The sequence below is a fragment of the Pseudoalteromonas sp. SG44-17 genome, from assembly GCF_014164235.1.
GTDB lineage: Bacteria > Pseudomonadota > Gammaproteobacteria > Enterobacterales > Alteromonadaceae > Pseudoalteromonas > Pseudoalteromonas rhizosphaerae.
In genome coordinates this window covers 57,672-102,877 of sequence record NZ_JACJEV010000016.1, presented here as the reverse complement: position 1 = coordinate 102,877, position 45,206 = coordinate 57,672, and the positions used below count along the sequence as shown (strand labels likewise).

Genomic DNA, 45,206 nt, shown 5'->3' with positions numbered 1-45,206 from the left:
CTTTCTTGCATTAGGCTCTTTACGTGATAAAGCTAAAAGTTGCTTGGATTTTTCTAAGTTCAATTTAGTAAAAGTAGATAAGTATCAGTGTGCTAATTAGATCACATAATTTGGCAGATTGGTATAATGTGTTATATTTTCGATCTTCTATAATGAATAGCGCACAAATTAAGATAAACGCCACTATAGGATAATTTCCTATATTAACCCTCTCAATTGATTCTCTTTAAAAACATAAATAGTTTTAGACTCAAGTGCAATTGTTTACGTTTTATTTATTTTTAAGCTCGTAAACTTTGCTTATTTAATCTATAGCCAAAAACCACTCACCGCGATTACTTCCTTTGTATTTATTAACACGCTAAGCTGCAACTTTATATTTTTAGGAACATGCTATGAAATTATTAACTGCGGCAACTTTATTGCTGGCGTCTACGGCGGCGTTTGCTCGCCCTGCGCCTTTGGTATCTATCCCAACTCATGATGGCTTTTTTGATAATATTGCCGCCCATTGTGGTAAAGCTTTTGAGGGTAAAGTAACGGTTGATAATGCCACTGGTCCTAGCTCGTTTGCGGGTAAAAAATTAGTCATGCATGTTCGTAAATGCACTGATAGCGAGTTACAAGTACCGTTTCATGTAGGTGATGATGCATCACGTACGTGGATCATTACCAAAACCGGTAGTGGTTTGAGTTTAAAACACGATCATCGCCATCAAGATGGGACTGATGATGTATCGACTATGTACGGTGGTCATACGGTTGATGCTGGGTTTGCTAACGTGCAGTCGTTCCCTGCGGATCAGTACTCAAAAGAATTGTTTGTTAGCCAAGGTATTCCACAATCTATCGGTAATACATGGCAGATGTATATTTACCCTGAAAAGTTTACTTATCGTTTAATTCGCCAAGGCCGCGAGTTTCGCGTTGATTTTGATTTAACAAAACCAATTACACCACCGCCAGCGCCTTGGGGTTATAAAGACTAAAGATTAGTCTTTGCTGGGCTTTGTCTCACATTGTAGTAATACCGTTAAAGGTGGCTGATAGGCGCGGGGTTTGGTTGGGAAACGATCATACTCTTGTACACCATCAGTCACTTTTAGCATAAACGGATTACCACGGCATAAACGGTCAGCATGGCGCAATAAAAATACACTTTGATTTTTAAAGTGCTGATAGTCGTCAGATTGAATTTCTAGATGATAGTTATTTGCGTCTAATTTTGTTTGGTAATAATGGACTTTTTCATCAAAGTCATAGAGTTTTTCGGTTTCACCTTTTTCTGCTAATACCGCATTACTGCCTATTAATAGTGCCAGTGCACTGATAATTACTAGCCTATTTGCTGTTTTTCCTTTCATAAACCTTTAACTCCATTATTGTATTGAGCGCACTATTTAATTACAGTGATGCAACGAGTTATGCTGTAAGTCTAACACCCAAAAAGGGAAAATGTGATGTTCAAACAAATAAAACAACTATTTTCAGCTTTTGATGAGCAACCAGCTCAGCTGCAAGAGCATGATTTGAAAACGGCTGTCGCGGCATTATTGATTGAAGTCATGCGTGCTGATCGCGAGCAGCAAGACGATGAATTGAAAACGTTATCTCTGACTTTAAAAAAGTATTTCAATTTGAGTGATGAAGACGTTAGTGAGCTAATGCAAAGCGCAGGAAAAAGTTTGGATGACGCGATTGATTACTTTCAGTTTTCTAAACAAATTAATGATCAATGCAGCGCAGAGCAACGCATTGAAATTATAGAGCTGCTATGGCGCTTAGCGTATGCCGATGGTGAGTTAGATCCGCAAGAAGAGTATGTAATTCGCCGTGTTTCTAACTTGTTGTATGTCGCGCATGAGGATTTTATCGCTGCCAAGTTAGCAGCGACAAAGCTTTCTTAAGCGGTTTATTTATTTAATTTGCTGGCAACGCTGACGAGCTGCTGAGCAAGGCCTGCAATTCGTTCTGCTGTCACAGGGTCACTAATGCGGCCATTTTCATCAAGCAAAGTGTGAATTGCAGGTACGGCAAGTTGATCTGCCAATACCAAGCTGCCGATACCCGATAAAATATCGCGAACGTGATTTAGACCACGCAAGCCACCTAAGCCTCCCGGTGATGAGGCGTATAAAGCCGTTACCTTGTTACGAAATGCTGGAACTGCGCCTTGCTCAGTACGTGATGCCCAATCAATGGCATTTTTTAGTACCGCGGTAATTGAACCGTTATATTCAGGGCTCGCAAGTAAGATGCCATCTGCAGCGCGTAGTTTGTCTTTTAATAACTGAGCGCCTACTGGTGTGCCTTGCGCTTCAACGTCTTCGTCAAACATGGGTAAGTTTAGATCTGCCAGTTTAATTACTTCAACTTCTGCACCGCTTTCTAATGCAAAGCGGGCTGCTTCATTGATCAATTTTTGGTTAAAGCTGTCTTTACGTAAGCTGCCTGCTAAGGCAATAATTTTTGGTGCTGTCATGGTGGTCGCCTTCAATAACGTAGTTGGGTTTGCCTGTTAACTACTTTAGCAAATATTTACTTGCAGAAAAGCCAAATAAACGCAAAACTTATGTGCATATACGCACACTTAAGGTTAAGGGCAGGTATGGCGATTCAATTTGATGACTGGCAAGATGTAAAAGTAGCCTATGAAGTTGCGCGGTTAGGAACGTTAACAGCGGCGGCTGAAAAGCTCAACGTCCATCACAGTACGGTACTTAGGCGCATTAATAACCTAGAGCAAAGTTTAAATGCACGTTTATTTCATCGTCATGCCCGGGGTTATAAAGTAACTGAGATTGGCGCTAAACTCTTTACAGCAGCGCAGTCAATTAATAGTGAACTTGAACGTTTACACAATGATATTATTGCCGCAGATAGTACTTTGCGTGGTAGTTTATTGCTTACAACGGTCAGTGGTTTTATTGATGTACTGAGTGATGTGTGTGAACAATTTCAAAGTTTACATCCACAGGTGCAGCTGGAAGTGATACTTGATCAAAACCGGTTACGTCTTGACCACGGCCAAGCACATATAGCGGTTCGCGCAGGTCCTCGTCCTGATGAAGGTGATTATATCGCCCAGCATTTGGCGCATTTGTCGTCAGGATTTTATGCATCAAAGCGTTATATTGATAAGCATGGCGTGCCAAAAAGTATTAAGCAATTGCCGTTGCATAATTTTGTTTCGGGGGTGGCCGGCTATAATGGCAAAGTGCCTTATTTTGTTTGGGTTGATGAAAATATACCAACTTCACAAGTGAAATTACGCGTGTCTGAAACCTCAGAGGCAACCCGTGCGATTGTTAAAGGCTTGGGAATTGGCGGGGTGCAGCATGACGTGGCGGCGCAGTATGCTGATTTAGTACCAATACTAGCGGATGAACTGAGTTGGCCAACGGATTTATGGCTAGTAACCCATCACTTAGTGCACCGAACAGCTAAGGTACAGGCGTTCAGTCAGCTTTTAAAAGCGTATTTTAAGGAGCATAAGCTCGCGTAATTTAGCTGGTTAATCTTTCTATCAGCAAAAACGTGGCTAAACAGTATTTAGCCACGTTTTGTTTAACGACTGAGAAAAATTAATTAACGTCCTTTTAAATTACGCATGTCTGCTTGTACGTTACGATAAAACCGACCTAAGCTTCTATCTTGACTACGTAATTGCGCAAGGCTCTGAGTATTGCGTTGCTGCTCTTTTAACAGTTTTTGATAATTAGTGATACGCCGCTGCGTTAATAAGCCTTTTTGTAACGCAGCTAGCACCTGACAACCGGGTTCTAGCTGATGACTACAATCGGCAAATCGACACTGCTGCGCCAGTTCACTTATATCGTTAAAAGTAAGCTCTACACCTTGTTGACAGTCACTTAGTTGCAGCTCTCGTATGCCGGGAGTATCGAGTAACAGCGCTCCTACGTTAAGAACATGCAATGCTCGATGAGTCGTGGTGTGGCGACCTTTGCTGTCGTCCTCACGAATTGCACCAGTGTCACTTAGCTGCTGTTCACATAAGCTATTAACTAAGCTGGATTTACCTACACCCGAAGACCCAACAAAAGCTAATGTTTGACCTTTGCCGCACCATGGCATTAATTGCTCAACACTGCCACGCTCTAATGCATTAACAGACAGCACGGTTAAGTGATTATCAAGCGCTGTTAGTTGTGCTATATGTTGCTCTGGCTCTGCACATTGATCGCGTTTGGTCAGTACAACAACGGGTAAACACTCACTTTGATATGCTAACGCTAAGTAGCGCTCAAAGCGGCTTAGATTGAAATCTTGATTATGCGAGCTGACAATAAACAAAGTATCAATATTAGCGCCAATAAGCTGTTCACTTAATTTACTTCCCGCACTTTTGCGACTGAGCAATGTTAAGCGCTCAAGCAATCGGGTAAACAGCCAGTGTTCGTTGTGTTGCGTAAGTAATATCCAGTCACCCACAGTTAAGGGGGGATGATCTGAATTTACCAATACCTTGTGGCAACCCTGCTCACTCTGTACAACAAAGTGGTCGCGATGGTAGGTAATGATCCGTGCAATCAGTGTGTGCTCTAAATCATTGAGCGTAAGTTGTTGTTGGAAAAATGCGCGCCAACCCAGTTGGCTTAAACTTAAATTAGTATTCATATAACCCCATTACTGCAAAGAGTAAAAATAACAAAGGGGTTTGCTGTTAAATTTTAGCTATCAACAGCGCCCCGGCTAATGGCCGGGCAAAACTTAATATTAAAAAATAAAATTAAGCACTTACTTGCCCAGCAAGGGGGTTTAATACAATCATCAAATATCTCCTGTTTAGATGTTTATTGTGGTTTTACACCAGTTGGCACTATAGCCAAGTTTGGGTGTATAAAATACACATTAAATAGATTTTTTTACTGTAATACCGAGACGTTTGGCTAATCGCACTAAGTTAGCGCGATCAACTTTTAATGTTCGTGCTGCACTGGCCCAGTTGTAATTATGTTGTTCTAGCTGTTGGCTGATTAAATGCTGAGTAAATGTATCCGTTGCTTGTTTGAGCGAGAAATTTTGTTTATTTATGTTATTGTTATCGGCAGTTGTTAATGCGACAGGCGCTGGGTTATTTGTACTTAGGTTAAGTTCACAATGAGCAGGTTCAATAGTAATTATTGCTTGCTGCCACTGGCTTTGTTTGGCTTTTAATGCTGCACGGCTGATCACATGCTCAAGTTCTCGCACATTTCCCGGCCAGTCATATTGAGTGAGTAGTAGTTGCGTTTCGACGCTGAGTTTGAGTTGTTTGATAGCTAGCTTACGGGCTGTTCTTTCAACAAAGTAACCTGCAAGTAGAATTACATCGTTTTCGCGTTGTTTAAGTGGCGCAACGTTGAGCGGGTAAACACTTAACCGATGATATAAATCGGCTCGAAAACGCCCTTGAGCGACTTCGTTTTTTAAATGCCTGTTTGTAGCCGCAATAACCCTTACATCGACGTATTTTACTTCATCTTCGCCAACCGTTTGGATTTCACCACTTTGTAAGACGCGCAATAGTTTACTTTGCATGGCAAGTGGTAGTTCACCAATTTCATCTAAAAATAAGGTGCCACCATCAGCCAGCTGAAACTTGCCTTGACGTGCATTATGGGCGCCGGTAAATGCGCCTTTGGCGTGGCCAAAAAATTCACTTTCGGCGAGGTTCTCTGGTAATGATGCACAATTCAAGTGAATTAACGGCATTTCGCTACGCTTTGAATGAAGATGGATATTGCGTGCTACTAGCTCTTTACCTACCCCGGTATCACCTTGGATCAAGACACTAAACTCAGAAGCCGCCACTAGTTTTATATCGCTTCGAAGGGCTTGCATGGCCGTGCTTTGGCCGATGATCTCTGCACCATCGCGGGTAAGCGCTTCGCGGTTTAGCTCTTGCACTAAAGCGCTACTATGTTGCGCGTGGTTTTGATATTGCTGCAGTTTTAATACAGTTTGCAAATGCGCGGTGCAAAGCGTACCTAGTTGAGTAAATAGCTCAAGGTCAAAACTGTCGAATGCATTTGCATCGAGACTGTCGAGGGTGATCACACCGAGTAAGTTATCTTCGCTATCAAGTAGGGGGATGCCTAAGCAAGCATGAACAGGGATATCGCCAGTTTTGCTCGATAGTAAACCGTCGTACGGATCAGGAATTGGGCAATCATGGGCAAACTGTAATGGTTGCTTAGCGTTGCAAATGGCATGTAAACGTGGATGCTCGTTTATTACAAAGCGTCGTCCTAGGGTGTCAGGCGTCAGTCCATGAATAGCTTGTGGTTTTAACACATCGCCTTGTAAGGTAAGCAGTGCAATAGCGTCACTGGGTATTACTTGCTTGATACACTGAATTAACTGCTGAAAAGGCTGCTTTTGGTCGCTCACTTTAGCAAGCACAAGGGCGACATTAAGTAAGCTTTGTTTATCTGCCATGTCAAAATGACTCAAATGTATTTTTATCTTATTTAAAGGTGAGTCATAAAGACTTTTTTGTCAATAGTAAAATAGTTAATGTGTTGAATAATAAGCAGTTTAAATCTTGGCTCGGCTTGTGCAGTAGCGTGTTATAAATACCTAGATAGATAAGTCTAATACGCTGATGCGAGCAATCAATTTAACCGAACCAATGCCCAAAAAAGTGCGTTTTTATCAAGTCAGTCAATGGCCGTTATGGATGTTAGCATTTCGGCCCTACTTTTTAGGAGCTGGCTTGTTGGCCGTTTTGTCGATTAGTTATTGGTTACTCATTTTAACAGGCCATGCCAGATGGCAATTGACTATGCCAGCAACACTTTGGCATGCCCATGAAATGATGTTTGGCTTTGCAGGCGCTGTAGCTGTGGGGTTTTTATTAACCGCAGCACAAACTTGGACCGGGGTTGCGAGTATTAATGGTCGTAAATTGATGTTGCTAACCCTAGTGTGGCTAGCAGCTCGTGTTGCGTTTTTTATTACCAGTGCAGGTATTGAAAACTTTAGTTTATATGCGGTGTTATTGTTCCAATTGCTTTGGTGGTTAGGTGCAGTTATGGCGCTGGCTAATATGCTCCTTAAAGCTGGCAATAAAAATAACTACCAATTTTTACCGATGCTAAGCGCATTGTGTGTGCTCAATATTATTTATTTATGCTTAGCAATACAACAAAACATGCTACTTGCATTGGCAGTCGCCGATACCGCAGTACTAGTAATGACCTTACTTGTCGGTGTGGTGGCTGGGCGGGTATTACCTTTTTTTACTGCTCGTGGTCTTGGTTTCGCGGAGCAAGTGCGTACTCCTCGTTTAGATAAAGTGCTGCTTTACAGCTCATTGTTTGCTGTCGCGCTTTATTTTATCAGCCAATTATTTATAGCAAGCGTTAATCCTGGTTGGGCATTGGCTGTTGTTGCTGTAGTGCATTTAAGTCGCTCATTGTTGTGGTGGAATAATCAAATGCTCAAAGTACCACTGTTATGGTCGTTGCACTTCTCCTATCTAGCTCTTGGGCTTGGTTTAGTATTGCTTGCGCTGAGTTTTTACAGCTCGGTTATTTTGTTTAAAGACGCGCTGCATATGATCACTATAGGTACGATTGGCATGATGATCTTAGCGATGATGACGCGGGTATCTCATGGTCATACTGGCCGCCCTTTAACTATTCCTCACTTTATGGCTGTGGCGTTTGCTTTAGTGTTTATTGCAGCAATTATTCGTTCGTTATTACCTGTTGTTATTGGGCCACACATCGCATGGCAGCTGAGTGCTGTACTGTGGATCGTGGCATTTTTATTGTTCTTATTCCACTGTATTCCTATTTTAACGCGGCGTCGTGTTGATGGGCGTCGTGGTTAAAGGAAGTTGTATGTTATCTGATAAAACCATTGAAATAGTAAAAAGCACAGCGCCTTTATTGGCGCAGGCGGGCACCGTTGTCACGGAGCATTTTTATAACCGGCTGTTTAGTCATAACCCTGAGCTGCAGGATATTTTTAATATGGCCAATCAACGTAGTGGCCGTCAGCAATTTGCATTATTTAATGCCTTGGCTGCGTATGCTCAAAATATTGATAATTTAGCCGTATTAAAAGAGGCGCTGGCACGCATTAATCATAAGCATACCAGCATGCATATTTTACCTGAGCATTATCCAATTGTTGGCGGACACCTGATTGGCACTTTAAAAGAATTGATCCCTGAGCAATTTACAGCTGAAGTTGAATATGCATGGCGTGAGGCTTACGCACTACTTGCTGATATTTGTATTACCGAAGAAGCGGCACTATACGAGCACAGTAAAAATAACCACGGTGGCTGGTCGGGTACTAGAGCATTTGTTATTGCTAAAAAACAGCCTGAATCAGAGTTAGTAACCAGTTTTACTTTAGTGCCAGTCGATGGTAAAGCGGTAATGACTCATAAACCAGGGCAGTATTTAGGTATCAAAGTAAAACCAGCTTATGCACAGTATAGTGAGATACGCCAATACTCTATTTCTCAGCAAAGTAATGGTGAAAATTACCGTATTAGCGTGAAAAAAGAGTTATTGCCAGCAGCGGGGATTGTATCTAATTATTTGCACTCACTTGATGAGGGCAGCGTTGTGGAGCTTTATCCACCGGCTGGAGACTTCTTTTTACGCGCAAATAAAAAACCTGTGGTATTAATTTCTGCGGGCGTTGGCCAAACACCGATGCTGGCAATGCTACAAACATTATTATGTGATACATCGAATCAAGCGGTCACCTATTTACACGCCTGTGAAAATATCCTGCAGCATTCATTTAGTCAGTTTTTGGCAGAGCAAGCCGCGGCGCATACTCGATTAAATTACTACACTTGGTTTAATCAAGGTGGCGAGGGAGCTGAGTTTACTGGATTGATGAATGTCAGCGCTGTTGCTGAGCAGCTACCGCTTGAAGAAGGTGATTTCTACATCTGTGGCCCAACGGGGTTTATGGCTGCAATTAAACAGCAATTACTCGTATTAGAAGTTGCTGCTGAGCGTATTCACTTCGAGGTGTTTGGCCCACATCAAGATATTTAATGACGAAACTAAATGCAGGTTTTAAGTGAAAAGGCGCGAAATGCGCCTTTTTTATGGTTTTGGCTATTTAAAGTACAGCATTGCTATTTTTCGCTGCCAAAGCTTGGTTTTGCCATGCGGTAAATAATTTTTGTTGCTTGTCGGAAATTTTTAAACCATAGGTTTTTTGCATATAAAAATAAGCATCGGCAATGCGTTTTCGTGCATAAAAGGGCGGCTCTACCACACGCTGTTTAAAATCTACCTTTACTTGGCAGCGACCATATTGGCTTGCATTACCTGCAATCATGCCAAAGCTATAATTAGAGCGGTCTGCGTTTATTTCACCAATTGCCGGAGCGAGATTATTTATATCAGCTTCCATTTTCCGAAATTGCGCACTGACTTTAATGCAATTTTTTCGGCCGCCATCTTGCCAGCATTGTAGCTGGTGACCAAATTCCCATGCAGACACAATATGTTCCCACTCAATCCGAGTTGCGCGCGCATTTGGTTTGCCTGAACGAGTAACCGCATTGCGAGGCACATAACCACATGCATTTGGGTCGGGCACCAGTTTTTTACCTTGGCGTTTAATATTACAGCCACAATAGAGGCTGGTGGCGTTATCAGGAAGGGTTTTGATGAGGTGTTTTTTTGCGCTGTAAAAACTGGTGAATTGTTCTGCATAAAGGTTAAAACTCACACAACACAATACCAGCGCAATAATTAAATGCGGCATATCCAATCACTTTAGTGAACTACAGGAAGCGCTAGTTTAGAGCGATTATTCAAAAAGTAAATCGCTTAACTGTGTGATGTAGTGGGAATTTTAACTCATCTACAAGGTAAGGTTAGCTACTTGGGCGACGGGAAGTACGTTTTCTAAAACGGATATTTTGTAGTAATAAAATAAAGCCAGTTAAACAAAACAATATGCTACTGGCTGCAAAACTAATTAATAATGGGTTATTAAAATCTTCACGTTGATCATAGTCCATTATGTGTAACATCCAGAAAAAATCGAAAATTCGCCAAATTGTGCTGCGAACAGTAATAACTTGGCCACTATCAGCGGATAAATATAGTGTGGTGTTAAACGTATCGTCAAAATTTACTTGCCAAATATTTTCTTTAAAGCCAACTTCGCGAGTACCTTTAGCTAGTTTGATCGCGTCTGTAACTTGCGCATTAATTAATAGATGAGCTTGGGCATTGGCAATAATTTGCGCTTTACTCGGTGCTACCAAAGGACGGCCAGTAACTCCGTTAAAGCTGTACTCACCGTTACTGTTGCTCACAATAATGGTAGGGATTGTTAAAAAGTGACTATAACTAATTTGTCTTGGTTGAGTAATTTGTGCAACGATATTATCAACTGAGGCTAGATAATCAGCTTGTTTGAATGGGTTATTTAATTGCCGCGCAGCTAAATGTTTACCGTGAACTTTTTCAAGCGGTATAGCACTCATAATTAAACCACCGAGTAACCATGCAAAAATTTGTAGCGCTAATAAGTAACCTAACCATTTGTGAAACTTACGCGCATGTTTAAAAATGCGTTTATCCATAGTGACTACCTGTTTGTTATTAGTGCGGTATTCTATAAATTATATTGAGTTTGCCAATGTGGCAAATTGTCGCATCAACAAAATAAAACTAGCTACTCTAGATTTGGTATATACGCAAAATTAGGTTAAAGTTTGCGTTGTTATTAACGCAGGGTAAAAATGAAACAATGTCGGAAATTCAATTTTTAAATGTAGATCTAGAGCTTGAATCAAAGCAAGATATTAGTTTGTTAGTTGCAGACTTAAAAAAAAGTGCTGTGGTTTTGCATTACGATAAAGATGAGTACCGTCAACTAGCACGTATTGAGTCTAATGAAGACGTTATCTCACCAGATAAAGCGATTAACCACTTATGTGAGTTAATTGAATCTTGCTCACGCAATGCATTAAAGCAGTGGTTATCATGCTCAAAGCGCACCTTTGATATTGGCTTTGAATCAGGCACTTCGCCAAAATGCTTTAATCAAGCGCTCAGTGCCGATACTTTATTGCGTATTTCTGCTATTGGCGCAGGTATTGAAATTACAATTTATCCACTTTCAAGTTAGCCTTTTCGCTCTACAATTGCTGCGGTCATTCTTGATACGCAGCACAGTTCTCCACGACTATTGGTGATTTTTATTTCCCATACGGATGTACGCTTGCCTAAGTGTAGTGGTGTTGCTATCGCGGTTAATATACCATTACGTGATGCTTTTAGATGATTGGCATTGATCTCCTGGCCAACACAATAAAACTTTGTAAAATCAACAGCAAAGTTTGCAGCATAACTCGCCACCGTTTCTGCAAGTACAACATTTGCGCCGCCATGCACCATACCCATAGGGTTATGATGAGCTGGGATCGCGGGCATCGTTGCTACTAAATAATCATCGCCTATTTCACTTATTTCAATGCCCATGGTTTTCATCAATGTGCCTTGACCACTTATGCCGTCATCAAGTTGCTTACATTGTGCTAGGGTGATCGGTTGATACCAAATACTCATCTGTCTACCTCACTAAGTTATTTACTAAATCAGTCTACACTTTTAAACATTTTCCTACAGTTAAGATCATAAAAATAGATAAAATGTACCTATATTATCTAACTGTTAATGGATCTTAAGGATGAAAGTAAAGGTATTTGGATGTGGTGCAATATTATTAATGAGCCTTGTTGCTCAGCCGCAGGCTGTTGCTAGTACCAAACATCAACTCGATATTGGTTTTACCGATTTAGCTGGTTTAGATGAATCTTTTTTAGGCGCACGGTACCGATATTTTGCGCAAGATCTTGAATCTTTGACTGGTCCATACGAGCTAAAAGCGTATTTAAATCAAGTCAATAATTATGCTATTGGTGGGTTTGCTAATGATGATTTTAGCTATTTAAATGCCGATGCTGCCATCTATGGTCCCGCAGGATTAGTTATTAGTGCCAGCGCGCAGCGCCTCTGTGAAGATAATAGCTATTGGCAAAATACTGATTATTTAGTGAGTGCCGCTGTTGGTAAGCAAATGAATGAGCAGTTACAACTAGGGTTCAATGTATATTACAGTCGCTTAGAGCGCCATGATATGTGGTTTGGCAAAGATAATGAAAGAGTCGCGGTTGAATGGACTTATGCTCCTTATGTTCGTTGGACAAATATAGTTAGCAATCAAGGTTGGGATTTAGAGCTAAAGCAATTGGCAGGGCGTTATCGTTATGTGCAGGGGCAGGCGGTTTATTATGTAAATCAAGCATGGTCAGTGGGAGTCGTTGCCAATATTCGGAATCAGAAAAATCTAAAAGACAACTATGAACTGCAAACGCAATATTGGTTTAATCAACATGTAGCATTAAAGTTTGGTCTTGGATCTGCGCTTGATTCTGGAAGTGGTTTAAATAGTATGAGCTTGTTATTAACGGCGCGATTTTAAGCCAATTTATATTTGCGATTTTCAGATAACTGTATATACTCACAGTTAAATGTACTGTATGGAAAACCAGTTGTATGCGCCCATTAACGAATCGCCAAGCTCAAATTCTCGAACTTATTAAAGTTTTTATTAAAGATACCGGTATGCCGCCAACCCGTGCTGAGATTGCGCAAACGTTAGGTTTTAAAAGTGCTAATGCAGCGGAAGAACATTTAAAGGCATTAGCGAAAAAGGGCGTTATTAAAATGAAGCCCGGTGCTAGTCGAGGTATTCAGTTAGTTGAAGAGGATGAGCCGGAACAACTTGGTTTACCTCTAATAGGCAGAGTTGCCGCTGGTGAGCCTATTTTGGCAGAGCAGCATGTTGAAAGTCATTGCAAAATAGATCCACTCTTGTTTAAACCGGCTGCTGATTTTTTACTGCGTGTGCAAGGCATGAGTATGAAAGACATTGGTATTATGGATGGCGATTTATTGGCAGTACACAGCACTCAAGTTGCTGAAAATGGCCAAGTGGTGGTTGCCCGTGTTGATGACGATGTAACAGTAAAACGCCTTGAAAAAGCAGGTAAAAAAGTTTTTTTACATGCTGAAAACGATGAATTTTCACCGATTGAAGTGGATCTTGAACATGAATCTTTCAATATTGAAGGGTTAGCTGTTGGGGTGATCCGCAACGCTGATTGGATGTAAATTTTTTGATCTATATTTTGCACCAAATTGGTGAAGTTTGGTGCATTTAATTTTTTACCGCTTTAATGGCTAGATTTTATACTTAGCTATAGCGTCCTAAGCCCTATCAAATCTACTTGTCAGCTACTTTTAGCCCTCTAATATTATCCCTAATTACAAAATAACGCGCTGATTTTTAGCTGTTATTTATGCACCAAAAAAGAATTTAATTGCTCTTAAAACTTGCTAATTGTTCATTTTTTAACTAATTGGTTAATACACTGTGTTAACAGCTACTTTAAAAGTCTAACAATTTTGCTCAATAGCATAATTTAGGGTTGCGTTAATATTCAGTAACAATAAAAAATAACGAATTGGCGCGAATAAAGCTGTGCCGCCTTTTCGCTTTGCGTTTTGCAATAGCATTTAAAGGAGCCGTCACATGGGTAAATTGAGCTCTACCTTGTGGCTTATATTGTTTGTTCTACCGCAGCAAGTATTGGCTAATAGCCAGTTTAATATGCGTAAGGGCGTAACAGATATAAGTAATGATGTTTATCAGCTGCACATGACAATATTTATTATATGTTGTGTGATTGGGGTCATCGTGTTCGCCGTGATGTTTTGGGCACTGATCCACCACCGTAAATCTAAAGGGGCAAAACCAGCCCAATTTCATGAAAGTACTAAAGTTGAAATCCTTTGGACGGCAATCCCGTTTGTGATTTTAATTGGTATGGCAATTCCTGCGACAAAAACTTTGATTGCAATGGAAGATGCTAGTAAAGCTGATCTCACGATTAAAATTACTGGTTCTCAATGGAAATGGCATTATGAGTACATGGGTGAAGATGTTGAGTTTTATTCAATGCTTGCTACACCTCAAGATGAAATAACTAATCTTGCAAATAAAAACCCTAATTACCTGCTTGAAGTTGATAAACCTTTGGTGTTGCCAATTAATCAAAAAGTACGATTTTTAATGACCTCAGACGACGTTATTCATTCTTGGTGGGTGCCTGATTTTGCAGTGAAAAAAGATGCTAACCCTGGGTTTATCAATGAAACTTGGACCAGAATTAATGAAGAGGGCATTTATCGAGGGCAATGTGCAGAACTATGCGGAAAGGATCATGGCTTTATGCCTGTGGTGGTTGAAGCTAAATCTGAGCAAGCATTTGCAAACTGGCTGAGCGAAGCTAAGCAGGCAAAAGCAAACGCTGCAATTGCTGATGCTGCATTATTAGATCAAACATTACCAAAAGAAGAATTAATGACACTCGGCGAGCAAGTCTATATGGCCAGTTGCGCTGCGTGTCACCAACCAACAGGTATGGGCTTACCGGGGGTTTTCCCGGCGCTCAAAGGCAGTCCGGTAGTATTAGGAGATATTAAAGATCATATTGATGTAGTGCTTCATGGTCGCCCAGGTACCGCTATGCAAGCATTTGACAAGCAGTTATCAATCAAGCAGCTAGCAGCTGTGATCACCTATAAGCGTAATGCATGGGGCAATGACACTGGGGATGTAATTCAACCGAGTCAGATACAAGCCGCGATTGATGCAACTTCGGAGGCTAAATAATGAGTAGCGTAACAGAGCAACAACATGATCAAGCTGCACACCATGATGGACATCATCATCCTGCGAAAGGTTTTAAACGCTGGCTTTATACTACTAACCATAAAGATATCGGTAGCTTATATTTAATTTTTTCGTTGACGATGTTTTTAATTGGTGGCGCCATGGCGATGGTGATCCGCGCAGAGTTATTTCAACCTGGCTTACAGTTAGTAGAGCCTCACTTTTTCAATCAAATGACCACAGTACATGGCTTGATCATGGTATTTGGTGCCGTTATGCCGGCCTTTACAGGATTGGCTAACTGGATGGTACCACTCATGATTGGCGCACCAGATATGGCATTACCACGGATGAATAATTGGAGCTTTTGGATTTTACCTTTTGCTTTTATTATTTTACTGGCATCCCTGTTTATGCCAGGTGGTGGCCCGGCATTTGGCTGGACTTTTTATGCACCACTGTCAACAACTTACAGTAACGATAATACCGCATTATTTGTTTTTGCTATTCACATCATGGGTATTAGCTCAATTATGGGCGCAATCAATGTGATTGTAACTATCGTTAATTTACGTGCGCCAGGTATGACTTGGATGAAGCTGCCGCTGTTTGTGTGGACATGGCTTATCACCGCTTTTTTATTGATTGCTGTGATGCCGGTATTGGCCGGTGCTGTGACTATGGTATTGACTGATAAGTATTTTGCAACCAGCTTTTTTGATGCTGCTGGGGGCGGTGATCCGGTGATGTTCCAGCACATATTTTGGTTTTTTGGTCACCCTGAAGTGTACATTATGATTCTGCCAGCCTTTGGCATTATCTCGACTATAGTGCCGACCTTTTCACGTAAAAAATTATTTGGTTATGCCTCTATGGTATATGCCACATCTTCGATTGCTTTACTGAGCTTTATAGTTTGGGCGCATCATATGTTTACCACAGGTATGCCTGTCGCTGGCGAATTATTTTTTATGTATGCAACTATGCTGATATCGGTGCCAACTGGGGTCAAAGTATTTAACTGGGTAGCCACCATGTGGCGTGGTTCGATTAGTTTTGAAGTGCCTATGTTATTTAGTATTGCGTTTATTGTGTTATTCACTTTAGGTGGTTTCTCTGGGTTGATGCTGGCGATTACTCCTGCTGATTTTCAATACCATGATACTTATTTTGTGGTGGCGCATTTTCATTATGTGTTAGTGACTGGGGCGATATTTTCAATTATGGCCGGGGCGTATTATTGGCTGCCAAAATGGACGGGAAATATGTTCAATATCACCTTGGCTAAATGGCATTTTTGGTTGTCGTTAGTGAGCGTGAATGTATTGTTTTTCCCTATGCACTTTGTTGGTTTGGCCGGTATGCCGCGCCGAATTCCTGACTACGCACTGCAATTTGCAGACTTTAACGCGATTATTAGTATTGGTGGCTTTGCTTTTGGTTTATCACAATTGTTATTTGTGGTTGTAGTATTTAAGTGTGCACGAGGCGGCGATAAAGTGCCCGCCAAAGTGTGGGATGGTGCTGAGGGTTTGGAATGGGAGGTGGCATCGCCTGCGCCTTATCATACTTTTGAAACGCCACCGGAGATTAAGTAATGAGTCATGCACCACTGCTTAAGCGCTTAGTTTTAATATGTCTTGGCATGTTCGCTTTTGCGTTTGCTTTGGTGCCGTTGTACGACGTTTTTTGTGATGTAACAGGCCTCAATGGTAAGCCTTCGTTAGAACAAGCAAAGCAAAGTACGAGTGTTAATGAGGCACGAGAAATCGACGTAAGCTTCACAACTCATGCGCAAAGTGGAGCGCCATTTGAGGTGCAATCACATGAGTATAGTGTGGTAGTAAAGCCCGGAGCTATGCGCGAAGTGCTGTTTAGAGCAAAAAATACCAGTAATGAAGATAAAGTCATGCAAGCTGTACCGTCGGTGTCTCCAGGCAAAGCAGCTAAGTATTTGCATAAAATGGCTTGCTTTTGTTTCGATCAACAACCTTTGAAAGCAGGTGAAGAAGTGGAATTTAAACTGCTTTTTTATGTTGATACGCAATTACCTGAAGATGTTGAAGAGTTAACTTTGTCTTATACCGTGTTTGATATTAGCGGGCAGATAGTGGCTAGTAATTAGGTTGCCAAGCTAATAGCTAATTAGGAGCAAACAAAATGGATAAAAATTACGAAAAATATTATGTTCCCGCGCAAAGTCCGTGGCCAATAGTTGGCGCATTTGCGATGTTTTTTATTGCTGTTGGTGCAGGTCTTACCGTAATGCAAGCAAGCAGCGGCGGTGGTGCTGGCCATTATGTGCTTTACGCAGGAATTGGTGTGTTGCTGTTTATGCTATTTCGCTGGTTTAAAAATGTCATTGAAGAGTCTGATCAAGGCTTATATTCAGCGCAAATGGATCGCTCGTTTCGTCAAGGTATGAGCTGGTTTATTTTCTCTGAAGTAATGTTTTTTATGGCTTTTTTCGGTGCCCTTTTTTATGCCCGGATGATCTCTGTGCCTTGGCTTGGCGGCGCCGGAAATAATGCCATGACCAATGAGGTACTGTGGCCTACTTTTGAAGCAATCTGGCCATTAGTTACTACACCCGGTGGTAGTACGACACAGGCTATGGGTTGGCAGGGATTGCCGCTGATCAACACATTAATATTACTAACCTCATCGGTTACCTTACATTTTGCTCATGTAGGCATGGAGAACAATAAGCGTGGGCCATTAAAAGTATTTATGGCACTGACAATCGTATTAGGGGTCTGTTTTTTAGGACTGCAAGTCGTAGAGTATTTGCATGCTTATCAGGATTTAGGACTGACCTTAGATGCTGGCGTATATGGCAATACTTTCTTTTTACTAACCGGCTTTCATGGCATGCATGTGACCTTAGGAACTATTTTATTATTAGTCATGCTGATCCGTATTTTAAAGGGCCACTTTAGCCCAGATAAACATTTTGCGTTTCAAGCCGCAGCTTGGTATTGGCATTTTGTTGATGTGGTGTGGTTGTGTTTATTTGTGTTTGTATATGTGCTGTAACTTTATCAATTGGTGATGAGTTACTGTGGATGAAACCTAGTTTAAGGGCCGCAATAACAATCACTAAGACGATAACAGAAAACAGCACACGACGGCCTAAATAGTGAGACATAGGCCGTCCATCTGTTTTACCCGATACCATAATAAATAAGGCACGGAACAAGTTAAAAAGTATAAATAGTAGCAACAGTACGATAATAATTTTAATAATCACTGGGTCACCTTTATGCAGTTAATTTTATGGCGTAAACAAAAGCTTAGCTCAATTATTACCATTTGCGTGGTAACCATTGTGGTATTGGTGTGTTTACGCCTAGGGTATTGGCAATTACAGCGAGCTGAAAGTAAAACTGAGCAATTAACACAAATAGCAGCCCTGCAAAGTCAGGGAGTAATGAGCTGGCAGCAAATGCAGCAACTGCCTAGTGATTGGAATAAAACGGGCTTGCAGATAAGTATCTCTGGAGTGCTAGATACGCAGCAATATTGGTTGTTAGATAATCAAGTTTACCAAGGTCAGGTTGGCTACGATGTACTTACCTTGCTGCGTTTACAGCAAAGTAAGCAAACTCTGTTGGTGAATTTGGGTTGGGTTAAAGCACCACTTACTCGCCAGCAACTCCCTAGTATAAACCTACCATCGACTCCTTTGGCAATGACCGTGCAATTAAAGCAAGGAAAGCTCAGTGGCTTTACTTTGCAAGATGCACAACACAAGACGGATACAGCATGGCCCAAGCGCGTACAAATTATCGATTTAGCATTGTTTTCACAGCAAATAGGTCGCGACATGATTGACTTTATTGGTTATCGGCAAGGTATCGCGGATGAGATTGCTGCGCCGCATTACCAAGCTGTGGTGATGAGCCCCGAAAAACATCAAGCCTACGCAGTGCAATGGTTATTGATTGCGATTGCCTGCCTTGTTATTGCTGTATTTGCTTTTAAAAAGAAGGAATTACAATGAAAAACAATCCGTTATTAATATTTATTGGCTGTTGTTTAGTGCCTTTAATACTGGCGTATTTGGCGTTAAAGCTTGAGTGGATACCTAGTGCATCGAGTAATAAAGGGGAATTTTTAACACAGGAAATAAAACTACAAGATTGGAAAAAAACGGAGCATAAACAATGGACTATTGCTTTAAATCACCCAGCACAATGCCAACAAGCTTGCGCACAGCAGTTACAAGCACTAGAGAACCTCTACATCGCTCTTGGTAAAAATCAAGGTAAAGTCGATGTAGCCATCCTTGGCCAGACACAGCAAAAAGAGCTGCCATGGCGTCAGTTACCTGAGGTTGATGTACTGCAACCAGCTAGTTTATATCTAATTGATCATATGGGCTTAGTGGTCTTGCAGTATCCTTACCATAGTGAGCCACAGCAAAACCGTTTGACTCAAAAAGGACTGTTAAAAGATTTAAAAAAATTACTTAACTATTCGCGTTCTAGCTAAATTAAGGAGTGCCAATTATGTATAAAAACTATAAACATTTGGTATTAGCCACTTTTATGTTATCGATCTTAGTTGTTGGCTTAGGGGCTTATACGCGCTTGAGTGATGCCGGATTGGGTTGTCCGGATTGGCCCGGTTGCTATGGCTTTTTGACGGTACCCAAGCATGAGGCTGATTTAGCCCATGTAGAGCAAACCTACCCTGATATGATGTTCGAAACCGCTAAAGCGTGGAAAGAAATGATCCATCGCTATTTTGCCGGCACGTTAGGTTTACTTATTTTAGCGTTATTTATATTGGCTTTATTAAAACGTCAATATCCAACCACGCCAATTAAATTACCCTTACTATTACTAATACTGGTGGTGTTCCAAGCGGCTTTAGGGATGTGGACCGTCACCATGAATTTACAGCCGCTGATTGTATTGGGGCACTTATTAGGTGGATTTAGTATTTTATCATTGGTTACATTATTGTATTTACGGCTAACGGCAAAACCAATTTTTGGCGGCGACGGCCCAGCTCGGCGTTACTTTAAACTTAGTCTAGTCGCATTAGTGGTGTTGGTATTGCAAATAGCGCTAGGCGGTTGGCTTGCTGCTAATTATGCGGCGCCGCACTGCAATGGCTTGCCATTGTGTAGTTACGGACAGCCGTTTTCATTGAGTAGTGTATTTCAGTTGCCATTAGAGCAAAGTACTTATGAATATGGTGTACTTTCACAGCAGGCTAGGATGTCGATCCATTTATTACATCGAATGTGGGCGTTAGTTACCTGTGTAGTATTAGCGCTGATAATGTGGCGCATTTATAGCCGTGCTGTGTCGAGAAAAATAAAGCATTGTACAGTCTCCGTATTGGTCGCGTTGCTGTGTCAAATTTGTTTGGGCTTGGCGGTTGTGCACTGGCATTTCCCGCTCGGCGTTGCGCTGGCACATAATTTAATGGCTGCCATACTATTGTTAACAGTCGTTCGTTTATGTTTTTACTTAAAAGCACGTACATAGGGGCAGTTATGACACCATTAATAGCAATAACAAAGTTAGCACCTAGCCAAATTAGCGGCTTAATAAATGATTATTTAGCGATCAGTAAATTTAAAGTAGTCGCGATGTTGGTATTAACAGCATGGGTTGGTTTAGCGCTGGCACCCGATGTTGGTCGTGGTATTGGCGTACAGTTTATTAGTTTACTGGGGATTGGCTTGTTATCCGCAGCAGCTGCGGTGATCAATCATGTAGTTGATAGCGAAATAGATAGCAAAATGGCACGTACACGCCATCGGCCAGTTGCTAAGGGGCGGTTATCTAAACTGCATGCTTTAAGTTTTGCCGCTGTTATTGGGGTGAGTGGTTTCATTATGTTGATGATCTGGGCTAATACTTTAACCGCTGTATTAACCTTATTTGCGTTAGTTGGTTATGCGTTTATTTATACCTCCTTTTTAAAGCGTGCAACGCCACAAAATATTGTTATAGGAGGACTCGCAGGGGCCATGCCACCGTTGTTAGGGTGGGTATCAGAAACCGGGCACATGGCAGCTGCTCCTTGGTTATTGGTGATGATCATATTTACTTGGACTCCGCCGCATTTTTGGGCGTTGGCAATTGCTCGCAAAAGTGATTACGAACGCGCTAAGATCCCCATGTTGCCAGTCACTCATGGCATTGATTTTTGTAAAACCTGTGTAGTTGCATACTCTATTTTATTGGCTTTGGTATGTGTATTGCCTTATTTAATTGGTATGTCGGGGCTCATTTATTTAATTGCTGCGACATTACTTAATGGGATTTTTATCTATAAAGCGGTAAAACTAAAAATAGCGGGGAATGACGATACAGCAATGGATTTATTCCGTTTTTCAATTATTCATTTAATGATACTCTTTGTCGCCTTATTTATAGATAAATGGTTCGTTATATGAATAGCTTAGCAGTTAAGTGTGGGGCGAGAGTGTGGTTGGCGTTAAGTTTATTGCTGTTAACAGCTTGTAGTGACAGCGCTATGCCTGACGTTGAAGCTTTGGTATATGAACAAGCCAAACCTTTGAGTGATTTTACTTTACAAGATCAAAATGCTCAGCCAGTAACTAAGCAAACATTGCAAGGTCAATGGAATTTAGTGTTTTTAGGTTATACCAGTTGCCCAGATATTTGCCCTCTGACATTAGCTAAACTCAATGGCGTTTATAAAGCGTTGAAAGATGAATACCCATTGCAAATTTGGTTTTTAGCGGTCGATCCAAAACGCGATACAGTCGCTAAACGCAAAGCCTACATTGATTATTTTAATCCTGATTTTTTAGCGGTCTCAGGGGAACATAAAGATCTATTTCCACTAGTTAGAGAGTTAGGTTTGATTTACGCAATTAGTAATAGTGATGAGCAAGAATATGCCGTTGACCATAGTGCTTCAATTGCGATGGTTGATCCTCAAGGGGCGGTAAGGGCCATATTTAAACCTGAATTTAAACAGGGCAGTGTGCCATTAATTAATGCTAAATTATTAATAACTGAGTTTAAACAGATTGCGGATCATTATTAATAGAATAAGTATATTTTAATTATTTTCGAGGAGCGTTTAGCTCCTTTTTTGTTTTTCTTTTATCCCCCCTGTAAATAATTTCACTCTTTTTTCAACGCATTTATGGCATTTTTACTAACTCAGTCTAAGCTTTTGTTATGAATTGGTTAAACATGGAAAGTGCGAACAATATGATGAAGCTTCCCGCTGAACTAGCAATCACCCAAGTTGAAAACTTACACCAAGATTTATTACAAGAATTACACCGCAATGATGATGTTTGTTTAGACATTAGTGAAGTTGTACGCGTAGATACTGCCTCGATTCAACTATTGTGTGCTCTGCAAAAGCACTTGCTGTGCGTACATCACAAAATTATTTGGGTTGGGCAAAGTGAGCCTTTAAAAAATGCCATTAATCGCTTAGGCCTGAGTGAATATCTAATACTAGAAAATGCAGATTAAGGAGTTCATATGAAAAGAATTTTAGCCGTGGATGATTCGGCATCGATGCGTCAAATGGTGAGTTTTACACTGAAAAAGGCGGGTTTTGATGTCACTGAGGCAAAGGACGGAAGTGAAGCACTTAGCATCGCAAAACAACAAGGTTTTGATGCTGTGATTTCCGATGTCAACATGCCAGTGATGGATGGTATTACTTTGATCAGGGAGTTACGCACCTTACCAAACTATAAATTTACGCCATTGCTAATGCTAACAACAGAATCAGGAATGGACAAAAAAGTAGAAGGGAAAGCTGCTGGTGCAACAGGCTGGATAGTTAAACCTTTTAATCCTGAACAGTTATTAGCGGTTTTAAAAAAAGTAATTCGCTAATCTAGGGGATGGGGTATGAGTATAGATTTAAGTCAATTTTTTGAAGTCTTCTTTGAGGAAAGTTTTGAAGGCTTAGATGCGATGGAAGCTGAGTTATTAAACTTGGTACCTGGCGAAGAAGATTTAGAAACAATCAATACCATTTTTCGTGCTGCGCATTCTATCAAAGGCGGCAGTGGTACATTTGGTTTTAACTCTGTGTCTGACTTTACTCATGTGCTAGAAACCCTATTAGATCAAATTCGTGAGGGGAAACGAGAGCTTACCGCAGAGCATGTTAACCTATTACTTAAATCTGTTGATTGCTTGCGGGAGTTACTTCGTGGCTTACAAGCAGAGCAAGAACCTAATTTAGACGAAGCTATTGCACTGAGAATTAAGTTTGAACAGATTTTAGGGGTAGATCAAGCCGAAAAAAATAAACTGGAAGTCACTGCTAGCCCCGCTCAACTTGCGCTAAACACCTATCAGATTGATTTTAAACCACATCATCATTTATTTAAAACAGGCAATGAGCCACTGTATATGATCAGTGAGTTGGCTGAATTGGGCGATTTAGAGACTCAAGCTTTCAATAATGAGATCCCTGACATTGCTGATTTAAGTCCCGATGATTGTTTTTTATCTTGGCGATTCTTTTTAAACACAGCAAAAGATGAGAGTGCGATTCGAGAAATATTTGAGTGGGTTGAAGATGATGCTGATATTACCATCGCGTTGTGCGGAGGGTTATTTGCTGATGATGATGCGCAAATTACAACACCTGATGTAATTGAGGAAAACCCTAATTCAACTTCAGCCCCTGCAGTTGTCAATGTTGCTGCGGTTAAACCAATAAAAAAAGGCACTGCGGTCAAAGCAAGCACTCCAGCTGCAGAATCTACTTCAATCAGAGTAGGCATAGATAAAGTTGATTCATTGATCAATATGGTTGGAGAGCTGGTTATCACTCAAGCCATGTTGAGCCAAATTGGTCAACAAGAGATCACCGAAGCGACTATCGCCTCTTTGCAGGAAGGTTTAGCGCAATTGGCTCATAATACTCGTGATTTACAAGAAAATGTAATGCGTATCCGAATGCTGCCAATCAGCTTTGTATTTAGTCGTTTTCCGCGTTTAGTACGAGATATTTCGCAAAAGCTAAATAAGCAAGTTGAGCTAAAACTGTTAGGTGAACAGACCGAGCTTGATAAAACTGTAATGGAAAAAATATCAGATCCTATGGTGCATTTAGTGCGAAATTCGCTGGATCATGGTCTAGAAACTGTTGAACAGCGTCTTGCTGCAGGTAAAGACCCAGTCGGTACAGTCACACTTAATGCATTTCACCAAGGTGGCAATATTGTTATAGAGATCATGGATGACGGACAAGGCCTTAATACTGTAAAGATTAAACAAAAAGCGGTTGCTAATGGGCTAGTAAGTGAAGCTGATGAGTTGGATGATGATGAAATTAATGAACTCATTTTTATGCCCGGTTTTTCAACCGCGGATGAGGTAAGCGACATATCCGGACGTGGGGTAGGTATGGATGTGGTCAGGCGTAATATCCAATCACTCAATGGCTCGGTTGAAGTTTCATCTGCTGCAGGTGTTGGGTCTACCTTCACTATTCGCTTGCCACTTACGCTGGCTATTTTAGATGGTCAGTTAGTGAGGGTTGCAAAGCACACCTATATTATTCCATTAATTTCTATTGTTGAATCATTACAAATAGATATCAGCAAAGTCAGCCGAGTGGGTAAAGACCTAGATGTACTTAGACTGCGTGATGAATACATTCCTATCTTGCGTTTATACAGTATTTTTAATCATCAAGGTGCGATAGAAACGCTTGATAAAACCTTGTTAGTGGTGGTTGAAAGCGATAACCAAAAAATTGGTTTGTTAGTTGACGATTTATTGTCACAGCAACAAGTAGTGATTAAAAGTTTAGAAGCTAATTACCAAAAAGTAGATGGCGTGTCAGGTGCCACTATATTAGGGGATGGTCGGGTTTCGTTGATTGTCGATATCAGCGGCTTAATTAAATTATCAGGATTAAGAAAACCCGGTAGCCAAGAATTGATTATTGAATCGCAAGCCAACTTGGAGGCTTCATGATCTCTGCGCACAGCGAATTAGATAACAAAATAATGCTTGAACAGGCCCAAGGAGTTAAGCAGTTTTTAACCTTTATTATGGCTGATGAAGAATACGGTGTTGATATTTTAACTGTTCAAGAAATTCGCAGTTGGGAGGAGATCACCGAGATCCCGAATGCCCCAGATTATGTAAAAGGGGTGATTAATCTACGTGGCACCATAGTACCTATTTTAGATCTTAGATTACGGTTTGGCTTAGCGACGATTGACTATGGACCTTTAACAGTGGTGATCGTAGTGAAAGTAATTTTTGAGCAAAATAGCAAGATTATGGGAATGGTAGTCGATGCCGTATCTGATGTTTACAGTATTGTAGAGCAAGATGCGAAGACGGTGCCTAACTTTAGCGGCTCAGAGAATGCTGAATTTATCGCAGGGTTAGTGAATGTCGGTGAGAAGATGGTCGCGTTATTGGACCTGCAAAAAACAATGGATATTTAGCCAAATACTAAATATAGCAAATGGTGATCAACAAGAAGGTGATGGGCATGGGGTGGTTTAGTAATTCTAAAAAATCAAATAATGATTTAATCGTTACGGCATTAAATAAGTCACTTGCGGTGATTGAGTTTGAACCTAGCGGCATAATTATTACGGCGAATAATAACTTTTTAGATGTAATGGGTTACCCCTTAGAAGAAATTCAGGGCCAGCATCATTCAATGTTTGTATCTAAAAAAGAAGCTCAGAGCAGTGAATATAAAAGCTTTTGGCAAAGCTTGAAAGGCGGAGAGTTTATTGCTGATGAGTTTCAGCGGATCAGTAAAAGCGGCAAAGATGTGTGGATCCAAGCAACTTATAACCCCGTTAAGGATGAGCATGGAAATGTTATAAAAGTTGTGAAATTTGCCAGTGATATTACGGCGCAAAAGATGGTTGCTGTTGAAGCTGCGGGTCAAATTGCTGCTATTAGTAAATCTCAAGCGGTGATTGAGTTTGGTTTAGATGGCAGCGTGTTGACCGCGAATGACAACTTTTTGCAGACATTTGGTTATCAGTTAGAAGAAATAGTCGGGCGGCATCACCGTATATTTATTGAACCTGAGGTTGCTAAAAGTGAGCAATACCAACTGTTTTGGCAAAAATTAGGTCGTGGTGAATTTGACTCAGGTGAGTACTTACGTATCGCTAAAGATGGCAGTGAAGTATGGATCCAAGCATCTTATAACCCAATTTTTGATCTCAGTGGCAAACCTTATAAGGTGGTTAAATATGCGACAGACATCACAGCTCAAAAAGAATTAGAAAAAGAATCAAAAAGGGATGCTGATCTATCGAGCGCATTAACGATCTGCCAGGCGAGTGTGATGATGGCAGACAATGATTTACAGATAGTGTTTGCTAACAATCAATTAAAACAAATGTTCCAAGCCAGACAAGGTGAGCTGCAGAGTGTACTAGGTGATTTTTCCGTCAATAGTATAGTGGGCTCAAGTATTACGGCATTTTTTGAAAATACAGCACAACAGGTTCAGTTGTATACAAACTTGACCGACTCTATTGAGTCAAAACTAGAAATTGCATCGTTAATTTTTAATATTATTGCGACCCCTTGGTTTAATAAAGAAGGTAAGCGCTTAGGAACAATAATTGAGTGGCAAGATTTAACCGAAAGTATTAAAAAATCGACTGCTGAAAAACGTGCTGCTGAAGAGAATTTACGTGTACGAAGAGCGCTGGATCGGGTTGCCACAAACACCATGATTGCAAATACTAAAAACGATATTATATATATGAATGAAGCGGTGCAAAATATGATGCGCGCCGCAGAGCAAGATTTACGACGCGACTTACCTAATTTTGATTGTAGTCAGTTAATAGGGCAAAACATTGATGTATTTCATAAGAACCCAGCTCATCAACGCAATCTGTTAAGCAAGCTAACCGATACTTACAGTGCAGAGATACTTGTAGGTGGGCGCACCTTTGGCTTAGTTGCGAACCCTATTTTTTCCCCAGAAAATGAACGTATTGGCACTGTGGTGGAGTGGGAAGATCGAACAGCCGAAGTCGCAATAGAAAAAGAAATTGCTGACTTAGTCAGCTCTGCACGCAAAGGTAATCTAGACGCTCGTGTTACAGAGCAAGGTAAGGGCGGTTTCTTTTTACGCTTAGCTAAAGGTCTAAATGGTTTAATTGGTATTGTTGATGATGCTGTCACCGGTACTGCTAATATGCTTGATGCGATGGCCAATGGTGATTTATCAAAACGGATAGAGCAAGAGTATCAGGGGTCGTTTGAAAAACTCAAGCGTGATGCCAATACCACGGCTGATAAATTAACGGAAGTCATTAATCGTATTAATACCTCGGCAACCTTAGTGGCAAGTGGAGCAGAGGAAATATCTCAAGGCAACGCTGATCTAAGCCAGCGTACAGAAGAGCAGGCCTCATCGCTTGAAGAAACAGCATCTAGCATGGAGGAAATGACCAGTACAGTACGTCAAAATGCTGATAATGCAAAAGTGGTTAATGAATTAGCAGAAGAAACGCGCGACAAAGCGCAGCAAGGGGGCGAAGTTGTTAATCGCGCGGTGATCAGCATGTCGGCAATTAATGAGTCGAGTAAAAAAATTGCCGATATTATTAGCGTGATTGACGAAATAGCATTTCAAACTAATTTATTAGCTCTTAATGCCGCTGTTGAAGCTGCTAGAGCTGGTGAACAAGGGCGTGGCTTTGCTGTTGTTGCTGGCGAAGTGCGTAATTTAGCGCAGCGTTCAGCGGGTGCTGCAAAAGAAATTAAAGAGTTGATCAGAGATAGCGTTGGTAAGGTTGAAGATGGCACTTTATTAGTTAATGAATCAGGAGCCACTTTAAAAGAAATTGTTATTGCAGTACAAAAAGTAACTGAAATGATATCTGATATTGCAGCAGCGTCCGAAGAGCAAAGTTCAGGTATTGAGCAAGTCAACAAAGCTATTTCGCAAATGGATGAAATGACCCAGCAAAATGCGGCCTTAGTTGAGCAAGCATCCGCGGCCAGCGAGTCAATGTCAGAGCAAGCGAATGATATGACCCGGTTACTGAACTTTTTTACTATAAGTCAGCAAGACGCTGTAATTAATACTGCATCAGTAACTCCTACTACCGCGCCACCACGTAGTAATAATATCCGTAGTAAAGCGCGAGGTAATAACTTTGCTAATTCAGCTGATGAATGGGAGGAATTTTAACGTTTTTTGCAATCGCATTACTAGTTAAGCCTCTGTACTTTGAAAAATCCAGAGTCTTAACTTTTAGCAATTTTGTTAATATTCAATCGCAGCTCAGTCACGCCTATTGCGAGTAATTGTAATGAAAGAGTTTTTACTAACCGACCATGATTTCAAGCAAATAGCTGCAATAGTTTATGACGCGTGTGGCATTGTATTAGGTGATCATAAACGAGAAATGGTCTATTCACGTCTTGCTCGTCGGCTCAGAACATTGCAGCTGACAAATTTTAAACAGTATTTAGCTTATTTAGAGGCACATAAAGAGCAAGAATTTAGTGATTTTATCAATGCAATAACAACTAATCTGACTTCTTTTTTTCGTGAATCACATCATTTTGATTATTTGCAATCCCATGTAATACCCAAGTTATTAGTGACAAATAAAAGCACTCGGCGAGTTCGGATATGGTCTGCAGGTTGTTCAACTGGGGAAGAACCCTATTCTTTAGCTATGACCTTACATGGGTTATTTCCAGCCGATTGGGATGTGAAAATTTTAGCCACTGATTTGGATTCAAATGTATTAGCTAAAGCACAATCAGGTACCTACACTGCGGCTAATGTGAATGGACTTGAACAACATCAATTACAGCGCTGGTTTTTAAAAACTAAAGATGGTGAGTTATTCAAAGTTAAACCTGAATTACAGCAAAAAATTCATTTTAAGCGGTTGAATTTATTACAAGACTGGCCAATGAAAGGGCCTTTTGATGTGATCTTTTGTCGTAATGTGGTGATTTATTTTGATAAAGAAACAAAAGATCAGTTATTCCACCGTTATTGTCATATTTTAGCTGATCATGGGTACCTATTATTAGGTCATTCTGAAACCATGGGAAAGGAGCATAGTGAGTTTAAAAACTTAGGTAAAACTATGTATCAGAAGGTGATTTATGGATAGTCATTTTAAGCCAGTATTACATGGGTTTGAGCATATTAAGCGGTTTTGGGACTCAGGTCAGCGGCAAGTTATTGCTAAAGTATTGCCCGGTGAGTTTTACGTGTCAAAAAACGATGAGGTGATTTCCACTGTGCTAGGTTCATGTATTGCTGCTTGCATTTATGATGACAAGCTTGGTGTGGGTGGCATGAATCACTTTATGTTACCGATTGAAAAAGGCGTAGAGCCAACTAGTGCGCATAACTTAAATTGTCGTTATGGTAACTGGGCGATGGAGTTTTTAATTAATGAAGTACTTAAAAATGGCGCCTCTAGGCAAAATCTAAAAATAAAACTGTTTGGCGGCGGTAAAATTATTCGCTCGATGACAGATATTGGCCTTGGTAATATTCGCTTTGCTTACTCTTATGTGCAAGAAGAAGGGCTAGAATTAGTGTCTCATGATGTGGGGGGGCCTTGGCCGCGTAAGGTCAATTTTAACCCTCAAACAGGCAAAGCGCAGGTTAAAAAATTGCGCGACATGCACACTGATGTGATTGAAAAACGCGAAGTCCGTTATTTACATGATATCGAAGAACAAGATTCTAAAACCGATATTGAGTTATTTTAAGGGGTAAAAAATGGTCAAGGTGTTAGTGATTGATGACTCGCCATTGATTCGACGAGTATTGACGGAGGTACTGCACCAGGCTGATGATATTCAGGTCGTAGGGTGTGCAGAAGACCCTTATCAAGCACGAGAAATGATTAAGCAACTTAATCCCGATGTGCTGACTTTAGATATTGAAATGCCGAAAATGGATGGCATTAGTTTTTTGAAAAACCTAATGCGTCTACGGCCTATGCCTGTGGTAATGATATCAACGCTCACCCAAAAAGGTTCACCGATGACTTTGGAGGCGCTGGAATTAGGGGCAGTTGATTTTATAGCTAAGCCGACAGTCAATGTATCTGAGCAATTAAGCCAGTATGCTAAATTAGTGCAACAAAAGGTCCGTACGGCAGCGGCGGCACGAGTACGGCCTTTTAAATTAAGCCAAGTACAACCTATCGAAACGTTAAGTAATGCACAGTTTAGTATCAATAAGGTTTTGGCGATTGGAGCTTCAACAGGAGGAACTGAGGCGATTAAAGAGGTGCTAATAAGAATGCCAGAAAACTGCCCTCCGATCGTTATCACGCAGCATATTCCACCTGTGTTTAGTAGTTCATTTGCTTTGCGCATGGATAGAACATGCACTATCAATGTCAAAGAGGCGCAGCAAGGCGATAAGTTAAAAGCTGGCTGGGCGTTTATCGCCCCGGGTGGTCAACACTTAAGCGTTATACAGCAAGGAGGCAGCTTATATTGTCAGCTTGATGAGAGCGAGCCGGTTAACCGTCATCGTCCTGCGGTTGATGTATTGTTTAACTCGCTGGTTAAAGTGTGCCCTAAAAATACCATCGCAGCTTTATTAACGGGTATGGGGAGCGATGGTGCGCAAGGTTTACTGGCGCTAAAACAGCATGGTGCTTATACCGTAGCGCAAGATGAACTATCGTCAGTGGTATGGGGCATGCCTAAAGCCGCTGTAGAGATCGGAGCAGCTTTAGCGGTGGTCTCGCTTGATAAAGTGACGCAGCATCTACTAAACCAAGCAATGAAAAAGTAGTCACCTTATAAACTTGAGCTGATTATCCCGGGCTCAGGTTGATAATTATCAAGGGATTATATTTTTACTGCACAATTACCCACGGTTGTGAAAACCAATAATAGCTATTCTTATGAGTAATTGATGGTGCTGTGCAGTTAAATCGTGACCGCCCTTGAGCTAAATTTTTCGGTGAATTTATGGTCACAGTATCAGCTGCTGACCAGTTTAGTTTTGCCTGACCGATGCCCGATACATAACAAGCTAGCTGACTTTTATGAAAGTCTCCCATATTAAATTTAATGCTGATCTGAGGTGGATTTTGGCTGGTCACGCTATCAATATAAGTAAGCTCTTGGATTGAAAATGCGCGAGAGTTTAGTTTGGTCACTAGCGTATCAAGCTTGCTATAAAACCCAGAAGCCGGAAAGCGTGGTAAACGGCTAAAATCAGAGTCTTTGTTGATGGCACCAGAGTGTTGGCCAATACCAATAAAGCCCAACTCTTTCACTAAAATTTGTAATTGGTTATTAAACTCGCCATATGGATATGCTAAATATTTATAGTCATGGCCAATTTCTTCTTTGATCCGTTGTTGTGATGACAAAATATCTTGCTTAACACGCGCCTGCCATTGTTGGGTTGTTTCATCGGCTAATTTACGATGTAGGTAATCATGTTGTGCGCTGTGATTGCTGATCAGAGCACCTTTTTTGGCAAGTTCTCTGAGTTTATCCCAGCCCATTACATAGCCTTTACCTTCATCAATCAATTTTGGATTAACGAAAATAGTATAGGGGTAAGCAAACTTTTCTAATATCGGCGCTGCTTGTTCATAATTATTGTTGTAACCATCATCAAAGGTAATAGCGACGGTTTTATCTGGTAAACTTTGGCCTTGTTGTAAAGCAGATAGTAATTCATTCAGTGGCACTACGTTAAAGTCATGCTGTTTTAGATAGTTTAAATGCTCAGTGAAGGTTTCTGCACTGACACTGGTGACTGCTGGCAGGGTCTCACTGACATGATGATACTGTAAAATAACTGCGCTGTGAGCAGGTAAAGATAGACAAAAGAGGATCGATAGCAGACTGTGAAAAAATTTCTTAATCGTCATAAAGCACACCATAAAAGCTTGCTGTTGTTAGCTGGTCCAATGATATTATCAAATATAACCGTGCCACTGTTAGGAATAGTTGATACTGCAGTAATAGGGCATCTTGGTAGTGCTCATTTTCTTGCCGGAATTGCCTTGGGCGCCACGGTAATTTCATTACTATTTTGGTTGGCGGGCTTTTTACGCATGAGTACCACAGGGCTGGTTGCGCAAGCTTATGGCAAGAAAGATTATCCTCAATTAGCCGGATTATTAAAGCGCAGTTTAGTATTAGCGCTTATCGTGGCATTTTCTTTAATTGCTTTATCGCCACTTATTAAAAATGCCATAGCTTACCTTTCTGGTTCCAGTGCGCAGGTGCTCGCACAAGCTTATAGTTATTTTGAAATTCGTATTTTTAGTGCACCAGCGGCATTATGTAACTTGGTATTATTAGCTTGGATGTTAGGGATTCATTACGGTAAAGGGCCTTTTTATTTATTACTAGTTACTAATATCACCAACATTGTTTTAGATATTTATTTTGTTGTGTACTTAGATTGGCAAGTCGCCGGAGCTGCTTGGGCATCGTTGATTGCCGATTATACCGCGCTATTATTTGCATTATTCTTGGTTTTTAGGTTGGCGAAAAAAATGACTGTGCCGCTATTTTTAGGTGGGTGGTTTAGCCGAGATAAAATGTGGGCGTTATTAAGTCTTAACCGTGATATTTTTATTCGCTCCTTAATTTTACAACTGTGTTTTAGCTTTATGACCTTCTATGGTGCACGCATTGGCGAGGTAACGCTTGCGGTAAATGCTGTATTACTGAACTTTTTAATGCTAGTGAGCTTTGCTCTTGATGGTATTGCCTATGCAAGTGAAGCAAAAGTTGGCCAAGCAAAAGGTCAACATAGCGTACGGCGTATAAACTTATGGGTAAAAATAAGCGTATTTTGGGGAATGCTATTTGCTTTTTGTTATAGCGTGTTTTTTGCATTGTTTGGTTCGCAAATTATTACCTTATTAACAGATATTCCTGAAGTGATCAAAGCCGCCAATGAATACTTACCATGGTTAATTTTTATGCCATTAGCGGCAATGAGTTGCTTTTTGTTTGATGGTATTTTTGTTGGCCTAACTAGAGCTCAAGATATGCGAAATACCATGCTAATTTCAGCATTAGTTGGATTCTTTGGCGTGTTTTGGGTGTTTAATGCTTGGCAAAATCATGCGCTTTGGTTAGCAATGACCTGCTTTATGCTACTGCGTGGCATTACATTGGTCGTACGTTATAAGCAGTTGCAAACAGCGCAGCAGTTACTGAATTAATAGAAATAGCAATAAATCTAAAGTTCACTTATAACTTTGGATTTATTGTGCTAAAACGGCGTCGTTAAGCACTGTTTATTTTAACTTCGATTCGCATCTTGGGATGGCTTGGATATATGACTGAACTTTATCATTGGTTTGATTTAATTGGCATCGCCGTATTTGCCATGTCAGGCACTTTAATTGCCTATGATAAAAAAATGGATGGCTTTGGAGTCGTGGTACTGGCGACGGTCACCGCGATAGGTGGTGGCACAATTCGAGATTTGATTTTAGATGTTCCGGTATTTTGGTTACACGACCAAAGTTATTTTATCGCGATATTTGCATCTGTCTTTGTTACCACGCGATTGATCAATAAGCAAAAATCAATTCCTTTATATCATTTACAAGTTGCAGATGCGTTTGGTTTAGCGTTCTTTGCTGTAATGGGGGCGCAAAAAGCATTGCTCGCGGGGATGCCAGCTACAACCGCAATTATTATGGGGGTGATCACCGGTTGCTTTGGCGGGGTAACGCGAGATGTGTTGGCAGGCAATATTCCTATGCTATTAAAAGGTGAGCTATATGCAATTACTTGTATTGCTGGTGGTATTGTTTATACCCAAGCAATTGTATTGAACATTGAGACAGAGATAGCGATGGTGTTAGCGATGTTAACCACCTTGCTGTTACGCCTTGCAGCAATGAAATGGCAACTAACACTACATATTTTTAAATATCCTGACTAGACTGTAAAGAACAGAACGTTACAGGGACAAAGGATGTCATTAGCTCGAATTTATTCTCGTGCCCAAGTGGGTATTCAAGCACCTGAAGTGATCGTTGAGGTGCATCTAGGTAATGGTTTACCAGCATTTCATATTGTAGGTTTGCCCGAAGCCTCAGTAAAAGAAGCCAAAGATCGTGTACGCAGCGCATTAGAAAACTCTAAATTTGGTTTTCCAGACCAACGCATTACAGTCAATTTAGCACCTGCTGATTTACCCAAAGAGGGGGGGCGTTTTGATTTAGCGATTGCGGTTGGTATTCTCATCGCTTCAGAGCAAATTGTTTGCACTGATATTGAACGCTATGAATTTTATGGTGAGCTGGCACTGAATGGCGAAGTGCGTGGCGTGAATGCAATACTCCCATCAGTTTTAGCAGCTAAAGCACAAGGGCGTTGTTGTTTTTTACCTTTAGTAAATGACAGTTTAGCGAGTTTAGTAAATGGCGTTGAGCGCAAAGCGGTCTCTTCTATCCAAGAAGTATGGAGTGATTTACTCAATCAGCAGCCTTTACCTCTTAATATTAGCTACCCAGAACAGCAACATAGCGGTGTTGAATTCTTAATTGATTTAAGTGATGTAAAAGGCCAGCCGGGCGCGAAAAGAGTGTTAGAAATCGCTGCGGCGGGTGGCCATAATTTACTTTTTTTGGGGCCACCTGGTACGGGGAAGTCAATGCTCGCGCAACGTATGCCGACTATTATGCCGGGCATGTCCGATGATGAGGCACTTTCCACCGCAGCGTTGTATTCAATTATTGGCCAAAGTGTCGATCTAACTAATTGGCGCAAGCGACCATTTCGTAATCCTCATCACACATGCTCCGCTGTGGCACTAGTCGGAGGCTCTTCAAACCCAAAGCCCGGGGAGATTTCACTAGCGCATAATGGCGTATTATTTCTTGACGAACTACCAGAGTTTGAACGTAAGGTGCTTGACTCATTACGCGAGCCTATGGAGACAGGCACAGTAACGATTTCAAGAGCGGCAAGGCAAATGGAGTTTCCTGCACAGTTTCAATTAATTGCGGCTCTTAATCCAAGTCCTACGGGTTGTCATAATGATAAGCGCGCAACTCCGGATCAAGTTATGCGTTATTTATCGCGAGTGTCAGGACCATTTATTGACCGTATTGATTTACAAATAGAGCTACCACGTTTAAATAGCGCGCAATTGCAAAGCACTCAAGAAGAACAAAGTAGTGCGACTGTGCGCACGCGGGTCGAGTCGGCATATAATCTGCAATTGCGTCGCCAAGGTAAAGTCAATGCGCGACTTAATAATAAAGAAATGAGTGTGCATTGCGCGCTTGCAGCGCCGGAGTTACAGTTTTTAGCTAAAGCCAGTGAAAAGCTATCATTATCGCCACGCTCTTATCATCGAGTGATCAAAGTAGCGCGAACAATTAGTGATCTAAAAGGGCAAGATAATATTAGTTTAGATGAACTAAAAGAGGCACTCAATTATCGTGCATTTGAACGTTTGTTATCACAATTAACCCAGTATTAGTGGTTAGATTGCATTAAATTGACAGCATGTAGCCTTTACCGCGTACCGTAACGATGCGTTTTTGGTCTTTTTCATCGCTCAGTTTTTTACGTAAGCGGCCAATTAAAACATCAACAGTTCTGTCATTTGGACTCCAATCTGGCTGGCCAATTTCTTCTGATATTTTTTCACGAGACGTGGCTTTTCCTGCGTTTGAGATCAAACAAATTAACACTTTATGTTCCGCTTCAGTGAGCCTAGATTCAATGCCATTAGCAGTGATTAAAGTACGGTTGTCTGGATGCAGTTTGAAGTCAGCATATTCAATGAATTCTTCGCTTTCATCGCTACTGTTATTATTGCTTTTCAAGCGCTTATAAAGTGCTCTTATACGTAGTTCAAGCTCTAATAAATCAACTGGTTTACAAATATAGTCATCAGCGCCTTGGGCAAGTCCGGCAATACGATCGGCTTGAGAATCTCTGCTTGAAAGCATGATCACACCAATGTCTGTGAGGGTGTTGAGTTCTTTTGCTAAATGTAAGCCATCACGTTTAGGTAATACTATGTCAATAATTGCTAATGATATGGCATCATGATTATTAGCGCGAGATTGCACTATTGCTAAGGCATCAGCGCCAGTCGCATCATTTTCAATGCAAAATTCAGTCTCTGCAAAATGATTGAATATACGTTTTACTAATAGTTCGTCATCTTCAACCAATAAAACATGAATAGTCATAGTATCTTAATTACCTTTAATGATGCCTCTATGTTATCACTCATTCGTAAAAGGTGAGAAGGGCGATTTTTAGTATTTATGCACTATTTAGGTGATTATTTAATTATTATCAACAGGTAAACATACTAGGTTTACCTGTTGAACAGAATAAAAGCTACTTTTCAGGGTATAAGTACTGCCACCACTGTGGTTGCTCTTTTAAATGCTTATCGAAGTAGGCAAGCATAGTATCCCACCAATCAAAGCGTTGATCGCGAGCAAAAATTTGATGGTCCGCCCCTTTATATTCAATAAGGTCAACATCTTTGCCTAGTAGTTTCAGCGCAGTATACATAGTGTGACTTTCGCCTACAGGTACATTGGTATCAGCATCACCATGTAATAGCAGTAGCGGTGTGGTTACTTTGTCTGCATGGAAAACCGGACTATGTTGGCTGTATAGTTCACTATTATTCCAAGGATAGCTGTTTTTAGAGGCTTCGCCAGAATATAAATAGCCCCACCAACCGTGACCCCAATACGAGGTAATATTAGAAATCCCCGCGTGTGCGATTGAGGCACTAAACATGTCTGTTTTAGTGGTCAGTAACATAGTCATAAAGCCACCGTATGATGCGCCTAAATTACCTAAACGATTTTTATCAATAAATGGATACTGTTTTAATAGTGCTTGGGTACCTTGCATAATATCGTCAGCAGTATATTGACCCCACGCATTCACATGCTTAGCAGAGAACTGTTGGCCAAATCCAGTTGCACCGGTCGGTTGCACTACATAAACCACATAGCCATGCTCTGCCCATAAATTGAAAGGATAACGCCCAGTAAAACCACGAGTAACCGGTGATGTACCGCCATAGTAATATACTAATGCTGGGTAGTGTTTGTTCTTATCAAGATTGCTTGGAAAGTAAACACGACCTTTAATTTCAACACCTGCGGTATTGATGAAGTTAAATTCATCTAAGCTGGCTATATCGGTATTTGCATACGCTTGTGGTTTAGAATCCCACAATGTGGTTGCGGTGTTTTTATTAATACTTAACTGTTTTAATTGCTGTGGAGATGATGCATTAGAGCCGCTAACTAAAATAGCTGGGCTGCGGTTGTGTGAAAAACTGAATTGTTCAACTACATCAAAACCTGTTTTGAGTTTGCTAAAGCGTTGTTTGCTTTTATCGTACAGGTACAAAGCAATCGTATCTTGCTCAGTGACTTTAACGAGGGCATCGCCATTAGCGAGCACTTCAAGTTGACCAATGGCAGGATCAAATTCACGACTTAATGGTGCTGCATTTTTACCATGATCAGTTAATAGGTAAAGCTGTCCATCATAGTTGTTAGCAAGCATATTCTCAGGTAGGTTTCTGCCTAAACCATCTTTAAAATCAGGACCCGCAGTGACATAAATGTCATCACCTGTGTATTTAGCTTGATTAAACGTAGCAAACTGACCAATAACTGTGTTGCTCGCATTGGTAATATTCAATTCCACTAACTCAGTGGTGGGGTGAGTCGACGCTTGCATTACTTGCACACCACGACTCAGTAATACCGTACCACGTTTGCTATTAAAATCTTCAATACTGTGACTAAGTGGTCCTTGGCTTATTGTTTTACTCAGGCCTGTACTTATATCTAATAAGTAAGCTTGTGAGGTTGTGCGGGCATATGACCAACGATCTTGTAAACCTTGGTAGTGTTTAGTTAGGCTGTTATCAGCTGCTGGTGATTTGGACCAGCTGAAGATTAAGCTGTTGTTATCGTAATATGCAAAGTCACCCGCGCCCTCTAGGTTGCTGGCAATCACTTTAAGATTAAGGGTTTTTCGATTTAATTGCTTTAACTTTCCATCTAATAGATAGACTAAATAATTATTATCGGGGCTCCAAATAATGTTACTCGGTTGACCCGACTCAAAACGGTAAACTGTTTGATTATCATCATTTTTTAGCTCTGTGATCACATTTGCTTGATTGCCAGTGCTATCCTGATAATGACGTTTTGCCACTAAATAGTGTTTGGCATCAGGTGCTAAAGATAGTGAACTAACCGTTGTGGCATCAAACAGTTGTTTAGCAGATAAACCGTGTTGCTCTTTATTGCTAAAAGTTAATCTATCAATTGCTGCTTTAGGGTTGAAATCAACGTCAACATCGTGCCAATTAGCAACTTGTTCAGCAATAATCACTATTTGGTGATCGCCTTGCGGTAATGCCAGTTCATAGCTTTCTTTTGTGACTGATTGTTTTTCACCATCGATAAACAACTGCGCTTTTTCGATACCTTTAAGTGTCAATGTGCCTTGGCTAAAGCGCTCTGCATGAGCGGTAAACTTTAATGCTTGTAGACCACCAAGAGTTAACGCATTTACTTTGTCTAAGGTTTGCCACTTTAATTTTTCGCCAAATACCGTAATACTTGTTGTTGGTTGTTGAATGCTAGGTAATAGTGCGTTAATAATCGCATCTTGATGCTCAGTTTGATATGGCTTTAGCTGCATGTCGGCTGCAATTGGGCCAATAAACTTAATATCTGCTTTATCTAATGGTGCAGCGACTAAAGCGCTACTTAATGTGCTTAAAGTTAACACCGCGAATGTGGTTGTTAGGCGAGGTGCTTTACCGCGCCATAGTGAACTAAAATTCATTATTGAGCCTGATGTAGGGAATTTAATTTAATATAGCATGTGGTTGTGGTGCCAAAAAGTGCTCTGCGATGGATTTCATTGCTCAGCAGCGTAAGGTTTGAGGTTAGGGGCTACACTTGGTAAGGTGTATACCTAAGGGGGTATAATTGACTGACTGGCTAAGGGGTAACAGTGACATTATTAATCGTTTACATGGTTGCGGCGATTACGATTTCTTTTTTATGTTCGATTATGGAAGCCGTACTATTGAGTATTACGCCAAGCTATGTCGCAGTATTGCGTAAAAAAAAGCCTAAGCTAGCCAAACGTTTTGAGCAATTAAAAACCAATGTAGATCAGCCTTTAGCTGCTATTTTAACCTTAAATACGGTTGCCCATACTGCAGGTGCTGCCGGTGTAGGGGCACAAGCCGCGGTGGTTTTTTCTGATGCGGCGGTGGGAATTGCTTCGGCGATAATGACATTGTTAGTATTGGTGCTGTCAGAAATTATTCCAAAAACTCTGGGCGCAAAGCATTGGCGAACGCTTGCACCTATGGTGACCCAAGCATTACAGTATTTAGTCATCGCACTAAAGCCTTTTGTGTGGCTTGCTGAAAAACTCACCGGTATATTGGGCCGTAATTACAACGAAGAGTATTATATTCGTCAAGAAATTGAAGCTATGGCTGATATGGGGTCGCAATCAGGTGCTTTGCATCAGGAAGAGTCTGAAATCATCCGTAGTTTATTGCATTTTCGCCACGCTAAATTAGATTCATTACTTACCCCGCGTACCGTCTTGTTTAAAGTGCATAAAGATTTAACTGTAAATCAGTATTTAGCTGAGCATGGTTCAGCGTCGTTTTCTCGAGTGTTGGTATATGATAAAAATGGTGATGATATTATCGGTTTTGTACATAAAAACGATATTATGTTGGCGTATCATCGATTGGGCGAGAACTATAAAATCAGCAAGTTGATAAAACCTATTTATACTGTGCCAGAGACCTTATATGTACCTACTTTATTACATACTTTGTTAGCTGAGCGCACTCATATTTGCTTAGTGGTAGATGAATATGGTGATGTGCAGGGGATTGTGACGCTCGAAGATATGATTGAAGCGTTAATGGGCTTTGAAATTGTAGACGAGCATGATCAATCAGCTAATATGCAAGCAGTTGCTAAGCAAATGTGGCGTCAGCGCTTGGAAAGTAGCAATAAATTGTTAAGCGCTGAGAATACCATGGCGAAACGAAAAAATTAACGTCGGCTATGACTATTTAATGAAACCATATGTAGCCATGATTGCGCCCAGCGAATAAATTCAGTTTTGCCTTTTGGGCGACTGATCAAAAAGCCCTGCATTAAAATGTGCTCTTTAAAACGCTCCAAGTATTCAAGCTCCTCAACGCGCTCAATGCCTTCAGCGACAATTGTTAAGTCATCTTGAATAGCTATATTCACTAAGCTACTAACAATGACCTGAGAAAATAAATCACTTTCAATATTACTGATCAAGGTACGATCTATTTTCACCTCAGTAAAAGGCAGTGTTTTTAATTGTTGTACATTGGTAAACCCAGTGCCAAAATCATCAAGAGAAATACCAAAACCACGCATTCGCAAACGGTTTAGAGTTTCTAGCTGTGCTGAACTGGATAAAGCATGCTGTTCTGTGATCTCTAAAATAATTTCACTTGGGGTCAATTGATTAAGATGTAAAATTAAAGCCAGCTTATCTGGGCAGCTTAAATCTTCTAGCTGGCAGGGAGACAAATTAAAGGCCAGTTTAAGTTTGTAGCCTAAACGAGTTTTTATTTCTGAGAAATCGCCTGTTGCCTTTTCAAACAACTGAAATGTGATTAGGTTAATTAAATCTAGATCTTCAGCGACACAAATAAATCGCTCCGGTAAAAGTACTGCGCCTTGTTCCGCGGTCACTATTCTGGCTAATACTTCTATGCTTTCAACTTTATTACTATTACGGTTTACTTTTGGTTGATAAAACGGCGTTATCTCATTATGACTTATTGCATGCAGCAATTGCGTTTCAGAAATTGGTTCTGTGGGTTTTTCAGTATGACAAGCTAAATACTCTAGTTTTTGTAGCAGTGTATAAACTTGGTTGAGTTGCACTGGTTTGGCGATGTTACCAATTAAATGTACATTATTTTTTCGGGCTAAATCAGCCGCCAAATCAATGATTTTTGAATTCATTTCCGAAATAATGACAATTGCGCCTGGATATTGGATATCGCCAAGGTGGCGAATAAGCTCCATGCCATCCATGTCTGGCATATTCAGGTCAGTAAACACGGCGTCAAAAGTATATAGATTCGTTTTTACTTTATTAAGAGCGTCTTGAGCATTCAAGCACGTAGTTACATTGGGCACATTAAGCTCATTTAAGATAGCCTGCATCACTACTAAAATAGCTTTTGAATCATCAACGACCAGAATGCTGCGTGCTAATTTTGTCATTTTCTTCCCTGAAATAAAATTTACTTGTTAACTAAAAGTAGTCGAGAATAGCGAAGGTGTCAGCTTTATAGTTGCAAATATATTCCATAATCTCGTTAAAAAAATGGGTATACTAACGATATAATTTTTAAGGTTTAAAGTGACATCATGCAAATACAGCTGACCCTCGCTGATCAACAATTTAGTTTAGTGCTCGCAGGGCAACAAATTGTAAAAATTTTTCAGCAACAACAAGCGATTGGGTTTGATAATCCGCGCGAAAATTATTTTGAATTTAAACTTGACGATCAAGTAATTGGCTTAGACACCAGTGCTGTAGTTGAACAAAGTTTATCACTTCATATTAATAATCAATTTGTACAACAGCTCACCTTGCCACCAATTGAAAAAACCAAACCTAAGCAGGGGCTGCTTGGATTATTTGCGCTTGGTTTTAAGATCTTTAAAAGTGCCAAAGTTGTTAAAGTGGCGTTAGCTGGCGCCTCAGTGGCTGGTTATGCGTGGCTGTTCACCTTTGAATTTGCCTTGATGCTGATTGCCTGTTTAGTGATCCACGAATACGGCCATGTTAGAGCAATGCAATATTTTGGGATTAAAACCAAAGGCATTTACTTGATCCCGTTCGTCGGTGGTCTTGCGGTGAGCGACGATAAAATTACCACCCGCTGGCAAGATGTGGTGATTTCTTTAATGGGGCCCGCATTTGGTTTGATCACCTCCGTAATGGGGGTGGTGCTTTATTACGCCACCGAGATGGAAATATTCGCCGGGGTCGCAGTACTCAGCGCATTATTGAATTTATTTAACTTGTTACCTATCTTGCCGCTTGATGGCGGGCATGTATTAAAAAGTATTAGCTTCTCAATGCGTTCATGGGTTGGATTGAGTATTTGTATTTTAGGCGTGTTATTTGGCTTATGGCTAAGCTACACCTTTGGCTTAATGCTATTAGTGTTTTTCTTATTTATCGGTGCACTGGAAATAGCCTTTGAATGGCGCGGCCGCCACTATTCACATTTACTGCCACTAGATAAATATGGGCAAGGTTTTTCGGCCGTGATGTACGCTTTAGTAGTTGCAGGCCATGTGGCTGTGATGATGCATTTTGCTGACTCTGAAAATGCAATTTTAAGCCTGCCGATGAAGATATTGTCGAGTTAACAAATTTAAATAGCGTGAGGTGTTACTCACGCTATATTTTTGCAGCAAGCGTTACGGATAAAAACTCAACACCAAGGATATAAACACGCCGGTTATAATTAGCTGCACTAAACAAAAGCCCATAATGTCTTTGGCTTTTAGGCCGGCAATTGCTAGCACTGGCAAGGCCCAAAATGGTTGAATCAGGTTAGTCCACGCATCACCCCAAGCTACCGCCATAGCCACGCGTGGTATATCTGCACCCAGAGCTTGTGCTGCGGGTATCACTATCGGTGCTTGTACCGCCCATTGTCCACCGCCAGATGGCACAAATATATTGACTAATCCCGCGCTTAAAAAGCTCCAAAACGGCAGTGATTGTGCACTGGCGATGGCGATAAATCCTTGTGATATTTGCTGCGCCAAACCTGTTTGTACCATGATTGCCATGATCCCAGCATAAAATGGAAACTGGATAATAATCCCTGCGCCGCTGGGGACTGCTTGCTGCAGGCTATTAAGTAAATTATACGGCGTTTGATGCAGTAAAATCGCAGAAAATAAAAACAGTGCAATCACACTGTTTAAATTAAGTGAGCCGCCACTAAACACAAAATAATTAGCTAAATAAACTAGCCCAAGCACTCCAATGCCTAGTCCTAATAACTTACTGTGTTCAATTTTATCGGCAGGGCGAGTAACATTGTTGGGCTTAGGTATCGGTTCTGCTAATAGCGTTTTATCAACATAAATGCTGTCTTTGGCGCTGGGTAACATATAACGATTAACCAGTGGCATAATGATAAATAAGCCAATAACTATGGCTATATTAAATCCTGAAAAAAGTGTTTCGCTGGTGTTTATCACACCAATGCTTTGCTGTGAAAAATGCCCTGACGTTGCGATAGTTAAAGGAATTGAGCCTGCCAAGCCACCATGCCAAACAATAAAGCCAGAATACGCACTGGCAACCAGTAAGCGATAATCAACTAGTGTGTGGCGGGCAATGGCTTTGGCAAATAAAGCGCCAATAACTAAGCCAAATCCCCAGTTAATCCAACTGGCAAGTAATGATACAAAAGTCACTAATAAAATAGCTTTTGGCGCAGTATTGGCAAGTTTTGCTAATTGCGTGAGCAGTCGGCTCATCATCGGTGTACTTGCCAGCATATATCCGGTGAGTAATACCAACAGCATCTGCATGGCAAAACTCAGTAAGTTCCAAAAACCACTGCCCCACGCGCTCAGCACTTGTTGTGGGTTTGAAGGTGTCACTACACACGCAATTATAAAGGTAAGTAGTGTGAGTAAAATAACAAAAATAAATGGATCGGGTAGGTAACGTTCCACTAATTTAGTGAACGGTTTGGCAACATGATTTAGCATAATGATTGTGTGTTTTGATTATTGCTACATATTGCCAATTAATCACGAAAGTGTTTAATTGGCAAATAGAGTTGTAGTCGTGGTGTTAAATCGCGTATTTCTTCGTCATTATAACAAACGTTAATTCAAGCACTAGCGTGGCATAAGCCACGCTTAGATACAGTGCTATTTCTGTGGTGCGAGGACCGCTTTTAAACGTGTTTGTACTTCTTCTACGAGTAAGTCTGGTTGAAATTTAGATAAAAACGCATTGCAACCCACTTTCTCGACCATGGCTTGGTTAAAGCTGCCACTGAGGGATGTGTTAAGTACCACATGCAGATTTTTTAAGCGGTTATCGTTACGGATCTCGTGCGTTAAGCGATAACCATCCATTGCTGGCATTTCTGCATCGGTGATCACCATCAGTAACTCTTTTTCTACGTCCATGCCTTTATCAGCCCAGGCTTTAAGCATATTGAGTGCTTCAAGACCATTACTGGCTGGGATAATCTCAATACCCAACTGCGTTAATGTATCGCTCACTTGTTTTCGTGCTGTAGGTGAGTCGTCAGCATGGAGTATTTTTCGGCCAACAAATTCGTTTACGATACTTTGATCAAGCACCTCATCAGAAATTTGTACTTCGTACTCAACAATTTCTGCTAGTACTTTTTCTACATCAATGATCTCTACTAACTGCTCTTGGCCATCACGTTGAATTTTAGTGAGCGCAGTTAGATAATGATTTTTACCGATAGAGGAAGGCGGTGGCATTATATCTGACCATGTCATATTAACGATTTGATCAACCTTACCAATTAGAAACCCTTGTACTGTGCGATTGTATTCAGTGATCACTAAGTTACTATCTTCAGTGTTCTTAGCCGCAGACATGCAAATCGCTTGGCGTAAATCAATAACAGGGATTGATTCACCACGAATATTGGCCACGCCTGATATTTTAGGATGGGCATGTGGAATGATACTAAGATGCGGCAGTTTCACTACTTCTTTAACTTTAAAGACATTAAGAGCAAACAAGTGGCGACTGTGCAAATAAAACAATAATAACTCTAAGCGATTTTCACCAACGAGTTGAGTTCGTTGATCAACAGAAGCTAATACACCTGACATAACACGCTCGACTTTATAATTAATAATTCAAGTATAGCTTACACTGTTCTACTTTAAAAAAGCAGTCTAGATAATAATCTTGATCCTCAAAAGTATTTCAACCATTGCCTTCATTTAAGCATTACAGTAACTTATCGATAATTGATAGCTGAATAACCAAGTGTGGGCATGCCTTTTATATTTAAACGATTATTTTTACTAGTCAGAAACCATATTGATCAGGTTAGTTGGCAAGCTGTCGCTATTGCGACATTATTACATATGGTCTTGATCTGGTTGTTGTTAATCTTCGCTGAAGAAGCCGCACTGAGGCCAATTAGCACTTTTGTTTATTACTATATCGTTACTACCTCAACGGTAGGATATGGTGATTTTAGTGCAACTACAGATCTGGGTAGATGGATTGTGGCGATACTGCAAATTCCATTTGGTTTAGCTTTATTTGGTGTCCTGTTAGGTAAAACAGGGCAAACAGTTACTTATTTAATTAGGCGCGCTATGACGGGTGATAAAAGTTTTGCACATTTTCACA

45 protein-coding genes (1 of these 45 only partly in view) are annotated in these 45,206 nt (G+C 40.7%); 31 read left to right on the top strand and 14 right to left on the bottom strand.

The features are described 5' to 3' along the window. Positions 1-395 precede the first annotated feature (395 nt). Positions 396-989, top strand: coding sequence for a hypothetical protein (locus H5182_RS12890; RefSeq protein WP_182758019.1), 594 nt, complete (start codon positions 396-398; stop codon positions 987-989). Positions 990-992: 3 nt separating this feature from the next. Here H5182_RS12890 and H5182_RS12885 read toward each other — a convergent pair whose 3' ends face one another. Beyond that, entirely contained in the window at positions 993-1,364 is a 372-nt protein-coding gene (locus H5182_RS12885; protein WP_145242437.1) for a hypothetical protein, read from the bottom strand. 96 nt (positions 1,365-1,460) lie between these two features. On the opposite strand from H5182_RS12885, the gene H5182_RS12880 reads away from it, so the two are divergent. Next, positions 1,461-1,907, top strand: a complete 447-nt coding sequence (locus H5182_RS12880) for a TerB family tellurite resistance protein (protein ID WP_145242439.1) — start codon at positions 1,461-1,463, stop codon at positions 1,905-1,907. A gap of 5 nt (positions 1,908-1,912) precedes the next feature. On the opposite strand, the gene H5182_RS12875 is transcribed toward H5182_RS12880, so the two are convergent. Continuing rightward, positions 1,913-2,482 (bottom strand): NADPH-dependent FMN reductase, encoded by a 570-nt coding sequence (locus tag H5182_RS12875; RefSeq protein ID WP_145242441.1) that lies wholly within the window; start codon positions 2,480-2,482, stop codon positions 1,913-1,915. Positions 2,483-2,608: 126 nt separating this feature from the next. Between H5182_RS12875 and H5182_RS12870 the strand changes: the two genes are divergently transcribed. Beyond that, entirely contained in the window at positions 2,609-3,505 is an 897-nt protein-coding gene (locus H5182_RS12870; protein ID WP_182760141.1) for a LysR family transcriptional regulator, read from the top strand. Positions 3,506-3,588: 83 nt separating this feature from the next. Here the strand turns inward: H5182_RS12870 and rsgA are convergent, their stop codons facing one another. Further along, positions 3,589-4,638, bottom strand: coding sequence for a ribosome small subunit-dependent GTPase A (gene rsgA / locus H5182_RS12865; protein ID WP_149980415.1), 1,050 nt, complete (start codon positions 4,636-4,638; stop codon positions 3,589-3,591). A 234-nt stretch (positions 4,639-4,872) separates the two neighbouring features. Next, the gene (norR, locus tag H5182_RS12860) at positions 4,873-6,441 is read right to left on the bottom strand and encodes a nitric oxide reductase transcriptional regulator NorR (RefSeq protein WP_149980416.1); all 1,569 of its coding nucleotides are present in this window, start codon (positions 6,439-6,441) and stop codon (positions 4,873-4,875) included. Positions 6,442-6,607: 166 nt separating this feature from the next. On the opposite strand from norR, the gene H5182_RS12855 reads away from it, so the two are divergent. Both H5182_RS12855 and hmpA read left to right on the top strand, forming a co-directional pair. Continuing rightward, a complete protein-coding gene (locus tag H5182_RS12855; protein ID WP_182760140.1) occupies positions 6,608-7,840 on the top strand; it encodes an NnrS family protein in 1,233 nt (410 codons plus the stop codon). A gap of 10 nt (positions 7,841-7,850) precedes the next feature. Beyond that, complete coding sequence (gene hmpA, locus H5182_RS12850; protein WP_182760139.1) at positions 7,851-9,032, top strand: NO-inducible flavohemoprotein; 1,182 nt, start codon at positions 7,851-7,853, stop codon at positions 9,030-9,032. 67 nt (positions 9,033-9,099) lie between these two features. Here hmpA and H5182_RS12845 read toward each other — a convergent pair whose 3' ends face one another. Both H5182_RS12845 and H5182_RS12840 read right to left on the bottom strand, forming a co-directional pair. Next, positions 9,100-9,753: an endonuclease gene (locus H5182_RS12845; RefSeq protein ID WP_145242452.1), complete on the bottom strand. Its 654-nt coding sequence runs from the start codon at positions 9,751-9,753 to the stop codon at positions 9,100-9,102. 112 nt (positions 9,754-9,865) lie between these two features. Next, positions 9,866-10,582, bottom strand: a complete 717-nt coding sequence (locus H5182_RS12840; protein ID WP_182760138.1) for a hypothetical protein — start codon at positions 10,580-10,582, stop codon at positions 9,866-9,868. Between the two features lie 167 nt (positions 10,583-10,749). Between H5182_RS12840 and H5182_RS12835 the strand changes: the two genes are divergently transcribed. Next, a complete protein-coding gene (locus tag H5182_RS12835) occupies positions 10,750-11,130 on the top strand; it encodes a hypothetical protein (RefSeq protein ID WP_145242456.1) in 381 nt (126 codons plus the stop codon). Here H5182_RS12835 and H5182_RS12830 read toward each other — a convergent pair. Then, complete coding sequence (locus H5182_RS12830; RefSeq protein WP_149980420.1) at positions 11,127-11,570, bottom strand: PaaI family thioesterase; 444 nt, start codon at positions 11,568-11,570, stop codon at positions 11,127-11,129. The two genes, H5182_RS12835 and H5182_RS12830, sit on opposite strands and share 4 nt — an antisense overlap. Positions 11,571-11,691: 121 nt before the next feature. On the opposite strand from H5182_RS12830, the gene H5182_RS12825 reads away from it, so the two are divergent. The 6 genes from H5182_RS12825 to H5182_RS12800 all read left to right on the top strand — a co-directional run bounded on the left by H5182_RS12825 (position 11,692) and on the right by H5182_RS12800 (position 17,778). Beyond that, positions 11,692-12,486 (top strand): hypothetical protein, encoded by a 795-nt coding sequence (locus tag H5182_RS12825; RefSeq protein WP_182760137.1) that lies wholly within the window; start codon positions 11,692-11,694, stop codon positions 12,484-12,486. Between the two features lie 74 nt (positions 12,487-12,560). Then, the gene (gene lexA / locus H5182_RS12820; RefSeq protein ID WP_145237778.1) at positions 12,561-13,178 is read left to right on the top strand and encodes a transcriptional repressor LexA; all 618 of its coding nucleotides are present in this window, start codon (positions 12,561-12,563) and stop codon (positions 13,176-13,178) included. A 421-nt stretch (positions 13,179-13,599) separates the two neighbouring features. Further along, the gene (gene coxB, locus H5182_RS12815) at positions 13,600-14,742 is read left to right on the top strand and encodes a cytochrome c oxidase subunit II (RefSeq protein WP_145237781.1); all 1,143 of its coding nucleotides are present in this window, start codon (positions 13,600-13,602) and stop codon (positions 14,740-14,742) included. Then, positions 14,742-16,340: a cytochrome c oxidase subunit I gene (gene ctaD / locus H5182_RS12810; protein ID WP_145237784.1), complete on the top strand. Its 1,599-nt coding sequence runs from the start codon at positions 14,742-14,744 to the stop codon at positions 16,338-16,340. The genes coxB and ctaD overlap by 1 nt, the downstream gene beginning before the upstream one ends. After that, entirely contained in the window at positions 16,340-16,867 is a 528-nt protein-coding gene (locus H5182_RS12805; RefSeq protein WP_149980422.1) for a cytochrome c oxidase assembly protein, read from the top strand. Before ctaD ends, H5182_RS12805 begins: the two co-directional genes overlap by 1 nt. 35 nt (positions 16,868-16,902) lie before the next feature. Continuing rightward, positions 16,903-17,778 (top strand): cytochrome c oxidase subunit 3, encoded by an 876-nt coding sequence (locus H5182_RS12800; RefSeq protein WP_182760136.1) that lies wholly within the window; start codon positions 16,903-16,905, stop codon positions 17,776-17,778. On the opposite strand, the gene H5182_RS22550 is transcribed toward H5182_RS12800, so the two are convergent. Continuing rightward, positions 17,678-17,992 (bottom strand): DUF2909 domain-containing protein, encoded by a 315-nt coding sequence (locus H5182_RS22550; protein WP_149980424.1) that lies wholly within the window; start codon positions 17,990-17,992, stop codon positions 17,678-17,680. The two genes, H5182_RS12800 and H5182_RS22550, sit on opposite strands and share 101 nt — an antisense overlap. 12 nt (positions 17,993-18,004) lie before the next feature. Between H5182_RS22550 and H5182_RS12790 the strand changes: the two genes are divergently transcribed. The 13 genes from H5182_RS12790 (at position 18,005) to H5182_RS12730 (ending at position 30,510) form a co-directional block, all read left to right on the top strand. Then, the gene (locus H5182_RS12790) at positions 18,005-18,745 is read left to right on the top strand and encodes an SURF1 family protein (RefSeq protein WP_182760135.1); all 741 of its coding nucleotides are present in this window, start codon (positions 18,005-18,007) and stop codon (positions 18,743-18,745) included. Beyond that, entirely contained in the window at positions 18,742-19,236 is a 495-nt protein-coding gene (locus H5182_RS12785; protein WP_145237802.1) for a transmembrane cytochrome oxidase associated protein, read from the top strand. Before H5182_RS12790 ends, H5182_RS12785 begins: the two co-directional genes overlap by 4 nt. Positions 19,237-19,253: 17 nt before the next feature. Beyond that, the gene (locus tag H5182_RS12780) at positions 19,254-20,243 is read left to right on the top strand and encodes a heme A synthase (RefSeq protein ID WP_182760134.1); all 990 of its coding nucleotides are present in this window, start codon (positions 19,254-19,256) and stop codon (positions 20,241-20,243) included. An 8-nt stretch (positions 20,244-20,251) separates the two neighbouring features. Further along, a complete protein-coding gene (gene cyoE, locus H5182_RS12775) occupies positions 20,252-21,160 on the top strand; it encodes a heme o synthase (protein ID WP_179959138.1) in 909 nt (302 codons plus the stop codon). Then, on the top strand, positions 21,157-21,780 hold the full coding sequence (locus H5182_RS12770) for an SCO family protein (protein ID WP_182731728.1): 624 nt from the start codon (positions 21,157-21,159) through the stop codon (positions 21,778-21,780). The genes cyoE and H5182_RS12770 overlap by 4 nt, the downstream gene beginning before the upstream one ends. 170 nt (positions 21,781-21,950) lie before the next feature. Further along, a complete protein-coding gene (locus tag H5182_RS12765) occupies positions 21,951-22,223 on the top strand; it encodes a lipid asymmetry maintenance protein MlaB (RefSeq protein WP_145238313.1) in 273 nt (90 codons plus the stop codon). A 9-nt stretch (positions 22,224-22,232) separates the two neighbouring features. After that, positions 22,233-22,595: a response regulator gene (locus H5182_RS12760; protein ID WP_145237813.1), complete on the top strand. Its 363-nt coding sequence runs from the start codon at positions 22,233-22,235 to the stop codon at positions 22,593-22,595. A gap of 15 nt (positions 22,596-22,610) precedes the next feature. Beyond that, the gene (locus H5182_RS12755; RefSeq protein ID WP_182760133.1) at positions 22,611-24,698 is read left to right on the top strand and encodes a chemotaxis protein CheA; all 2,088 of its coding nucleotides are present in this window, start codon (positions 22,611-22,613) and stop codon (positions 24,696-24,698) included. Next, positions 24,695-25,180: a chemotaxis protein CheW gene (locus H5182_RS12750; RefSeq protein ID WP_145237819.1), complete on the top strand. Its 486-nt coding sequence runs from the start codon at positions 24,695-24,697 to the stop codon at positions 25,178-25,180. The genes H5182_RS12755 and H5182_RS12750 overlap by 4 nt, the downstream gene beginning before the upstream one ends. Before the next feature lie 47 nt (positions 25,181-25,227). Continuing rightward, positions 25,228-27,915: a methyl-accepting chemotaxis protein gene (locus tag H5182_RS12745; protein WP_182760132.1), complete on the top strand. Its 2,688-nt coding sequence runs from the start codon at positions 25,228-25,230 to the stop codon at positions 27,913-27,915. Between the two features lie 121 nt (positions 27,916-28,036). Next, on the top strand, positions 28,037-28,858 hold the full coding sequence (locus H5182_RS12740) for a protein-glutamate O-methyltransferase CheR (protein ID WP_182718551.1): 822 nt from the start codon (positions 28,037-28,039) through the stop codon (positions 28,856-28,858). Beyond that, a complete protein-coding gene (gene cheD, locus H5182_RS12735) occupies positions 28,851-29,468 on the top strand; it encodes a chemoreceptor glutamine deamidase CheD (protein ID WP_149980431.1) in 618 nt (205 codons plus the stop codon). Before H5182_RS12740 ends, cheD begins: the two co-directional genes overlap by 8 nt. Before the next feature lie 10 nt (positions 29,469-29,478). Beyond that, entirely contained in the window at positions 29,479-30,510 is a 1,032-nt protein-coding gene (locus H5182_RS12730) for a chemotaxis response regulator protein-glutamate methylesterase (protein WP_182739922.1), read from the top strand. Positions 30,511-30,574: 64 nt separating this feature from the next. On the opposite strand, the gene H5182_RS12725 is transcribed toward H5182_RS12730, so the two are convergent. Further along, complete coding sequence (locus tag H5182_RS12725) at positions 30,575-31,606, bottom strand: polysaccharide deacetylase family protein (RefSeq protein WP_182760131.1); 1,032 nt, start codon at positions 31,604-31,606, stop codon at positions 30,575-30,577. On the opposite strand from H5182_RS12725, the gene dinF reads away from it, so the two are divergent. The 3 genes from dinF to H5182_RS12710 all read left to right on the top strand — a co-directional run bounded on the left by dinF (position 31,583) and on the right by H5182_RS12710 (position 35,196). Continuing rightward, positions 31,583-32,917: an MATE family efflux transporter DinF gene (gene dinF, locus H5182_RS12720; RefSeq protein ID WP_182731732.1), complete on the top strand. Its 1,335-nt coding sequence runs from the start codon at positions 31,583-31,585 to the stop codon at positions 32,915-32,917. The genes H5182_RS12725 and dinF overlap by 24 nt on opposite strands. A gap of 116 nt (positions 32,918-33,033) precedes the next feature. Further along, positions 33,034-33,648, top strand: coding sequence for a trimeric intracellular cation channel family protein (locus H5182_RS12715; RefSeq protein WP_145237840.1), 615 nt, complete (start codon positions 33,034-33,036; stop codon positions 33,646-33,648). Positions 33,649-33,681: 33 nt separating this feature from the next. Further along, a complete protein-coding gene (locus H5182_RS12710) occupies positions 33,682-35,196 on the top strand; it encodes a YifB family Mg chelatase-like AAA ATPase (protein WP_145237843.1) in 1,515 nt (504 codons plus the stop codon). Positions 35,197-35,209: 13 nt separating this feature from the next. Here the strand turns inward: H5182_RS12710 and H5182_RS12705 are convergent, their stop codons facing one another. Both H5182_RS12705 and H5182_RS12700 read right to left on the bottom strand, forming a co-directional pair. After that, positions 35,210-35,917, bottom strand: coding sequence for a response regulator transcription factor (locus H5182_RS12705; RefSeq protein ID WP_182731734.1), 708 nt, complete (start codon positions 35,915-35,917; stop codon positions 35,210-35,212). A 154-nt stretch (positions 35,918-36,071) separates the two neighbouring features. Next, on the bottom strand, positions 36,072-38,567 hold the full coding sequence (locus tag H5182_RS12700) for a S9 family peptidase (protein WP_182760130.1): 2,496 nt from the start codon (positions 38,565-38,567) through the stop codon (positions 36,072-36,074). A 171-nt stretch (positions 38,568-38,738) separates the two neighbouring features. Here H5182_RS12700 and H5182_RS12695 point away from each other — a divergent pair, with 171 nt between their 5' ends. After that, complete coding sequence (locus H5182_RS12695; RefSeq protein WP_145237853.1) at positions 38,739-39,815, top strand: CNNM domain-containing protein; 1,077 nt, start codon at positions 38,739-38,741, stop codon at positions 39,813-39,815. Here H5182_RS12695 and H5182_RS12690 read toward each other — a convergent pair. Beyond that, on the bottom strand, positions 39,812-41,032 hold the full coding sequence (locus H5182_RS12690) for an EAL domain-containing protein (protein ID WP_145237856.1): 1,221 nt from the start codon (positions 41,030-41,032) through the stop codon (positions 39,812-39,814). The two genes, H5182_RS12695 and H5182_RS12690, sit on opposite strands and share 4 nt — an antisense overlap. Positions 41,033-41,176: 144 nt before the next feature. On the opposite strand from H5182_RS12690, the gene H5182_RS12685 reads away from it, so the two are divergent. Beyond that, positions 41,177-42,193, top strand: a complete 1,017-nt coding sequence (locus H5182_RS12685; RefSeq protein ID WP_145237859.1) for a metalloprotease — start codon at positions 41,177-41,179, stop codon at positions 42,191-42,193. Between the two features lie 51 nt (positions 42,194-42,244). Here the strand turns inward: H5182_RS12685 and H5182_RS12680 are convergent, their stop codons facing one another. Beyond that, complete coding sequence (locus H5182_RS12680) at positions 42,245-43,558, bottom strand: short-chain fatty acid transporter (protein ID WP_182760129.1); 1,314 nt, start codon at positions 43,556-43,558, stop codon at positions 42,245-42,247. A 165-nt stretch (positions 43,559-43,723) separates the two neighbouring features. Next, positions 43,724-44,674: a chemotaxis protein CheV gene (locus H5182_RS12675; RefSeq protein WP_145237870.1), complete on the bottom strand. Its 951-nt coding sequence runs from the start codon at positions 44,672-44,674 to the stop codon at positions 43,724-43,726. A gap of 168 nt (positions 44,675-44,842) precedes the next feature. Between H5182_RS12675 and H5182_RS12670 the strand changes: the two genes are divergently transcribed. After that, a protein-coding gene (locus tag H5182_RS12670; protein ID WP_145237873.1) for a potassium channel family protein crosses the window boundary here: on the top strand, positions 44,843-45,206 show its 5' portion. The gene runs 704 nt beyond the window's last position; 364 of the gene's 1,068 nt are visible here — the first part of the coding sequence; the start codon lies at positions 44,843-44,845; its stop codon lies beyond the right edge, outside the window.

What these genes read in the sequence shown, in the direction of transcription:
- coxB (WP_145237781.1), top strand. Translation starts at nt 13,600, where the DNA reads ATGGGTAAATTGAGCTCTACCTTGTGGCTTATATTGTTTGTTCTACCG.
- H5182_RS12680 (WP_182760129.1), bottom strand. Translation starts at nt 43,558, where the DNA reads ATGCTAAATCATGTTGCCAAACCGTTCACTAAATTAGTGGAACGTTAC.
- cyoE (WP_179959138.1), top strand. Translation starts at nt 20,252, where the DNA reads ATGACACCATTAATAGCAATAACAAAGTTAGCACCTAGCCAAATTAGC.
- H5182_RS12855 (WP_182760140.1), top strand. Translation starts at nt 6,608, where the DNA reads ATGCGAGCAATCAATTTAACCGAACCAATGCCCAAAAAAGTGCGTTTT.
- H5182_RS12725 (WP_182760131.1), bottom strand. Translation starts at nt 31,606, where the DNA reads ATGACGATTAAGAAATTTTTTCACAGTCTGCTATCGATCCTCTTTTGT.
- H5182_RS12710 (WP_145237843.1), top strand. Translation starts at nt 33,682, where the DNA reads ATGTCATTAGCTCGAATTTATTCTCGTGCCCAAGTGGGTATTCAAGCA.
- H5182_RS12830 (WP_149980420.1), bottom strand. Translation starts at nt 11,570, where the DNA reads ATGAGTATTTGGTATCAACCGATCACCCTAGCACAATGTAAGCAACTT.
- rsgA (WP_149980415.1), bottom strand. Translation starts at nt 4,638, where the DNA reads ATGAATACTAATTTAAGTTTAAGCCAACTGGGTTGGCGCGCATTTTTC.
- H5182_RS12760 (WP_145237813.1), top strand. Translation starts at nt 22,233, where the DNA reads ATGAAAAGAATTTTAGCCGTGGATGATTCGGCATCGATGCGTCAAATG.
- H5182_RS12790 (WP_182760135.1), top strand. Translation starts at nt 18,005, where the DNA reads ATGCAGTTAATTTTATGGCGTAAACAAAAGCTTAGCTCAATTATTACC.
- norR (WP_149980416.1), bottom strand. Translation starts at nt 6,441, where the DNA reads ATGGCAGATAAACAAAGCTTACTTAATGTCGCCCTTGTGCTTGCTAAA.
- H5182_RS12875 (WP_145242441.1), bottom strand. Translation starts at nt 2,482, where the DNA reads ATGACAGCACCAAAAATTATTGCCTTAGCAGGCAGCTTACGTAAAGAC.
- H5182_RS12675 (WP_145237870.1), bottom strand. Translation starts at nt 44,674, where the DNA reads ATGTCAGGTGTATTAGCTTCTGTTGATCAACGAACTCAACTCGTTGGT.
- lexA (WP_145237778.1), top strand. Translation starts at nt 12,561, where the DNA reads ATGCGCCCATTAACGAATCGCCAAGCTCAAATTCTCGAACTTATTAAA.
- hmpA (WP_182760139.1), top strand. Translation starts at nt 7,851, where the DNA reads ATGTTATCTGATAAAACCATTGAAATAGTAAAAAGCACAGCGCCTTTA.
- H5182_RS12700 (WP_182760130.1), bottom strand. Translation starts at nt 38,567, where the DNA reads ATGAATTTTAGTTCACTATGGCGCGGTAAAGCACCTCGCCTAACAACC.
- H5182_RS12825 (WP_182760137.1), top strand. Translation starts at nt 11,692, where the DNA reads ATGAAAGTAAAGGTATTTGGATGTGGTGCAATATTATTAATGAGCCTT.
- H5182_RS12840 (WP_182760138.1), bottom strand. Translation starts at nt 10,582, where the DNA reads ATGGATAAACGCATTTTTAAACATGCGCGTAAGTTTCACAAATGGTTA.
- H5182_RS12870 (WP_182760141.1), top strand. Translation starts at nt 2,609, where the DNA reads ATGGCGATTCAATTTGATGACTGGCAAGATGTAAAAGTAGCCTATGAA.
- H5182_RS12730 (WP_182739922.1), top strand. Translation starts at nt 29,479, where the DNA reads ATGGTCAAGGTGTTAGTGATTGATGACTCGCCATTGATTCGACGAGTA.
- H5182_RS12705 (WP_182731734.1), bottom strand. Translation starts at nt 35,917, where the DNA reads ATGACTATTCATGTTTTATTGGTTGAAGATGACGAACTATTAGTAAAA.
- H5182_RS12750 (WP_145237819.1), top strand. Translation starts at nt 24,695, where the DNA reads ATGATCTCTGCGCACAGCGAATTAGATAACAAAATAATGCTTGAACAG.
- H5182_RS12755 (WP_182760133.1), top strand. Translation starts at nt 22,611, where the DNA reads ATGAGTATAGATTTAAGTCAATTTTTTGAAGTCTTCTTTGAGGAAAGT.
- H5182_RS12765 (WP_145238313.1), top strand. Translation starts at nt 21,951, where the DNA reads ATGATGAAGCTTCCCGCTGAACTAGCAATCACCCAAGTTGAAAACTTA.
- H5182_RS12770 (WP_182731728.1), top strand. Translation starts at nt 21,157, where the DNA reads ATGAATAGCTTAGCAGTTAAGTGTGGGGCGAGAGTGTGGTTGGCGTTA.
- H5182_RS12890 (WP_182758019.1), top strand. Translation starts at nt 396, where the DNA reads ATGAAATTATTAACTGCGGCAACTTTATTGCTGGCGTCTACGGCGGCG.
- cheD (WP_149980431.1), top strand. Translation starts at nt 28,851, where the DNA reads ATGGATAGTCATTTTAAGCCAGTATTACATGGGTTTGAGCATATTAAG.
- H5182_RS12805 (WP_149980422.1), top strand. Translation starts at nt 16,340, where the DNA reads ATGAGTCATGCACCACTGCTTAAGCGCTTAGTTTTAATATGTCTTGGC.
- H5182_RS12740 (WP_182718551.1), top strand. Translation starts at nt 28,037, where the DNA reads ATGAAAGAGTTTTTACTAACCGACCATGATTTCAAGCAAATAGCTGCA.
- H5182_RS12885 (WP_145242437.1), bottom strand. Translation starts at nt 1,364, where the DNA reads ATGAAAGGAAAAACAGCAAATAGGCTAGTAATTATCAGTGCACTGGCA.
- H5182_RS12835 (WP_145242456.1), top strand. Translation starts at nt 10,750, where the DNA reads ATGTCGGAAATTCAATTTTTAAATGTAGATCTAGAGCTTGAATCAAAG.
- H5182_RS12880 (WP_145242439.1), top strand. Translation starts at nt 1,461, where the DNA reads ATGTTCAAACAAATAAAACAACTATTTTCAGCTTTTGATGAGCAACCA.
- H5182_RS12690 (WP_145237856.1), bottom strand. Translation starts at nt 41,032, where the DNA reads ATGACAAAATTAGCACGCAGCATTCTGGTCGTTGATGATTCAAAAGCT.
- H5182_RS12845 (WP_145242452.1), bottom strand. Translation starts at nt 9,753, where the DNA reads ATGCCGCATTTAATTATTGCGCTGGTATTGTGTTGTGTGAGTTTTAAC.
- H5182_RS12745 (WP_182760132.1), top strand. Translation starts at nt 25,228, where the DNA reads ATGGGGTGGTTTAGTAATTCTAAAAAATCAAATAATGATTTAATCGTT.
- H5182_RS12715 (WP_145237840.1), top strand. Translation starts at nt 33,034, where the DNA reads ATGACTGAACTTTATCATTGGTTTGATTTAATTGGCATCGCCGTATTT.
- H5182_RS12780 (WP_182760134.1), top strand. Translation starts at nt 19,254, where the DNA reads ATGTATAAAAACTATAAACATTTGGTATTAGCCACTTTTATGTTATCG.
- ctaD (WP_145237784.1), top strand. Translation starts at nt 14,742, where the DNA reads ATGAGTAGCGTAACAGAGCAACAACATGATCAAGCTGCACACCATGAT.
- H5182_RS12800 (WP_182760136.1), top strand. Translation starts at nt 16,903, where the DNA reads ATGGATAAAAATTACGAAAAATATTATGTTCCCGCGCAAAGTCCGTGG.
- H5182_RS12785 (WP_145237802.1), top strand. Translation starts at nt 18,742, where the DNA reads ATGAAAAACAATCCGTTATTAATATTTATTGGCTGTTGTTTAGTGCCT.